The sequence below is a fragment of the Vibrio sp. 10N.286.55.E10 genome (assembly GCF_002872555.1).
Taxonomy (GTDB): Bacteria; Pseudomonadota; Gammaproteobacteria; order Enterobacterales; family Vibrionaceae; genus Vibrio; species Vibrio crassostreae.
In genome coordinates, this window is sequence record NZ_MCSD01000060.1 from 115343 (window position 1) to 173013 (window position 57671).

Here is a 57671-nt window from a genome sequence, read left to right on the forward strand (position 1 = left end):
GAGCCATCAATGGTGAGAAAATCACACACATGCTGATTAAGCTATTTGCACGATGCAGTTCTGCGCCTTCAAAACAGTCACGAGTCAATGTTCGAGACATCGCACCGCCACAACCAATGCCTAAGCCTTGGATAAAGCTACCCGCTAGGAACCATTGATACTCATGAGCGAATAAGGCTACCAAAGTACCTATGATGTAGATGATCAAACCTACTACGATGATAGGTTTACGACCTAGGCGATCAGAAAGCGGGCCGTAGACAAATTGCGACAGACCATAAGGGATCAAGTAGCACGCCATCACAGCTTGAAGTGAAGACGCAGAAACCAAGAACTCACCCGCCATATGACCGATAGAAGGCACGTACATCGTTTGAGTCATTTGACCTACGGCTGTCAGAATAGCGATTAAAAAGGTAAGTTTCGCTAATGGAAACGAGGCAGACATTTGCGTATCTCTCCAAAAATTAAAGACGTAAAAAGCCTTAGCACTCCATTAAGGAGAGCCAAAAGAATAAAGTGTTCAGGGAATCTAGGCGCGAGATATTAGAGCTTGATTGCCGACTTAGCAATCAAAAAATGTGAAGTTGATCAAGATAAAAATCTATAACTTGGATTAGAAAAAGTAATCCAAAATTACGGCGTTTTAAAGATGTAGGGAGAGTCAGCTTCCTTGAAATATCGATGCTAGGTTATACCCAAAATGTTAGAGCAATAGGCCTATTGGCAATGATTGTATGAGTAGATTATTTTGAAATCGCAGAAGCAATAGGTAAAAGGCATGGCTTGTTAACATTTATGTAAACTTTCGTTTTATATGTAAGCGATTTGTGCTGTAATTATTCGCTAAGCTATTCGTCTAACTCATTTACATTGTGTACAGCAATTTGTTGTCGGTGTGATAGTTATGGTTATGGAAGTCTTTTGGCTTAAATAAGGATATTAAATGCGCTCTCTATCGGTACAGTGGAAAATAACCCTCTTGGCAGGTTGTTGTTTAATCATTACGTCACTGTCTCTTATTGGTTTCTCGATCTACAACGCGACGAGTAATCAACAAGTCATCAAATCTCAAAGCTCAGAATCAGTTATCAATAAAACTCAGCAGTTGCTGGCGTCTGTTTCTCAGCTCAATGCTCAAGAAACTCAACGTTACGTCGACGAAGCTATTTATCGTGCTGAGATGCTAGCGGCGAATGCTCAGTTTCTAAAGAACAATGCCGATGAAAACTTTACCCCAAGTGAAGAACTTCGTACTGCGTTGGATGAAATGGTGCGTCGTTCAGTTTTAAACTTTGATTCGATCCAAGGGGCGTATTTAGTCTTTAAACCAGACTTGCTCGATAGTGAAGACGCGAACTATGTGGATGCCGATTATGTCGGTTCTAACGAAAAAGGCCGTTTTGCACCTTATTGGAAGGTGGCAGACAACGGTGAGAATGTTCTGCCGAACGTGCTTTCAGAATCGATTTTGAGTGATGATAGCAACAGTGAGCGTTTCTACTGTCCTTTGTCATCAGGGCAAACATGTATCAGTACGCCAAGAGTCGTAAATAGCGGGGGTAAAACCTTACTTACTTCTTCAATCTCAGTGCCAATCTTAGTCGATGATATGGCGATTGGTTTCTTAGGAATCGACCTAAGGTTAGATGGCTTAACCAATGTAGTGACTCAATCTGATCAAAGCTTGTTCGATGGCGCAGGTGCAGTTTACGTGGTGAGCCTAGACGGTTCTGTTATTGCTTCTGATGATTCAAGCATTGCAGTTGGTTCGAGCTTCCAAAGTAACAACACAAACAGCGACTTGATGACCGATTTTATCTTTGGTGGCGAAGTGACAACGCAATGGAGTGAGAACGGTGAGTGGTTACTCGCATTTGCTCCAGTTGTTGCGGCTAACCAAACTTGGGGCGTGTTGTTCGAGATCCCAAGAAAGAGTGTTGTCGCTGATGCAAATAAATTGGATTCCATCATTAGCACTAAGTTAAGTGAAGGCATTAAGACGGAAGTAATTGCCGGTACCGTGTTCACTTTCTTTGGTCTAGCCATTATCGCATTTGCTTCACTTTCAATTGTTAAGCCTATTCGACAAGTGGTCGAACGACTTAATGATATCGCTTCTGGTGAAGGTGATTTGACTCAGCGTTTGGAAGTGAAATCTCAAGACGAAATTGGTCAGTTATCTAAAGGGTTTAACTTATTCTTAGATACGCTACAACACACGATCAAAGAAGTTATCCATACCACTGAACAAGTGGCGAGTACGACCAGTCAGGCTAAAGCATCGGCATCAAGCACTCGAGAGAGTAGTGAATCTCAGTTTAAAGAAGTCGATCTGGTAGCAACAGCGGCAGAAGAGATGACTCAAACTGCGGGCTTAGTGGTACAAAATGCAGAAGTGGCGGTTGATGCAGCGTGCGAAGCGAATCGTTCAGCTCAACAAGGGCAACAAGTTATTGAGCTCTCAGCTGGTGAAATGAGAAAGCTGGTGGAGCGTATGTCGAGCGCTGTACCTATTGTTGAAGAATTGGCAAAAAATAACGGCAACATCACCGAGATATTAAGTGTTATTGAAGGGATCTCTGAGCAAACTAACTTACTGGCATTGAATGCGGCTATTGAAGCGGCGAGGGCGGGTGAACAAGGTCGAGGTTTTGCTGTTGTTGCGGATGAGGTAAGAAATCTCGCAAGTCGCACACAGTCATCTGTTGGTGAGATCAGAGCGGTGATCGATAAGGTTCATGCTGGAACTCAAGATGTCGTTGAAGCGATACAAGAAGGCAATATACTTGCAAACGACACAGCACTCCACGTTCAGAAAGCAGTTGAAGATCTGGGTTCGATCTTTACTTCTATTGAGGCGATCAGTGATATGAACAGTCAGATCGTTCGAGCATCCGAAGAGCAACAATCGGTTTCCGGTGAAGTAAATCAAAGCGTGGTTAATATTCGCGATTTGAGTGCGAAGATCTTGGAGCAAGCCGCAGCTTCTGAGCAAGTCGGTAATGAGATTGACGAACTGTCTCAACAACAACAGAAGTTGGTTAATCAGTTCAAGGTATAGTTTTTCAAGGTATAAGCATTAAGCCTTAACTAATTCTTGAATAGAAAAAGGGACAAATGAAGATTTCATTTGTCCCTTTTTTATTTGTTGCTTTAGAAGATGGTCAATAACCAGCGGTTGACGCTGCTTACTCTTCGATAAACCAGTAGCCTTTGTTCACCAGTTCAGTCACGACCGTTACGCCCGAAGGAGATAGAGCAGCAGCTGAAGTAATCAAGGTTTCATCGCAAAGTGTGTTGAGTAATGAAGAGTCCGCTTCATCAACCTTAACCACTTCGCCATTGATGTAAGCCGTGTTGTTTTCATTTTCGTGGTAGAGCGCCTTTAAGCCAGATACACGGTGGATTTCACCTTCAGACTCAAAATGTTGAGCAATCTCTTCTTGAGTCCATAATGGCTCAGGAGCGACGATATCAAGTTGGTGGCGTGATTGGCTTAGCAGACAACCCATGAATTCACTGATGGTTTCAGGTTGCTCTAGTGCAGATTTCAACATGTCAGTGAGATTGCTTAAATCCGATGAACGAATTTTTCCGTAGCCTTCTTGCGTTTTGAATTCTGGATCGTGCAGGTGTACGTCACCCATATCATGAGCAAGCACAAAATCGGCAAAGTTGCTGATTAGCTCTTGTTCTTTAGGGGAACGGTAGCCAATAGAGTAGCTCATCGACGGCTCTAATGTGTTCCCTTCATGTGGGAAACCTGGCGGGATATAAAGGATATCGCCCGGCTCTAAGGTTTCATCAATGATTGGCTCAAAGCCTTCTATTTGGCGTAGAGCAGACGCTTGAACGGTCTCTTTGTACTGACCAACATCTTTCGCGCCCACTTTCCATTGACGTTTACCTTGGCCTTGAATGATGAATACATCGTATTGATCAATATGAGGGCCAACACCGCCTTCAGGTGCTGAGTAGCAAATCATGAGATCGTCGAACAACCAGTTTGGTAATTGTTGGAACGCTTCAGTCAGCTGATTTGCACCTTGATGCCAATGGTTGGCTGCTTGAACGATCAATTGCCAATGTGTTTCAGTGAGTTCACCAAACTTCTCTTCAGTGAATGGACCGTGTTCGGCTGTCCATTTGTTGTCGAGGTTAGAAACAAAGCGAGAATCCACTTCTTCTTCCATCGATAAACCAGCAAGTTCTTCCGGCGAAATTGGGTCGACGAAGTTCTGGAAGCCACCTTTTAAGATGGTTGGTTTCTTATGCCAGTAATTTTCAAGAAACTCGGGCATAGAAAAGCTAAGTTGGTACATGTGAATCCTGTATATTTTTTGCTAGATGCTAGATGCTAGATGCTAGATGCTAGTTTGGCTTGTAAATCTTGCTGGACAATCTTAATTGCTTCTAACGCCACCTTTGGGTCGATCTCGTTGCTTTCGAGTAAGTAGATCAAGTCGACAGCTAACTTAACTTCTTCAGGTGCGTTATCCAGTGGTGATGATGTGTTATCAGTGCTCATTTCGCGTAGGGTTCTCTAAGTTAATCAATCTCTCAATGTTCTTCATTGAGTCCTCACAGCGTTCCAATCGTTCTTTTGCGAGTTGCCAAGCCTCTTCCGCTTTTTTCTTATGGTGGCGTGGCGCTGAATCAAACGCTAACTTTCGTGTTTGAACTAAATCGACGAGCCGCTTTTGCCAATCTTGGTGTTGTGCGAGTTCGTTGTATAAGTCGTTTAAGCTTTTTCCTGATTTACTTTTCCTGTCTAGGCGCAAATCGTGATTGGCTAACTCTCGTTGAATCGCTGCAATCTGGTTGGTCAGCCTTTCAGTCAGGTAATTCGCTCGTGATGAAGTGAGTTGATTGGTGCTCTGTTCACGAATAATGGTGTTATAAGTTGCCTGAGTTTCAAGGGCATAAGGAAGAAGAGTCGATGCTCCACACTTAAACAAGGCTCTATCAAACAGTGCTTGATGATAAGCGCCACGAGACTTATCGACCTGAGAGCAATGGCCAATCAAGGTATCAATAACGCTTTTTAGCTTTGAAAACTGATTCATTTTGCTTCTCGTTTGTTGGTGGCTATAAGTTTACAAACCACGCTTCGTAAGCCAGTTTAATTGCAAGTACGCTTACAACTGTAACAAAAACCGGTCGTATAAACGTCGCACCAAAACGAATTGCAGAGTGTGCCCCTACAAACGCTCCGGCCATTAAGCAAACACCCATGGTTAAACCAAGAACCCAATCAATATGACCAAGAATTGCAAAGGTCACTAAAGAAGTGAAGTTACTGGTAAAGTTCATTGCTTTGGATAGGCCTGAAGCAAGCAAGATATTTAGGCGGTAAAGAGCCATAGAACTTACTGTCCAAAACGCGCCAGTTCCCGGGCCTGCGACGCCATCGTAAAAGCCCAGAATGAATCCTTGGTACTTTTGCTTTTTCTTCAGCACAGGACAAGGTTTCGGTGACACGTTGTGATTGGCATTCGGCGTCTTGTGAAAAATGGTATAGACCGCTGCAGCAAGAATAACTAATGGTAGTACTTTCTCTAACCACTCAGTGCTGATTGCATCAACTGTTAAAGTACCAATTGTTGCACCTATCAAGGTGGCGATGAATGCATTGATCCAACATTCTGGCTTAAATAGCTTTTTGCGATAGTAAGTAAAAGCCGCTGTCGATGAGGCAAACGTTGCAGCGAGCTTGTTCGTCCCTAGCGCGATATGTGGCGGCAGGCCAAGCGACAGTAAAGCTGGAACGGTTAACATCCCACCACCACCGGCGACGGCATCAATAAAGCCCGCTGCAAATGCAACCAGAGCGAGGATAACCAACATGGTTGGCTCAATCATTTCCATAAATAGCTAGTGTTCTCGTTATCGGCTGTTAGGGCAGCCACACGAATAATCGATGGATTAATCATGTTGGGTTGTGAATGCAGGGCCTAGCGATAACTGGCCCATAACTACCTTTCGGGTAGGAAAATTAGTATTTTATTGTTCTTTTAAAAGGCGGTAGTGAGTCGAGTAGGGATTTCCCGTATCGCTTCGTGACTATGCGTCTATCAAGGATCGTGACTTTACCAGAATCTCGTTCCTTACGCAGTAGTCTACCGACAGATTGAATAAGCTTTTTACTCGCTTCTGGAACAGTAATCTGCATAAAAGGATTACCGCCACGTGATTCAATATATTCTGAATGTGCTTGTTCTACAGGTGACGTAGGAACGCCAAAAGGAATCTTAGTAATAACTAGGTTTTCAAGAAGCTCTCCAGGTAGATCAAGACCCTCTGAAAAGCTGCCAGTTCCAAAAAGAACGCTTGTTTTACCTTGGTCTATGAGTTTTTTATGTTTTTTTAGGATTTCGGTGCGTGAAGTATCACCTTGAACCTGTAAAGCCCATGACTTTTTAACGAAATCTGTTGCCAAAGCTTCTGCAACTTTATTCATTTGCCAGTAAGAAGAGAATAGAACGAGATTGGCTTTGTTGTCTTCTATTACCTTAGGCAAAATTTCAATAAGATATTCGGTAAACTGAGGCGCTTGCGGTTCGTATTTCATAGCTGGCACGATCAGCTCTGCTTGATTCTGATAATCAAACGGTGATGCCAAAGCCAGAAACTGCACGCCATCGTCTTCTTTTTGACTGATTCCTGCTTGGTGACAGAAAAAGCTGAAGGAGTTGAGTGCTCTCATGGTCGCGGAAACAAGCACCGCACCGACACAACGGCTCCAAATCTGTTGGTCAAGCTGCCAGCCAACTTCGAGTGGTGAAACATTGACAACAAAATCGCCTTCGCTCTCTTTATTGAGTTCAAGCCAGCGCGCCAAAGGGGCTCCTTTTTCTCGTTTAGGCTCGGCCATTAAGCGCCAAACCTGCGCAAGGTTTTCTGTTCTTTGTATATAGAAGCCGATTTCAGCAAGTGCGGGCTCGGCTAATTTTGCTGAAAGTTCTCCATCTTTAACACGTTCAGCAATAAGGTCTGCAATCTTCGCAACCGCTTGGCTCGCCTTTTGTGTGAGTTGCTTGAGATCTTTAGATTCATTCTCTAGCCACTCAGGTAAGTCACCATGTTCAAAACGGTACAATCCATCTTCAAAATGGGTGGCGTCAAACTGCTTGCTTAGCTGAGTCAGAGTAGGAATCAGCTGTTGTACAGAATCCTGCAATTCATTTCTAAATCGACCCACTCGCTTTTCGTCCGCTAAGCCTGAAAGTTTGGTTATCGATTGGTTTAAACGCTCTAACCATGAAGCGGCACCTTTTAGACTTGCCGCCGCAGAAGAGTGATCTCGGGCTACGTGTGGTAAGTGGTGTGCTTCATCGAAGATATAGATGCTATTTTCAGGTTCTGGCAGTATCACACCGCCACCTAGATCTGCATCAGCCATCACTAAACTGTGATTAGCGATGATAACGTCTGCTTTATCTAATTCTGAGCGTGCTTTTTGGAAAGGACAGTCTCTGTGAGTTGGCATGCTGTTGTTACAACTATGCTTATCACTGACAATCATTTGCCAAATCATGTTATCAATCGGCTTTGGCCATGAATCACGGTCACCATCCCATTTACCTTGGGTTAGGCTACGGTACATGGTTTGTAATTGTTCGATGTCCTTTTGCTTTGGCTTGGATTCGAACATAGCCATCTGACCACCATCAACCCCACAAGCAGCGGCTAGTTTCTCGGCACAGCAATAACGCTGTCTGCCTTTGGCGAGTATAAAAGAGAACTCTCTATCAGTCAGTCTTCTATATAGAGGGAGATCTTTATTTACGAGCTGTTCTTGAAGTGCAACCGTCGCCGTTGAAATGACGATTTTTCGATTGTTGAGTACTGCAACAGGAATCGTTGCCATTAAGTAAGCCAGTGATTTGCCGATCCCTGTCCCGGCTTCTGCAACGATCATGCGATTACTTTTGTGGTATTGACCACAAAGTGTCTTCGCTATTTCTGCAACAAGGTAATTTTGAGCACGTCTAGGTACAAAGTTGTCCAACTGATCTTGGAGGTTTTGATAACTGGTGCGAATAGAATTTTGAATTTTAGTAGTTAGCATACTGTGACCTACGTAGCGGAGCGAGGATAGTAGCACATATCACTAGTCGGTACATTTACGGCGAAATAGCTTGCTTTTGAATCAAAGGTAGATCTTGTTCACAAAAAAAAACTGAACCATCAGGAACTTAACTATTTTATTTATTTTGCGAAATATAAATATTAAAAAAGACTGGCTTGTAGGTGTTAAATTCTGAAATTTGGCTTCATTGTGAACTATTTGTGGTTTTAAGTTCTGTTTGTTACATTTTTTGGATTATTATATTTGCTGATAAAACTAAGGATAAGCTGCTCGTAAAATGATGAAAAAAAATGTAAGTGATTGATTTTAATTGTTTTGTGTTTTTTTTAGGTTTGTTTTTAGTTTATTTGACACGCAGGATAATCTTTTGCAATCTAGACCTCGGAATTTAGTGACGGTGATTAACCAACAAAGAGTGGTAATGACCAGTCGCAAAAAATAAAAAAAGGGAACCGGGCAAGGATCTCCCATTCTTAGAAAAGGCAGTGGATTTATTATGAAAAAGACTCTATTAGCGCTAACAATCGCAGCAGCTTCAACTTCAGCTTTCGCGAACGTAGGCCTAGGCAACGCAAAACCAACATTTGAATTTGACCCAATGCACAAAGAGCAGTTCTCTGTTTCTGGTTCAGTTGGTCTTGGTGGTTACTACGACACTAAAACTAAAGCTATGTATGATGACTGGGCAACAGCTCTTACTTTAGCAGTTAGCTACAAAAACAACCGAGTATTAGGTTACTTCGAAACTGATTTCGAACTTAACTGGTCAACGGATGAGAGAAAAACTTACGACAAAGTTAAGAAAAAAGGTATCAAAAACGATTTCGGTACTGACGTAGATAAAGCTTGGTTGGGTTTCGACACTGGTGTTGGTGTTCTTTCTTACGGTTGGGAAAATGACACAGCTCTTGATAAAGTAGACGGCGCTGGTGACTTTACTTACGAGTTCGGTTCTTCTGCTGGTGATGCATCTGACCAATACAACGTAGTTAAATTCCAAGGCGCGACTTCTGGCTTTGCTTACGGTGTGTCTTACTTTGAAACTGATGACGATCACGATGCTGCTGATAAAGGCGTGAACGGTTACGTTGGTTTTGAAAGCGAAGTTGTAAACGTATACGGTGGTTACGAAACTCGTGATGATGCTGATTACCAAGTTTACTCTTTATCTGGTAACTCTAAAATTGGTGAGCTAGACTTAGGTGTTAACTTCTGGATCAATGAAGGTGCAGATGACGTTGCTAAAAATACTTCTAACCTAGAAACGGTTGGTTACTACCTGTCTGCTGCTTACCCAGTAACTGAACAGCTGACTCTTGCTGGTGGTTACAACGCTAACTCTACTACAGCAGATGGCGTAGCTGACAAAGATAACTCTCGTCTAAATATCGCAGCAATGTATACGCTTAACGACCGCGTAGATATGGGTATCGATATCCTACAAGACGTCGACGCTGGTAAAGGCAACGACGAAGAAACTGCAGTATTTGCTGCAATGTTCTACAGCTTCTAATAGTTACTTAATCAGTAATTGTTAAATGTTGATAAAAGCCAGTCTTATGACTGGCTTTTTTGTGTCTGAAATTTATCAATGCATATAAAAAAGACCGCTACGTGAGCGACCAGTCATCTGATTCAAATGGTGTATTTTAAATCTCTTTCCACTCACCAGGCTGAAGTTGACCCACATTCATATTTCCCATGGAGTAACGAATAAGACGCAGGGTCGGGAAGCCGATATTTGCTGTCATTCGTCTTACCTGACGGTTACGCCCTTCAATGATAGTAATCGCTAACCATGTTGTCGGTATTGCCGCTCTGAAACGCACTGGCGGGGTTCTTTCCCACACAACAGGTTCAAACATCACCTCAACCTGAGCAGGCAGTGTCATACCGTCTTTTAGCTCGACACCTTTTCTCAATTTATCTAAATCTTCCTCAGAAGGTGCGCCTTCAACCTGTACCCAGTAAGTCTTTGGGGATTTTGAGTTGGGTTGAGTGAGCTTCGCTTGAAATATCCCATCATTGGTCAAGACCATTAACCCTTCGCTGTCGCGGTCAAGGCGACCTGCAGCATAAACGCCTTTCACTGGAATAAAGTCAGCTAGCGTTTTTCTCCCTTCACCATCTGTAAATTGGCTGAGAGTATCGAAAGGCTTGTTGAACAGAATTACTTTGCGATCTTCGAGTGCCACCTTAGGTTTCGCATTGGTAGGTTTACCTTTATATCGGTGCTTACTGGAGTGCGTTTTTTTGTACGAACTGCCAGTGTTATTTTTATCACTGCTTCGGTTCTGTCTATTACCGCTTTGTTTTAATTTGGCGTCAGAACGAGCCGGTTTGTCTGAATGAGATGCGCTGCGTGAGCGAGTAGACATGTTAACTACCTTGCAAAAATGTAAACGAAGTGTGCTGAAAAGTTTTCACTGAAACGGAATTGAGCTATCATTTGCGCGCCTAAAAGACACAAAATAGAACAAGTTTATGGACTCTTGAGCCTGATTTGTTTAATTATACCTACGTGTTTTATTATAACAACGCACTCACGGATTTGGTTCATGCGGTCATTAGATTGCATGAAAAATAAGATAGAGTACGACTATCGAGTAAGCAGTTTTCACTTTTAGAGTGGCTTACTGGTCAATTTATAACACTCTCACTATTCAAGTGAGCTTGTAAGAACTATAGGGAAATTTCATGCCTACTGAAAAACCAACGATCATCTATACCATTACAGACGAAGCTCCGGCGCTAGCAACTTACTCTCTGCTGCCAATCATTCAATCTTTTACGGCTTCTTCTGGTATTAACGTTGATACTCGCGACATTTCACTTGCAGGGCGCATTATTGCCAACTTCCCTGACTACTTGAACGAAGAGCAACGTATTGGTGATGCATTAGCAGAACTAGGTGAATTGGCTAAGACACCTGAAGCGAATATTATCAAGCTTCCAAACATCTCTGCATCTGTACCTCAGCTGCAAGCAACAATCAAAGAACTACAGTCAAAAGGCTACGCACTTCCAAACTACCCAGAAGAAGCAAACACTGACGAAGAGAAAGCAGTAAAAGCGACTTACGATAAGATCAAGGGTAGTGCGGTAAACCCAGTATTGCGCGAAGGTAACTCAGACCGTCGTGCACCACTTTCAGTTAAAAACTACGCGAAGAAGAACCCACACTCAATGGGTGCATGGTCTGCAGATTCTAAGTCGCACGTTTCAAGTATGGACGACAAAGACTTCTTCGGTAGTGAAAAGTCAGTAACCATTGAAGGTGCTACAGACGTTAGCATCGAATTCGTTGGCAAAGATGGCGCAAAGAAAACACTGAAGCCAGCTTTTGCACTGCAAGATAAAGAGATCATTGATGCGTCAGTGATGAACAAGGCTGCTTTAGTTGCATTCTTTGAAAAAGAAATCGCATCGGCTAAAGAGCAAGGCGTACTGCTTTCTCTTCACATGAAAGCAACCATGATGAAAGTATCTGACCCAGTGATCTTTGGTCACGCGGTTAAGGTTTACTACAAAGACGTATTCGCTAAGCACGGTCAGTTATTTGAAGAGTTAGGTGTTGATGTTAACAACGGCATCGGTGATGTCTACGCGAAGATTGCAGCGCTTCCTCAAGAACAAAAAGAAGCAATCGAAGCTGATCTACAAGCGGTATACGAGACGCAGCCACCATTAGCGATGGTTGATTCGGACCGTGGCATTACTAACCTACACGTACCAAGCGACATCATTGTTGACGCATCTATGCCTGCAATGTTGCGTTCTTCTGGCCAAATGTGGGATCCAGAAGGTAAGCAAAAAGATACCAAAGCAATGATCCCAGATCGTAGCTACGCGAGCATTTACCAAGCGGTTATTGATTTCTGTAAAGAGAACGGCGCGTTCGATCCAACAACGATGGGTAGCGTACCAAACGTTGGCTTGATGGCTCAAAAAGCCGAAGAGTACGGTTCTCACGATAAGACTTTCATCCTTGAAGCTGCTGGTCAGGTTCAAGTTGTTGACGCTGCAGGCGCTGTGCTTCTAGAGCAAGACGTAGAGGAAGGCGATATCTTCCGTATGTGTCAGGTTAAAGATGCACCAATCCAAGACTGGGTTAAGCTTGCGGTAACGCGTGCTCGTGCATCGGGTGTTCCAGCGGTATTTTGGTTAGATGCGTCTCGTGCACATGATGCTCAGCTTATTAAGAAAGTTGAAGCGTACCTTCCTGAATACGATACCGATGGTCTTGAAATTAAGATCCTTGCTCCACTTGAAGCGACTCAATACTCACTGGTTCGTATCAAAGAAGGCCTAGATACAATTTCGGTTACTGGTAACGTATTACGTGATTACCTAACAGACTTGTTCCCGATTCTAGAGCTTGGTACATCAGCTAAGATGCTATCGATTGTTCCACTAATGAACGGTGGTGGTCTGTTTGAAACAGGTGCTGGCGGCTCTGCTCCTAAGCACGTGCAACAAGTAGAGAAAGAAAACCACCTGCGTTGGGATTCCCTAGGTGAATTCTTGGCATTGGCTGCATCTCTAGAGCACCTGAGCGTAGTAACAGGTAACGCTAAAGCACAAGTTCTTGCTGATGCGCTTGATAAAGCAACGGGTGAGTTCCTTGATAACAACAAGTCTCCTTCACGCCGAGTAGGTGAGCTTGATAACCGTGGTAGCCATTACTACCTAGCAGCTTACTGGGCTAAGGCGCTTGCTGAGCAAACGGCTGATGCTGATCTTGCTGCTGAATTCGCAGGTGTGGCAAGTCAACTAGCTGAAAGTGAAGAAGCTATTGTTGCAGAGCTGAACAACGCTCAAGGTGTGGCTGGCGACTTAGGTGGTTACTACCTACTTGATGATGCACTGGTTTCAACACTAATGCGCCCAAGCTCAACGTTAAACGCGTTTATTGATGCATAGTGATTGGGCTCATCGTTAGTCAGTCATGAACGTGATTTGCTAACGAGTTGCTTAGTCTGACAGATAAGTCATAGATAAAGTCAAAACCAAAGACGCTTTAACGACAACGTTAAAGCGTCTTTTTTGTTCATCTATAATACTCCTAAGATCTAACTTAATAAGAGTACATCCTCAAACGAATTGTTTAGTGAGCAACTTTAGAGATCCCAAAACGAAAAAACCGCTCACGTAATCCTGTATTACAGGTATTAAATGAGCGGTTTCAATATTCTGTTTACCAGTCAGCCTTTAATGAAGATTGACGGAGGTTAACATGAGTTGGCATTCGCCTATTTTGCGGCGCTGCCTTCTACAGGAACAACGGAGCTAGCATGCGAGCCTTTAGGTCCACTTTCTACTTCATAGTCGACCTGCTGACCCGCCTTCAAGGTTCGATAACCTTCCATTTGTATTGTGGAGTAGTGCGCGAAAATATCGCCGTCTTCACCTTCTGGACAAATAAAGCCAAACCCTTTGGCATTGTTAAACCATTTTACTGTACCTGTAGCCATGCTATACATCCCTCATGCATTTTGTTACTAACGTTGTTATATCAATTGTTGTAAGTGCGATTGATATCATTCCTACCAGCTAAAGAATTTCAGCTAATAGCTTGAATCTCGTACATTGCTTACGGAAATTAACGCTACCCTGCGTAATTATTCCTTATTGTTAATTTTTGAAGCGTGTTACTGATCTTAAATCATGTTGCAAAAATGTATTAAAAAACCTTTTAGCTCCAATGTAGCTAATGATTGAGCACAGTCAATAGTAAATTGGTATAAAAGTGATCAATTTTAATAACAAATCACATTCGAGATTAACTGCAAACTATTAACTAAATAGTAACTTAGCAGTGATCTTATCGTTAGTATCAATAGTTATGGCGTCTTTTTAATCAATCACATATGTTAATCCTGTTAATCGAGATCTTTTATTTGCAGCGATGGAAATGGTGGATTAGGCTCAGTATAGAGGAATATTTTTTGGTACTGTTTCTCGGTGCAGTTTCTTAGTACACCGTAAAGCGTGAATGTGGTAAATTTGAGTTAGGTAAACACTCACGACTTCCGAAAAATAACCCTTAGCAAAGCGATATGAGCAGAAACTTTGAATGGGCATCTCCAGGCTCAGATTTACTGGAGAAAGAAGCAACAAAAGTAAAGCCACCGGCGATGTATAACGTTGTGTTAAATAACGATGATTACACGCCCATGGACTTTGTAATCGAGATCCTAGAGCGATTCTTCTCACTAGATATCGAAAAAGCAACGGAAATGATGCTCAAGGTTCATTATGAAGGTAAAGCTATATGCGGCACATACAGTGCTGAAATAGCGGAAACAAAGGTAGCGCAGGTCACGATGTACTCAAAGGAAAATGAGCATCCGCTACTATGTACAATGGAGCAAGTATAAATTGCTCGAACAACACTGTTGTTCCCTTAGGAGGTACTTATGCTAAATAAAGAATTAGAGACGAGTTTAAATGGCGCATTTGCTCGTGCGCGAGACAAGCGACATGAATTCATGACTGTCGAACACCTCCTACTAGCATTATTAGAAAATGATGCGGCCAAGGAAGCGCTCAAAGCTTGTCAGGCTGATCTCGATGCTCTTCGCAATGAGCTCGATATTTTTATCGATCAAACGACCCCACTTATCCCTGAAAGCGACGAAACTCGCGAAACTCAGCCTACGTTGAGCTTTCAACGAGTACTTCAACGCGCTGTTTTTCATGTTCAATCTTCAGGTCGCAGCGAAGTAACAGGTGCTAATGTACTTGTGGCTATTTTTAGTGAGCAAGAATCTCACGCGGCATATCTTCTTAAGAAAAACGACATTAGTCGCTTAGATATTGTTAACTTCATCTCACACGGTATTACCAAAGCGAGCAACGAAGGCGACAGCCCTTCATCATCTGATTCATTTGGTGGTGCAGAAAATGCTGAAGAAGCTAATTCTGAAGACCGTTTAGAAAATTTCGCGACCAACCTTAACGAAGTAGCGAAGCAAGGTAATATTGACCCATTAATCGGTCGTGACAAAGAGCTAGAGCGTACTATCCAAGTTCTGTGTCGTCGTCGTAAGAACAACCCTCTGTTAGTGGGTGAAGCGGGTGTAGGTAAAACTGCCATCGCGGAAGGCCTTGCATGGCGCATTGTTGAAGGACAAGTGCCTGAAATCATTCAGAGCAGCGTAATTTATTCTCTAGATATCGGTTCACTGTTAGCAGGGACGAAATATCGCGGTGACTTTGAGAAACGTTTTAAAGCGATTCTTAAGCAACTCGAGAAAGAAGAAGACGCGATTCTGTTCATCGATGAGATCCACACCATTATTGGTGCTGGCGCTGCCTCTGGTGGTCAGGTTGATGCGGCAAACTTAATTAAACCGCTACTAAGCAGCGGCAAATTGCGCTGTATCGGTTCAACAACGTACCAAGAGTACAGCAGTATTTTTGAGAAGGAGCGTGCTTTAGCTCGTCGCTTCCAGAAAATCGATATTATTGAACCATCGCTAGATGATACGACTAAGATTCTGATTGGCTTGAAGCCAAAATACGAAGCTCACCACGAAGTGCGCTACACCAACAAAGCGTTGCGTGCTGCTGTGGAACTGTCAGCTAAATACATCAATGAACGTCACCTTCCTGATAAGGCGATTGACGTAATCGATGAAGCGGGCGCTCGCAGTCGTTTGGCACCTGCAAGCCGTCGTAAGAAAACGGTAAGCGTGGCTGATATTGAGTCAATGGTTGCGAAAATGGCGCGAATTCCTGAAAAATCAGTATCATCTTCAGACAAAGATACGCTGCAGAAACTGGATGACCGCATGAAAATGTTGGTGTTCGGACAAGACCCAGCTATCGACGTATTGAGCGAAGCGATCAAGCTGACCCGTGCTGGATTGGGTGCTGACAATAAACCGGTTGGTTCATTCCTATTCGCAGGACCTACTGGTGTAGGTAAAACCGAGGTTACCGTTCAGCTGTCTAAACTGATGGGTATTGAGCTTCTGCGCTTTGATATGTCTGAGTACGGTGAGCGTCATTCTGTGAGCCGCTTGATTGGTGCTCCTCCTGGTTATGTCGGTTACGATCAAGGTGGTCTGCTAACTGACGCCGTAATCAAGAACCCACACTCTGTTGTGTTACTGGATGAAATTGAAAAAGCTCACCCAGATATCTTCAACCTGCTACTGCAGGTGATGGATAACGGCACACTAACAGATAACAACGGCCGTAAAGCGGATTTCCGTAACGTGATTCTAGTGATGACAACCAACGCGGGTGTGGCTGAAACTGAGAAGAAATCGATCGGCCTGATCCAACAAGATCATGCACCAGATGCGATGGGCGAAATCAAGAAGGTGTTTACTCCTGAATTCCGTAACCGTCTTGATAACGTCATCTGGTTCAACAGCTTGGATCCAAGCGTGATTAGCCAAGTAGTCGACAAGTTCATTGTTGAGCTTCAGGTTCAACTGGACGCACGTGGCGTATCTCTAGAGGTTTCTGAAGATGCTCGTCACTGGCTGGCAGACAAAGGCTACGACAAGACCATGGGCGCTCGTCCTATGGGACGTGTGATTCAAGAGAAGCTTAAGAAGCCCCTTGCGAATGAATTGCTGTTTGGTAGCTTGGTTGATGGCGGTACGGTGAAAGTATCTCTGAAGAAAGACGAGCTTGACTTCATCTATGTTGGTGCAAAAGAAGAGGTTATGCACTAACCGATTGTTAGAACGTTCAAGAGTTTAACTATAAAACGCATGACTTAGGTTGTGCGTTTTTTTTATGCTTGCGAGATGCGAGATGCGAGATGCGAGATGCGAGATGCGAGATGCGAGATGCGAGATGCGAGATGCGCGAGATAGGTTTTGCTAAAGGGCGATGTTCAGGCGATAAAAAACGGAGCATTAAGCTCCGCTTCTTATTGTATTCGCTAATTAATAATTAACGAGCACGGAAGACGATGCGGCCTTTAGAAAGGTCGTATGGAGTCATCTCAACAGTTACTTTATCACCAGTAAGAATACGGATGTAGTTCTTACGCATTTTACCAGAGATGTGTGCTGTCACTACGTGACCGTTTTCAAGCTCAACACGGAACATTGTGTTTGGTAGAGTATCAAGGACAGTGCCTTGCATCTCGATTACGTCTTCTTTAGCCATCTAATCCTCTTTCGAAATTTGGCGGTTTTCAACGGCTTGATTGTGCCGTTAAAATCAAAATATGTAAAGTTGTCGCGTATTCTACCCTTGCCACCGCTGATTTACTAGCCTTTGATGACGTTGAAATCGTACTTTATAGTTCATCGCAGGGCATTCATCGATTTGATAACCCAAATATAACCATTGTTTTTGTTCTTTCTGGGCATGTTGGATCTGAAATAGAACGCCAAGTGTTCCCATCGAAATGTCGATATCAGGATCGAAGAAAGTATAAAACGCGCTCGTACAGTGAGACATGATGTCGGTTACGGCGATACCGACCAACTTGTTCTCGTCGTAGATATGCATAAACTTTGTTGTAAGCCACTCATTTTGTGAGAATTGTAGAAATTCTTCTTTCTTAGGTGGGTACATGGTTCCCGAACGGTGACGAGCGGTGATATAGCGGCTGTATAAGTCAAACCAGTTGTCATCCATTTCATCTTTCAGCTCCCAACGCAGTGATTTTCCCTTGTTAAGGATTCGTCGCTGGCTTTTGGAAAGCTTGACCTCTGGGATTGAAAGCCGAATAGCTTGGCATGCTGAGCAATTATCGCAATGTGGCTTATAAATGGTTGCTCCACTGCGGCGAAATCCATTCGCAAGCAGAACTTCATAGTTATCTGAGGTGTGCATGTGTTCGTCAAGCGTAACCGCCACTCTTTCTTCTAGGTGAGGTAAGTAGCTGCAAGCGTGGTTGTCTGTTAATCCAATTCTGATTTGTTGTAAATCTGGATTCATTAAGGCATTTCCTTTAGCCATTGGGTTTGAAAGCATGCATCGTCAACGGAGAACTCTTTGAGCAATTGCAGAGAACCTAGGAATTCATCCCTATCAACCTCGATAGCGCCTAAGGATTCCAAGTGAGGGTTCATGACTTGACAATCAATCAGTTGTCCGCCGAATTGTGTAAAGTGTTCACAAAAATACCACAGCGCAATTTTAGAGGCATTGGTCTTCAGGCTAAACATCGATTCACCGCAAAAGACTTGGCCTCTTTGTAAGCCGTAAAGCCCGCCGATCAGTTTATCGTCTTGCCAAACCTCAACCGAGTGGCAGAAACCTAATGAAGCGAGCTTGCGATAGGCTAACTGCATGTCGCTGTTTAACCAAGTTTCTTCTTCGGGTCTTAGTGAAGAGCAATAACCAATTACTCTGTCCGTCGCTTGGTTGATGCTGACACGATAATTGTGTTTTCTTTGAAACTTTTTAAGACTTTTTGACGGTTCGAATGTCTTAGGATTAAATACCGCTCGCGGTGCAGGGCTCCACCAAAGTATAGGCTCACCTGGGCCATACCATGGAAATATCCCTTGGCTATAAGCGTTTAAAATTCGCATTGGTGATAAATCACCACCGAAGGCGAGCAGACCGTTGGGTTCATCAAGCGCGTCGAAGGGCGAAGGAAACTCTATACTAGTAGTATCAAGTTCGGTTAGGTATATAGTCATAAGTACCGCATTACAGATTAATCACTGACCAAGAGGTCTTTAGGAGTTTTACCATGAAGAAGTTGCTTTGGATTTTACTTGTTTTGCCTATGTTGGCAAATGCAGCTTACAACAGAAACGAAGCTCGACCAGTGAACGAAGTAGTTTATGGTGAGATCGATACGGTTAGATACATCACTCAACAAGAGATCGTTGAATCGAAAGCGAATGGTTGGGAAACCTTATTAGGTGCGGCGATTGGTGGCTTGATTGGTAATCAGTTTGGCGGCGGCACCGGTAAAGAAGTGGCGACAGCTGTCGGTGCAGTAGCAGGTGCGGGTATTGCTCGTAACCGAGGTAACACACAGTATAAAGTTGAGTACAAACTGGTCGAGTTACTGGTCAAAACCAAAGACGACAAGTTGGTCAACATCATCCAAGATGTCGATAACTCGATGTTGTTCAACCGAGGCGATGATGTACGAATTCTCTATTTTTCAGATGGTGTTCGAGTTGACATCGCGTACTAGTATGTAAATGCAATTGATTGGCTAATTAATCATCGGTTTGAGCGGGATTAGCTCTGGAGTTCGTTGGAAAAGTTCGTTAGTCTGCAAGTACGAAGAATTATTCATCACCCGAAAATAAATACGCGCCAGTGACTTCGGGTGGTACAAGGACTATAAGATTTAATGGAAAGCCTTACGTTACAACCAATTCAAAAAGTGAACGGGGAAGTTAACCTACCTGGTTCAAAAAGTGTTTCCAACCGTGCACTTCTTTTGGCTGCACTTTCTACGGGAACCACTCGCCTAACAAACTTACTAGACAGTGATGATATTCGTCATATGTTGAATGCATTGACGCAGCTAGGTGTTGATTACCAGTTGTCTGCAGACAAAACCGTTTGTGAAGTGACAGGTGTTGGTGGTGCATTCTCAAGTGATAAAGCTCTAGAGCTTTTCTTAGGTAACGCGGGTACGGCGATGCGTCCGCTGGCGGCTGCACTATGTTTAGGTCGCGGTGAATACGTTCTGACTGGTGAGCCGCGCATGAAAGAGCGCCCAATTGGCCACTTAGTAACGGCACTGAGAGAAGCCGGTGCCGACGTTGAATACTTAGAGAACGAAAACTATCCACCATTGAAGATCACAGGTACAGGCCTGAAGAGTGGTACGGTTTCAATCGACGGTTCTATCTCTAGCCAGTTTTTGACTGCATTTTTGATGGCTGCACCTCTGGCGGAAGGCGAAGTGACCATCAAAATTGACGGTGAATTAGTTTCTAAACCTTACATCGATATCACGCTACACATTATGAAACAATTTGGTGTGGACGTGATCAATAATGACTACCAAGAGTTCGTGATTCCGACAGGGCAATCTTACACAGCTCCGGGCGACTTCTTAGTAGAAGGTGATGCATCATCTGCGTCATATTTCCTTGCAGCTGCTGCTATCAAAGGTGGTGAGATTAAGGTCACTGGTATTGGTAAAAACAGTATCCAGGGTGATATCCAATTCGCTGATGCGCTTGAGAAAATGGGTGCGGAAATCGAATGGGGTGACGACTATGTTATTTCTCGTTGTGGCGAGCTGAAAGGCATTGATATGGACTATAACCATATTCCAGATGCTGCGATGACTATTGCGACAACAGCATTGTTTGCGAAAGGCACAACGGCAATCCGTAATGTCTACAACTGGCGTGTGAAAGAGACAGATCGCTTGGCGGCAATGGCAACAGAGCTACGTAAAGTCGGAGCCGAGGTTGAAGAGGGTGAAGATTACATCATTGTTAACCCTGTGGCTGAACTGACTCACGCGGCGATTGATACTTACGATGATCACCGTATGGCTATGTGTTTCTCGCTGGTTGCTTTGAGCGATACGCCTGTGACGATTAATGATCCAGGTTGTACGTCAAAGACATTCCCTGATTACTTCGATAAGTTGAAAATGCTGAGCCAGTAAAGGTTCAGGAACTAAAAAAGCTTGCCTAAATGGCAAGCTTTTTAATTATTGCTGAATTGTAAATTCTTTCGAAAGGTGGTGCGCTAAGTATTTAAACATGTTAAATACCGCGGTTGTATTCTCGGTCGGCATTCCATTGCTATCTAAGAAGTATTCACCTTTGAAGACGAGTACATCGTCTTTTTCTACTACGCTGTTTGCGCGCATGCCTTCAATGTAGTCATCATGTGATTGGATAATTTGGTTTGCGATAAGCAGTAAATCAAATTCTGCTATTACTTTCTTTGTCATGAGTTTATCTCTGATAACTGAATATAACGTTGAGTTTATGGTGTCGAACTAGAAATTCAATGATTTCACAACCGATTAAGAGAGTCTTTTCAAACATCCACAATTTATTTTGTGATTTACGGCAAAAATAATTGAATGGGGCTCGCGTTAGATTCGCGGACAAGCTTAGTATGAGCCCGTTTAGACGTAATGCCTGATGAATAGGCTCTTGCAAGTATTCTTAGTGAGTACTTTATAGCTTCTTTATATTGTGACCCTTTTATCTGTGAGTCGTCGAATTGTCGAGCGATCAGATCCAATTTTGAAAAAAGCGGTTGATCTTCTAGTAATCTCGCACAATAGTAAAAAAAGAAGCAATGAATTTAGAATATCATGCGTAAAAGCCCACAAGCTAAATTGTTGGTGCTGAAGCATCGTGATTAAGGACGTTAGAGTCAATATGGGTAAATCGCTCGTTATAGTGGAGTCGCCAGCCAAGGCTAAAACTATCAATAAATATCTTGGCAAAGACTTTGTCGTTAAGTCGAGTGTAGGTCACGTTCGTGATTTACCAACGGCGGGTCAAAGTACTGGTCAAAAGGCTGCTGCAGTTTCAACCAAGGGTATGAGCCCAGAAGATAAAGCTCGTATCAAAAAAGAAAAAGATCGCAAAGCTCTTATCAAAAAGATGGGTATTAACCCGTATAAAGAGTGGGAAGCGAACTACCAAATCCTACCTGGTAAAGAAAAAGTCGTTGCTGAATTGCAAAAACTTGCTGAGAACGCAGACCATGTTTATCTCGCAACCGATTTGGACCGCGAAGGAGAAGCTATCGCATGGCACCTTCGTGAGATCATCGGCGGCGATGAAACGCGATACAAGCGAGTGGTTTTTAACGAAATCACCAAGAATGCTATTCAACAAGCTTTCGAAACACCAGGCGAGCTAAACATCGATGGCGTAAACGCTCAACAAGCACGACGTTTTATGGACCGTGTTGTTGGCTTTATGGTGTCACCTCTGCTTTGGAAAAAAGTAGCACGAGGCCTATCCGCTGGCCGTGTTCAATCAGTAGCGGTAAAACTACTGGTAGAGCGTGAGCGCGAGATCAACGCCTTTATCCCTGAAGAGTTCTGGGATGTGCATGCTGATACTAAAACAGCAGAGAAAACCGATTTTAGACTGCAAGTAGCGCAGAAAGACGGTGTTGCGTTTAAACCTGAAAATGAAGCGCAAACACAAGCTGCTGTTAGCGTTTTAGAAAAAGCGCAATACGAAGTATGTAAACGTGAAGACCGCCCAACCAAGAGTAAGCCGTCTGCACCTTACATCACGTCGACGCTGCAACAAGCTGCGAGTACCCGTCTTGGTTATGGCGTAAAGAAAACCATGATGCTGGCTCAACGCTTGTATGAAGCGGGTTACATTACTTATATGCGTACTGACTCTACTAACTTGAGTTCAGAAGCTGTAGAAGCCGCTCGTGAATACATTGGTTCTGAGTACGGCGCGCAATATCTTCCACCTAAAGCACTTGTATACGGCAGCAAAGAGGGCGCTCAAGAGGCCCACGAAGCGATTCGTCCTTCAAGTGTAGATGTTAAGTCGGAAGACCTAAACGGCGTAGACGCAGACGCACACAAGCTTTACTCGCTAATTTGGAATCAATTCGTAGCGTGTCAAATGACGTCAGCTCAATACGATTCAACGACAGTAAGCGTTAAAGCAGATGAGTACACGTTAAAAGCGAAAGGTCGTATCCTTAAATTTGATGGTTGGACTCGTGTTCAGCGTCCAATGGGTAAGAACGAAGATACGATCCTTCCAGCAGTTCAGATCGGCGATAAGCTTGACCTGATCGCGCTAGACCCTAAACAGCACTTCACTAAGCCACCGGCTCGTTTCACTGAAGCGGCGCTAGTTAAAGAGCTTGAGAAGCGTGGTATTGGTCGTCCTTCAACATACGCATCAATCATCTCGACGATTCAAGACCGCGGTTATGTAAAAGTTGAACAGCGTCGTTTCTATGCTGAGAAGATGGGTGAAATTGTTACTGACCGTCTAGATGGTAGCTTTAACGACCTAATGAACTACGACTTCACTGCTCGTATGGAGCAGAAGTTGGACCAAATCGCAGAAGGCGAAGCAAGCTGGAAAGGCGTGCTAGATAACTTCTTCGAAGACTTTACTGGCGATTTGGAAAAAGCTGATTTAGACGAAGACGCTGGTGGCATGAAGCCAAATCATATCGTGGAAACTGATATTGAGTGTCCGACTTGTAGCCGTAAAATGGGTATTCGTACGGCTTCGACAGGCGTATTCCTTGGTTGTTCTGGCTATGCACTTCCACCAAAAGAGCGTTGTAAGACAACAATCAACCTTGGTGATGAAGAAGGCATTATCAACGTGCTTGAAGAAGACGTTGAAACAGCAGCACTTCGAGCTAAAAAGCGTTGTCCTATTTGTGAAACGGCAATGGATGCTTATCTAATCGATGATAAGCGTAAGATGCACGTATGTGGTAATAACCCGAACTGTGAAGGTTATGTGGTTGAGCACGGCGAATTTAAAGTGAAAGGCTACGATGGTCCACTTGTTGAGTGTGACAAGTGTGGTTCTGACATGGTTCTGAAGAACGGTCGTTTTGGTAAATACATGGACTGTACGAGTGAAGACTGTAAGAACACTCGTAAGATTCTGAAAAATGGTGAAGTTGCGCCACCGAAAGAAGACCCGGTACATTTCCCTGAACTTCCGTGTGAAAATTCAGACGCGTACTTTGTTCTTCGTGACGGTGCTTCTGGTCTATTTATGGCTGCGAGCAACTTCCCTAAATCACGTGAAACGCGTGCACCGTTAGTGGAAGAGCTGGTTCGCTTTAAAGACCGTATCTCACCTAAGTTTCAATACCTAGCATCAGCACCAGTTGCTGACCCTGATGGTAAGCCGACAGTGGTTCGTTTTAGTCGTAAGACCAAAGAAAACTACGTTCGTACTGAAGTAGATGGAAAACCGTCCGGTTGGACTGCGTTGTACATCGACGGTAAGTGGGAAGTTACGGATAAGCGTAAAAAACCTAAAGAGAAGTAACTGAACGTTATTGATGAAAAAGCAGCCTAATGGCTGCTTTTTTTGATCTCAATATGACTAAATATGCAACGTGTTGATTTGGTGTTTCGTCGACGAGAATTTATTAAATTCACACTATAAAATAAATAAAGGTAATTAATCACATCTTCTTATGTAACTTTAACGAGAATGTAACTTAATTAAAATATTGTAACTCACAGATCAGTGTTTAGTTGTATACCTGATGTGTGTCGGGTGTTAATGTAATGTTTCGCCCGCACGGTGTAATGTGAGCTGCTTTAAGTCTTAGGAAAGCAATCAGCTTACGTACCACAGAATGGCGTATTAAAAATTGAATTCGGCCGAAAAGTCGATAACGTATATAAAACCAAGTGCAAAGAATAGTGCACACATAACAACGTTTGGCTTAGGATATTGTCACTGTATGTGAATGGATATTCGCTAAATACCGAAATAAGTGTTGGTGCTCATCCCCCAGAGGAAGATACCTCTACGAGTACTAACATCGACAAGCTATAGATATATGGAGAATAAAATGGCTGGTGTATTGGGAATGATTCTTGCTGGTGGTGAAGGCTCACGCTTAAGACCTTTAACTGAATCTCGCAGCAAACCCTCGGTTCCTTTCGGTGGTAGTTACCGCTTAATTGATTTCGCTCTGAACAACTTCGTTAATGCTGATCTGATGAAGATCTACGTATTGACACAATTTAAGTCACAATCACTGTTCCACCATATGAAAAAAGGTTGGAATATCAGTGGTATAACAGACCGTTTTATCGACCCAATTCCTGCGCAAATGCGTAAAGGAAAGCGTTGGTATGAAGGCACAGCAGATGCTATCTACCAAAACATGGGCTTTATGGAGCTGGAAGAACCAGATCAAGTTTGTATTTTTGGTTCAGACCATATCTATAAAATGGACATCAAACAGATGCTTGATTTCCATAAAGAAAAGAAAGCAGCGCTAACAGTATCAGCTTTGCGCATGCCGCTTGCTGAAGCATCAGAATTCGGTGTTATCGAGGTTGATGCTGATGGCCGTATGATTGGCTTTGAAGAGAAACCTGCAAATCCGAAGTCGATTCCGGGCGATCCAGAATCAGCGCTCGTTTCAATGGGCAACTACGTGTTCGAAGCGAAAGAGCTTTTTGCTGAACTAACGGAAGATGCTGATAGAGAAGGTTCGACACACGATTTCGGTAAAGACATTATTCCAAACATGTTCCCACGTGGTGATGTGTTTGTTTATGACTTCAGCACCAACCGTATTACTGGTGAGAAAGAAGAAGTTTACTGGCGCGATGTAGGTACGATTGACGCGTACTGGCAAGCGCATATGGACCTTCTTAAGAAAGATGCGCCATTCTCGCTATACAACCGTAAATGGCCTCTACACACTTATTACCCGCCACTGCCACCAGCTACGTTTACTGATTCGGCAAATGGTCGAATTCAGATCATTGATAGCCTTGTGTGTAGCGGTAGTTATGTACGTGGTTCGCGTATTGAAAAGAGTGTATTGGGCTTCCGCAGCAATATCGCATCAGCGTGTGATATTAGCGAAAGTATCTTACTCGGTGATGTAAAAGTGGGTGAGGGTTGTATCCTGCGCCGCGTTATCATTGATAAAGATGCAGATATCGCACCGGGTACACAGATTGGTGTGAATCTGACAGAAGACAAAAAGCATTACCACGTATCTGACGATGGTGTTGTAGTGATTTCTAAAGGAGCACGAGTTGGTTACTAAGACTCTCTCGGTACTTTTTGTAGCGTCTGAAGTTGAAGGCTTGATTAAAAGTGGTGGCTTGGCTGATGTAGCCAAGGCACTACCGAAAGCGTTGCAAACACTCGAACAGGACGTTCGAGTGACTATCCCCGCATATAGAAATATTCCAAACATTGATTCAGCAGAAGTTATTTTATCGACTGAACTCGATCATTGGCCTCATACGGCTTACCAAGTTAAAAAACTGAGCGTAGAAGGCGTTCCAGTTTTTGGTATTGAATGTGCCAAATATTTCGACCGTCAAGAAATGTACGCAGAAAACAATCAAGCTTATGCTGATAACGGAGAGCGCTTCTCGTTCTTCAGTGCAGCCTGTCTTGATATGCTTCCTAAGCTTGGTTTTCAACCGGATATCATTCATGCAAACGACTGGCATACTGGTTTTGTACCTTTCTTGCTTAAATCGCGTTATCAACAACACGATTTCTTTGAAAATACGCGCAGTGTTATCTCGATTCACAATGCGGTTTTCAAAGGTGTGTTTGCATACGACGAACTGCAATTCCTACCTGAGATGCACAGCTACAATGTGCCGGAAGCTTCAGTAAGTGACACTCATGTCACTATGTTAAGAGCTGGCGTGATGTGCGCAGATAAGGTGAACGCAGTAAGTCCTACCTATGCAGAAGAGTTGAAAACGGAGTTAGGTAGCCATGGTATGGCAGCAGAATTCCAACACAGATCTGCGGATCTTTTCGGCATTTTGAATGGTTGTGATTACGGTGCTTGGAACCCGGAAACAGACGCTTTCCTTCCTCGTAAATACAAAGCGACCAAGCATAGTATGGCTCGCGGAAAATCAGCTTGTAAGCAAAAGCTGCAACAAGACGTGGGTTTACCCGTTGCCGATTGCGCGGTTTATGGCATGGTTTGTCGCCTTACGAATCAGAAAGGTGTTCATTACTTACTGCCTATCATCGAACAGTTTTTGAAAAATGACCTTCAGATCGTGATTGTCGGTACTGGCGATCCGGTTTTGGCGAGTCAATTGAAAGAGCTATCAGCACTTCACTCAGATAAGTTCTCGTTCGTAGAAGCGTACAATAATGAACTTGCGCATTTGGTTGAAGCGGGCTCTGATTTCTTCTTGATGCCTTCGGAATTTGAACCGTGTGGTTTAAACCAAATCTACAGCATGGCTTACGGTACTTTGCCGATTGTTCGTTCTGTGGGAGGTTTAAAAGACAGCGTGAATGATTACGATGAGGATCCTGAAGTCGCGACTGGGTTTGCTTTTGAAGAGCCAAAACCGCAAGCGCTATTAGCTGTGTTACATCGTTCATTATTGCTTTATGCACAAAACCCATCTGAAATTAAGCGTGTCCAGCTTTATGCGATGCAGCAAGATTTTAGTTGGGAAGATGCGGCTAAAGAATACCTCACTATGTACCATTCAGCACTTTAACTTGTTGACTTAGCATTAAAATTAGCTAGCGGACAACAACAGCTCGCAATAAATGAAGGCGCTCTAATCGTAGAGTGCCTTTTTTATTTCCTGGTCAGAGCACATCACGTTTACGAAGACAAAGCTTGCAAACTCATTTTAGTCAGGTAGAAAAGGTGGGGTAGGTATTCACATGACTAATGATAGGTTTGACACTATTATCACTTAAAGTTCTTAATAGCGTGATATCCTTAGTCATCGCCTCGTGATGAGGCACAGCTCCATTCCAATAATTAAAGCGATAGGTATGTCTGAGAGTTTACTATTTCATAAAACATTTACTCACCCTACGAGCGATGAGTGGGTTGTATTTGTGCATGGCGCAGGAGGTAGTTCCTCCATCTGGTTCAAGCAGATCAAAGCGTATAAACAGCACTTCAACTTACTTCTCATTGATCTGAGAGGGCATGGTAAATCAGACAATATACTTAAAGGGCTGATTTCGAATCGTTATACGTTTAAATCGGTGACGCTTGATATTCTTAAAGTGTTAGACCATCTTAAAATCCGTTCTGCACATTTCGTCGGCATGTCTTTGGGTACGATTATTGTGCGTAACGTTGCAGAATTAGCGGCTGGTCGTGTACGCTCAATGGTGCTGGGTGGTGCCGTGACTAAACTCAACACTCGTTCTCAAGTCTTAATCAAGCTGGGTAACCTCAGCAAGCACATCATTCCTTATATGTGGTTATACAGCCTTTTTGCTTACGTTGTTATGCCACAAAAAAGCCAGAAAGAGTCTCGTCACCTGTTTATCCGTGAAGCGAAAAAACTGTGTCAAAAAGAGTTTAAACGATGGTTTATATTAACGGCTGATGTAAACCCATTGATGAAATATTTCAAAGACAGAGAGTTGCCGATTCCGACTTTGTATTTGATGGGTGAGCGAGATTACATGTTCATCAAACCAGTTAAAGAAATGGTCGCAGCGCATGAGTCGAGCGAGCTAGTAGAGATTCCGAATTGTGGGCACGTATGTAACGTGGAAAACCCTGAAGAGTTTAATCAGCGTTCGATTGCGTTTATTCAAAAACAAATCCAGTGATTTTCTAGGCGCGAAATCAAAGATAATGATTGAATCGAATTGAAATAAAAACGGGAAGCTAATTTTAGCTTCCCGTTTTTATTTGGAGGAGGTATCGGCCTAATTGTCTTATAGGGTCATTGAAACTCTGCTATTCGGGTGAAGCAGCACCGCACTGCCAACAAGAGCCGAATTGCGCTTCGTTGACTTCATGACACTCACCACAACGCCACTCTTCATAGATGATAGAATCTTGCTGTTTTTGGTAGTCATTGACGATCGTGCGAGCTTTACTGGCCAATTCTGGCTCATATAACCACACGTAAGGGTCAGTTTCTTCCGTAAATGGGATTTCCCCTTTCAATCCGAATAACCCCTCACCACGGACTTCACAGGAAATATTCTCACTTTCTAACAATCCACAGATGATATGAGCTTCTGTCGGATTCGATGCACTGAAGATTTTCATTGAAATAGAACCTTATTCGGCTATCTGTGTTGTTTGGCTATTATAAATTATTCAGCTACGGGTGCTGAGCGAAACTTACCCATCAACCATTTAGCAACCATTGGGAATATCCCCAATAACGCAAATGACAATAGTACTGAAGGGGAGACGATGCCTGAAAGTGAATCAATTTCTGCGAGCTGAGTACCAGCATTCAAGAAAACCGCCGTCCCCGGTAACATCCCGATCTGACTTGTAATGTAATAACGACTCACTGACATCGGTGTTAGACCCATCAATAGGTTGATAAGGAAAAATGGGAATACAGGAATCAGACGCAGAGAAAATAAGTAAAATGCGCCGTCTTTTTCAACTCCCTTGTTAATTGTCGCCAATTTGTCACCAAACTTGGTTTGAATCCAGTCACGCAACAAGTAACGGCTACTTAAGAAGGCTAAGGTCGCACCGATCGCACTTGCGAAAGATACTAGCAGCAAGCTATTCCAGAAGCCAAATAGCGCAGCCCCTAATAGGGTCACAACAGCGGCTCCGGGAATGGAGAAAGCTGTAATCATTACATACGCGACAAAATAGATAGCGGCAGCAGCAATAAAGTTGCTGTCAATATAGTCATTTAACACAGCTTGTTGGGCCTTAGCATTTTCAAGCGTTAAGTACTGGCCGAAATTGATGCCTAACACCACGATGGTTACGACCAACACAATACCCAATATCATTTTCTTACTCATTGATACTTCCTCTAAATTTTCAATGCATACCGATAGTATAGATAGACAGGCAAAGCATAGATTAACTTTCATCAGATATAAAAAAAGCCGCAGTAAATGCGGCTTAGTTATGTATATAGATTGCACTGACAATGTTAATTGACCCGATTGATAAGCTCTTCGCGACGCTGCTGCGGTATAACAGACCAATGTGTACCATTGATCGCGCCTTCTAGCGCCCAAAGTAGTTCAATACTGACAGAAGACGCATGCGATTCTTTGATGGCGTTAAATGCGTTTACAGAGCCAGATTCATATAAACGTTCTACAGAATCGATCCCTGCCTTTTTCAACATACGCTCGGTAGCGAGTCGAAGATTAGGCAGATCTTTGAGTCGGGTCGGCTTAGCAGAAGACTGCTCAGCTTTTTCTTCTTTAGCAAAACCTAGAGACGTGGTTGCAAGTTGCAAGATTTTTTCTTGGTCTTGCCATAAGCTTTCAGGTAAAGCGAAATATTTAGTAACGACAGGGAAACCACGTTTTTTGTAGACGTATGGTTGAAACCCTTGTTGTTCGAATTGTTTCGTTGTGCCTCTGTCTGCGCGTATGTGCAACTGGTCATTTACAACCAGAGCAAACATAGTGTCATCAGCAAAAAGACCGAAGCCACCAAACATTGAGCGTGATTTTATTTTTCCTAGGGACTCAAATAACTTCATCGAGTCCTTTAGTATCGGTTTATCCATGTTATTTATCTCGGTGTATTTGAACTACGCCACCAAATAAGCAGGTCCGAGAGATTAGCAAAATGTTGCAATTACATTGTCAATAAGCCGTAAATTACTAAATTATTAGTAGTTACTGCATTTTGCCATCGGTAACCCCGCTACCATACCAACGAGTGGTTTAGGCCGGAAGCTTTGCGTCTCACTCTTTCGAGTGGTTTGCCCTGTGCGTGACTGATTGAATAGAATAAAGTTTTTGTTGAATGAAGCTCACAGTTGATATTTCAAAATGTGACATTGCTTCAATTAATGATCTTTCCATTGTGCATATAGGTTCATTATAGTTGCTGATAAAAAAAGCGCACCTAAAGGTGCGCTTGATGACATTAAACTTGAATTATCAATTAATTTAACGTTTTAACTGTACTTCGCTCAACAATTTCAGGGTGCATTTCGAAGACGCGTTTTTCGTGGTCTTTGTCTTTGATGCGCTCTAATAGAATTTCGAATGCATTCTTACCAACACGACGTTTTGGTTGGTGAACTGTCGTTAACGGCGGAGAGAAGTATTCAGCCAGTTCGATGTTGTCGTAACCGATCACTGAGATATCTTCAGGAATGCGAATGCCTTTTTCTTGCAGGCGGCTCATTAGGCCGAGTGCCATTGTATCGTTAAAGCAGAATACCGCCGTTGGGCGATCTTCCATCTCAACGATTTGTTCTGCAGCAAGTACTGCTGTATCACACTCGAAGTTGCCTTCGATGATCATATTTTCATCGGCAGAAATCTTAGCTTCGTTGAGTGCGCGCTTGTAACCGGCAATACGTTCAACACATGCTGCTTTGTCTAAGTGGCCACTTAAACATGCAATCTTAGAGTGACCGCGTTCAATAAGGTATTTGGTCGCTAGGTAGCCACCTTCTTCAGAGTTATCGATGATCTTATCAGCCTGAGAGCTCTCAGGGCCCCAGTCCATGATAACTTTAGGGATGTCAGCGTGACGGTCTAACATCTCTCTTAGTTCTTCAGTTAGGTCAGAACACATAACTAAGATGCCATCTACACGTTTCTCTGCAAGCATTCGAATGTAGTCACGTTGCTTCTCATAGATACCGCCCGTATTACACAGGATCAAAGTGTAACCTTGACGGTAGCAGTAGCTCTCAACACCATCGATAACTTCAGAGAAGAATAAGTTAGTTGATTGAGTCACAAGCATGCCGATAGTGCGTGTGGTATTACACTTCAAACTACGAGCAACAGCACTTGGTGCATAGTTTAGTTCATCTACGGCTTTGTTTACTTTTTCTTGAGTTGCTTCTGCAACAAAGCGAGTTTTATTGATTACGTGAGAAACGGTTGTTGTTGATACGCCGGCTAAGCGAGCGACATCTTTTATAGTGGCCATGGTTTTATCCTATTAGAAGCTACTTTCCCCAAGTACGGAATAAAGTAGCCGTTAAGCTACCTAACTAAGAGCTTAAATTTGTAGGGCTCTTTGGGTACTAAAGTGCTAAAAAACAAAAAACCGCTATTGAGCGGCTTGTCTTAACACCGAAATGCTCTGAACTTTAATAAGCATAGCATTTCGTGAATGTTTCATATTTTATCGTTTGCGGTCACAATTTTAGACTGACTAGAAATTACTCGCAATAAAATTCACCCAGAAATCCGGGTGAATTGTCACATTCTACTGAATTTATTTACCTAGTCATCCAATAAGCTATTCACCAGCTAAATATTGAGTGTCTAATTGACAGAATGCGAGTAGCAAAGATGAGACGGAGGCGTAGAAACCGAATTCATCAACGTCATGACATTTCACGTTGAACTTTGGTACCCAAGTCAGCAGTTGTTGTTCGATAAACTGCTGTTGAACGGCAAATGAATTCTCTAGCTCTTCTTCAATATCCGTTTCGTTTGAACTAATGATCAAGTTACCAAGGAAATCGAGTTCGATAGCAATGTGGTCTGCTGGCTCTTTTAGATCTTGGTTCACCACTAAATTGTGCTTAGCCATGATCTCTTCCATATCTTTTGCAGGCTTATCATTCAAAAGGCCAGTTTCACCGATATACATAGAAGCGTAAGGAAGAGCACCGTGTTTATCTGTTTTTAAGAAAAGATCGCAAAAGTCTGCAGACAATTCTAGTTGAGCATCTTCACGTGTTTGTAGGCGGTTAAGCGCATCCACTAGCTTATCAATCGCTGGCTTTAGTGTTTCATTTTCGCCTAAACCAGTCAGGAAAGAACGAATTTCAACAGAGTGGTAGTGATCGAGTTCTTCTTGAGTGAGCTCTTTGGCAAATAAGCTTGATAGCCACCAGTATATTTCTGCTCTTTGCTCGTTGAACGCTTTCGTATCTTTCATTTGTTAGATCCTGACTTAGTCTTGTGATGTTACTTATATGCATCTTGAAGTCACTTGGGCATAAGCACACCAAGGCTGAATAACAAGGTTATTTGCGAAACGCAAAGTTACTCGTTAGTAGTAATGCCTATATTGAATTGCGATGGACGATAAATAGCAAGGTTTAAGATTGTCTTGTATCAAAAAAAATCCATGTTTCTGGCTTTTATCTTCTGTACTACTAGAATTGTTACGAGTTATGAATAGAATAGTCACTGAAACTATTAAATAAGAAAAGTGGTGTAGATGAGCTATCACGTATTAGTCGTAGAAGATGATGTGGTAACCCGCAGTAAACTGGTTGGATACTTCCAGAACGAAGGTTACACAGTGAGCGAAGCGGAAAGCGGCGCTCAAATGAGAAGCGTGTTAGAAGAAAACAACGTTGACCTCATTATGCTGGACATCAACTTACCAGGCGAAGATGGATTGATGCTAACTCGCGAATTACGCAGTCAATCAGACATTGGAATTATTTTAGTTACTGGACGCACGGATAGCATCGACAAAATCGTTGGCCTTGAAATGGGCGCGGACGATTACGTTACTAAACCCTTCGAACTCCGCGAGTTATTGGTTCGAGTTAAAAACCTACTTTGGCGTATTTCTGCCGCTCGTAAAACGGCAGCTGGCGCAGTAGAAGAAACATCAGACGAGTCTGTGGTTCGTTTCGGTGAGTGGACATTTGATATTCCTCGTCGTGCGCTAAGCAAAAATGGCGAGCCAGTGAAGCTGACTAAAGCTGAATACGAACTGTTGGTGGCTTTGTCTTCTTACCCTAACCAAGTATTAAGTCGCGAACGTATTCTGAATATGATCAGCCACCGAGTGGATGCACCGAATGACCGTACGATCGACGTACTGATTCGTCGCATGCGTGCAAAAATGGAATTCGACCCTAAGAACCCACAAATCTTTGTGACGGTTCACGGTGAAGGTTACATGTTCGCTGGTGACTAATGTTCTTCGTGAACTTCTAGTCAGCAACGACATATGAACGAAAAAGCCGAGACATCATTGATGTCTCGGCTTTTTTTACTTAATTGTACCGTCCTAAATGTTTTATGCGGTTTGATTATTGAGGCTGCGCTGCAGAAACGTCACCGCCATCAACTAGGCTGGACGCCTCTGGAACAACAATAGGATCTTGAATAGGGTCATTACTTGTATCAAGCCAATCGCGTAGGCTTTGCCAAACCAATCCCATGGTTTCGTGCCAATAGCGCTCAGTCTGCTCAAGGTAAAGAGCTTTTGGCATGTACTTATTCCAAGGCTCAACAATCCCTTCTTGTGCAAGGTAGTTAGTTGGTGCTGGTAGAGGTTTCATGCCGGCAGCATTGAATTCGTTCAGTGCACGAGTCATATGGCTAGCTGAAGTCACTAGCACCATTCTTTTATTCTTAACAAACGCAGCAGCTTGGCGGGCTTCTTCCCAGGTGTCTTTTGCTGTTTCAAGTAGAATGATATCAGGCTTCGCAACACCAAGTGCTAGTGCAACTTTAGCCATCATTCTTGCGTTACTTACTTCAGTGCCTGCGCCATAGCCAGACAAAATGAGTTTTGCACCAGGGTAAAGACGTAGAATACGAATCCCTTCACTTAAGCGCATCAGGCCGGTGCGGCTCAGTTCTGATGTCGGTGGAATTTGGTCATCTACGACGTGACCACTTCCGAGAACCATTACGTAATCGACGGTTTCATCGACAGGTAAAAAAGCGGTGTGTTGCCTTTCCATTGGCATTAAAAGTTGACTAGAAACTGGTTGGAAAGCGATTAGGAAAATACCACATAGGGCTGAAAGGGTGATTAGGCAACCCGTCTTCCTTTTGGTAGTAAACATCACTAGGGCTAAACCCAGAAAAGCGAGAATTAACATTGCTGGTAGTGGCATCAATAGCGAAGACACTACTTTTTTCAGCTCAAACATATCCGAATAGTCCGAAAAAACATCACTTAGTAGTAAAAAGAGACATCGCCTCTTTATTCCTGAAATTCCTGTGACAGAATAGCAGGCACGATAGGACATAATAACTCAAGTAGCCGTGACTGAAGACCGTAATTTCGACGATATTGCCCACAAATTTGCAAAAAATATTTACGGCTCTGACAAAGGAGAGATCCGTCAGATCATCGTATGGGAAGATTTAGAACAAGCTTTGAGCAAATTTGAGCATTTAGCATCACCACTGCATGTGCTTGATGCTGGAGGTGGCCTTGCGCAGATGTCGCAAAAAATTGCGTCGCTTGGGCATAAGGTTTCTTTGTGTGATCTATCTTCTGAGATGCTGAAGCTAGCAGAAGAGAGTATTAGCGAAGCGGGTTTGTTAGAGCAGTATCGATTTATCCATTCTCCGGTACAAAAAGTTGCAGAACATCTCGATGAGAAAGTCGATTTTGTGATGTTTCATGCCGTAATGGAATGGTTAGCCGATCCTAAAGAAGCGCTTGATTTATTGCTTGAACAAGTCAAACCGGGTGGCGTTGCCTCGATAATGTTTTACAACCACCACGGATTAGTCCTGAAAAATGTGATTTGTGGCAACATTCCTCATGTATTGAATGGGATGCCACATCGAAAACGGTTTAAGCTGCAACCACAAAAAGGCTTAAAGCCAGAAGAGGTTTATCAATGGGTAGAAGACGCTGGTCTAGAAATCTGTGGTAAATCAGGCATTCGCTCTTTCAGTGACTACATAGGTAATATGGAGTACATGGGCGATTACCAATTTGAAGATGTATTGGAACTAGAAAAACAGCTATGTCGCCAAGAGCCATACCTGTCGCTAGGCCGTTATATTCACGTTTGGGCTCAAAAACCTGCGCAATAATAGCGGTGAATGTGGTAAAAGAAGCCACAGCATGCGCTATGCAATCGCAAGAAGCCCGCGTCATAAAGAAATAGGCGTCATATCTAACATGTTCGATATGACGAAGAACAGTAACAGGAACCACAATGAGTGAAATGACTCAAACTGCCGAAGAGCAGCCAATTGATGAGTTGGTGGGCTGGGTCAAGCAGCATGATTTTTCATTAAATTTGCCACCAGAGCGCTTAGCATTTTTGATTGCTATCGCAGTACTAAGCAATGAAAGGTTCGATGAAGAGTTGGGCGAGGGTGAACTGCACGATGCATTTACCATCGTCACTCGACTGTTTGAAGATACTGGTGAAGCGTCCGCGTTTCGTGCCAACAATGCCATCAACGAGTTAGTTAAACAGAAGTTGATTAGCCGCTTTACCAGCGAAATTACCGATGGTGCGAGCATTTACCGTTTGTCGCCATTAGCGATTGGTATCTCAGATTATTACTTACGTCACCGTCAGTTCTCTAAATTAAAATTGTCTATCCAGCTTTCTATGGTTGCAGACGAGATGGCTAAAGCCATTGAAGCTGCGCAGAAGGGCGGAACTCCAGGACATTGGAGAAAGAACGTTTACGGCGTGCTCAAGTATTCTGTTGGTGAGATTTTCGATCAGATAGATCTTAACCAACGTGTTATGGATGAGCAGCAGCAAACCGTTAAGCAGCAAATTGCCGACCTTCTTAACAAAGATTGGCGTGAGGCGATCAACAACTGCGAAACCTTGCTATCAGAAACCTCCTCCACGCTAAAAGAATTGCAAGACACCTTGCAAGCGGCGGGTGATGAACTGCAAACACAGATCCTCGATATTCAAGAAATTGTTTACGGTGACGATGAACTCGAGTTCGTTGGCGAAACCCTATTCGGCTTGCAGATGAAGCTCGACCGAATTACTAGTTGGGGTCAGCAAGCGATCGATTTGTGGATCGGCTACGACCGCCATGTTCACAAGTTTATCCGTACCGCGATTGATATGGATAAAAACCGTGCCTTTAGCCAACGCTTGCGTCAGTCGGTTACCGACTACTTTGATGCGCCTTGGTTATTGACCTACGCCGATGCTGAAAAGCTTACCGATTTGCGTGATGAAGCCTTAGTACTTCGTGATGACGAAGTAATGGGCCAAGCACCAATCGACGTAGAATACGAAGAGTTTGAGCAAGTGAATGATCTGCTTTCAGATCGAATTGCAGAGATGTTAAAAGCTCACAAACAGCAAGGCGCGCCAATTGATCTTGGCCTTGTGTTACGCGATTACCTCGCTGAACACCCTCGCACACACCATTTTGATTTAGCCAGAATTGTTGTCGACCAAGCCGTGCGCTTAGGTTACTCAGAATCTGACTATCAGGCTATTCAGCCAGATTGGCAGGCAATCAACGATTTCGGTGCAAAGGTACAAGCAAATGTCATTAACAAGTACTGATGATTACATGCCAGAGAAACTGGTAAAAGCGATAGCGAACCCATTGTTCCCTGCGCTAGACAGCATGCTGCGTTCAGGTAAGCATATTTCAACAGAAGACTTAGATAACCACGCGTTACTTTCTGATTTTGAAGTTGAGCTTCAGCATTTCTACCAACGCTACAACACCGAGCTTGTGAAAGCGCCAGAAGGCTTTTTTTACCTGCGTCCGCGTTCTACGTCGCTAATCGGTCGTAGTGTTTTGTCTGAGCTAGACATGCTTGTTGGTAAGGTACTGTGTTTCTTGTACCTAAGCCCGGAGCGTCTAGCACACGAAGGTATCTTTACTAACCAAGAGCTGTTTGATGAGTTGATGTCGTTAGCGGATGAGAAAAAACTCATGAAGCTCGCAACAAACCGTGCGTCGGGTTCTGATTTAGATAAAGAAAAGCTGTTTGAAAAAGTGCGTACTTCTCTACGTCGCTTACGCCGTATCGGCATGTTGATTGCGATTGGTGAGACGGGCAAATTCCGTATCAGCGAAGCAGTATTCCGCTTTGGCGCTGACGTACGTGTTGGCGACGACATGAAAGAAGCTCAACTACGTCTTATCCGTGATGGTGAAGCTGTGGTGCATACGCAAGAGCCTAACCAAGGCAGCTTGTTGAATGAAGAGCAAGCAGAAGCCGCATCAGAAGTTGATGCAGGCGTAGACGAAAACGGTCAACAAGACATTTTTAACGATCAAGCTGACTTTGACCTTGAGTCAAACGACGGCGAACAAACAAAAGTAGAAGGTGAAGCATGATTGAAAGAGGTAAGTATCAATCATTAACCATGGTCAACTGGAACGGCTTCTTCGCGCGTACTTTTGATATTGATGGATTGGTTACAACGCTTTCTGGCGGTAACGGTGCAGGTAAGTCGACCACAATGGCGGCATTCATCACAGCACTTATTCCTGACCAAAGCCTTCTGCATTTCCGTAACACAACGGAAGCGGGCAGCTCACAGTCATCACGTGATAAAGGCCTTTACGGTAAGCTTCAGCCAGGCGCATGTTATGCAGCGCTAGATGTGGTGAACTCTCGTAATCAACGCCTACTGTTTGCAGTAAAACTGCAGCAAGTTGCTGGTCGTGACAAGAAAGTAGACATCAAGCCGTTCGTTATCCAAGGCCTTCCAAGCCATGTGAAGCCAACGGATGTATTGATTCAGAACGTTTCAGACAGCCACGCTCGTGTATGTCAGCTAAATGATGTGAAAGCCGCAGTTGCACAATACGAAGGCGCACATTTCAAAGCCTTCTCTTCGATTGTTGATTACCACTCGCAGATGTTTGAATACGGTGTGGTACCGAAGAAACTGCGTAACAGCAGCGACCGTTCTAAATTCTACCGTCTGATCGAAGCATCGCTTTACGGTGGTATCTCTAGTGCGATTACGCGCTCTCTACGTGATTACCTTTTACCGCAAAATGGTGGTGTTAAGAAAGCATTCCAAGACATGGAATCAGCACTACGCGAAAACCGTATGACGCTAGAAGCGATCAAAACAACTCAGTCGGATCGTGACTTGTTCAAACACTTGATCACCGAGTCAACGAACTACGTGGCAGCAGATTACATGCGCCATGCCAACGATCGTCGCAACAAGCTTGATCAAACCATGAAGTTTCGTGGTGAACTGTTTGGTTCGCGTGAAACCTTGCATGATCAAAATAACTTGTTGAACCGTGTTCAAGAAGAATTAGAGCTGTTGGTCGATCAAGAGTCGGCACTAGAGCAAGATTATCAAGCGGCTTCGGATCATCTTCAATTGGTTCAAACTGCACTTCGCCAGCAAGAGAAAATTGCACGCTACAGTGAAGACCTAGAAGAGCTTAATGAGCGTCTAGAAGAGCAGATGATGGTGGTTGAAGAAGCTCAAGAGCGAGTACTTCTTGCTGAAGAGCAGGCAACCATTACCGAAGAAGAAGTGGATAGCCTGAAAACTCAGCTTGCTGATTACCAACAAGCGTTAGACGTTCAGCAAACTCGTGCGCTGCAATACCAGCAAGCCGTTCAAGCATTAGAGAAAACCAAACAGTTACTTGGTGATGAGTCTATTACGGCAGAAAGTGCATTAACTCTTGTTTCTGAGCTAAAAGCACAAGAAGAATCAAGCACTCAAACGCTACTGTCTACTAAGCACAAGCTAGACATGTCTTCTGCAGCTTCTGCACAGTTCGACAAAGCACTGTCTTTAGTTAAAAGCATCGTTGGTGACGTTGAGCGTAAAGAAGCGTCTAGCAGCGCTAAGCAAGCTCTAGAAAAAGGCCGTAACGCAAAACACGTTGTTGAGAACGAACAGCAATGGCGTGCTCAGCACCGCGACATGGCTCGTGATGTGGCTCAGCAGCGTCAAGCAAAAGAGCTTGCGACTGAATACCAAAAACAACACAACATCTCACTGACTGATGAAGCGGTTTTCGATGAAGAACGTGAACGTCACGCTATGCAGATCGAGTCCCTTGAGTTCGCTCAAGAAGAGCTGCGTGAAGCGAAGAGTGAGCAACGTCGTGTACAACAAAACCACGACCAAGAGATTCAAAAACTTGAGTCAATTGCTCCTGCGTGGATCACGGCAAACGATGCACTTGAAGCTTTAAGAGATCAAACAGACGCTGAGCTAGAAGATAGCCAAGCGGTAATGACTCAAATGCAGCAAGTACTTGAAGACGAGAAATCTCAAGCGGTAGCAAAAGATCAGTTGGCAACGCGCCGAGCTGAACTTGAGCAAGAGATTGAGCGTTTAGCTTCGCCAGGTGGTTCTAACGATCCTCGCCTGAAAGGCCTGGCGGATACGCTTGGTGGTGTACTGCTTTCTGAGATCTACGATGACATCACGATTGGTGATGCGCCGTACTTTAGTGCGATGTACGGCCCAGCTCGTCACGCGATTGTGGTTTCGGATCTTGATGGTATTAAAGAGAAGCTGGTGGATCTTGATGATTGTCCAGAAGACCTTTACATCCTAGAAGGCGATGTAGACGCGTTTGATGACAGCTCGTTTAATGCCGATGAGCTTGAAGGTGCGGTATGTGTTCAGCTGAACGATCGCCAAATGCGTTACTCTCGTTTTCCTGAGATCCCACTGTTTGGCCGTGCGGCTCGTGAACAGCGCCTAGAGAAATTGCGCGAAGAGCGTGATGTTGTCGTTGAGAACCACGCGAAAGCAGCGTTTGACTCTCAAAAACTGAATCGCTTATACCAAGCATTCAACAGCTTTGTTGCGAAGCACCTACACGTTGCGTTTAACGCAGACCCAGAACAAGCACTTACTGCGATTCGTGATAAGCGCAATCAAATTGTTCGTTCTCTGGCTGAGCTTAACTCTAAAGAGCAGCAACAACGTAGCCAGCTTCTACAAAGCAAGCAGGCACTTGGTGCATTAGATAAATTAGCGCCAATGGTTCGTATTTTAGAAGACGAAACATTGGCTGAGCGCTTAGCTGAATTAGAAGCGCAACTAGAGCGTTTAAGTGAAGCTAAGTTTTATTTGAATACTCACGGTAAAGCGCTTACTTCTCTAGAGCAAATCGTATCTGCACTAGACGCTGACCCAGAGCAGTTCGAAGCTTTGGAAGCCGAATATCGTCAAGCTGATAACGCGCTACAAACTCTAAAAGGTAAAGTGTTCGCGCTGTCTGATTTGATTGAGCGTCGTCACTACTTTGCTTACGCGGACTCTGTTGATTTGCTTAACAAGAGCAGCGAACTGAGCGAACAACTGAAAGCAAAACTGGTTCAAGCGGAACAAGCAAAAACCAAAGGTCGTGATGGCTTGAAGCAAGCTCGTGAACAGATGAACCAATACAACCAAGTATTGGCGGCATTGAAGAGCTCACATCAAGCGAAGCAAGAAACGGTTCAAGAGTTCAAGCAAGAGCTTCAAGAGTTCGGTGTAAACGCTGATGAAGGCGCAGAAGAGCGTGCTGTACGTCGCCGTGACGAGCTTCAAGAGCGTCTACACACATCTCGCAGCCGTAAGAGTGAATACGAGCGTACGATTACGTCAACGGAACTTGAGATGAAAGCACTGGCTAAGCGTCTTAAGAAAGTACAGAAAGAGTACACAGAACTTCGTACCTTCGTAGTTGCAGCAAAAGCAGGTTGGTGCTCAGTACTTCGTTTAGCTCGTGAAAATGATGTTGAACGTCGTCTGCACAAGCGTGAACTGGCTTACCTAACGGCGGGTGAACTTCGCTCAATGTCGGATAAATCATTGGGTGCGCTACGTCTGGCTGTAGCTGACAATGACGACTTACGTGATTCGCTGCGTCTATCGGAAGACAACGCACATCCAGAGCGTAAAGTTCTGTTCTATATTGCAGTTTATCAACATCTTCGCGAGCGTATTCGCCAAGACATCATTCATACGGATGATCCGGTTGAAGCAATCGAAGAGATGGAAGTTGAGCTCGCTCGATTAACAGAAGAACTGACGCAGCGTGAAAATCGCTTAGCGATCAGCTCTGAGTCGGTAGCAAGCATCATTAAGAAGACGATTCAGCGTGAGCAGAACCGTATTCGAATGCTAAACCAAGGTCTGTCTAACATCTACTTTGGTCAGGTTAAGGGCGTGCGTCTAAACGTTAAGATCCGTGAAAGCCACGAAATCTTGCTGTCAGGGCTAGCGACTCAGCAAGAGCAGCACAAAGACTTGTTTGAATCAACGCGCTTCACCTTCTCAGAAGCAATGGCGAAATTGTTCCAACGTGTGAACCCACATATCGATATGGGTCAACGTTCTCCGCAAGTTCTGGGTGAAGAGTTGCTGGATTACCGTAACTACTTAGAACTCAGTGTTGAAGTTAACCGTGGTTCAGATGGCTGGCTACAAGCGGAATCAGGAGCACTTTCTACGGGTGAGGCGATCGGTACCGGTCAATCTATCCTACTGATGGTGGTTCAGAGCTGGGAAGAAGAGTCACGTCGACTTCGTAGTAAAGACATCGTTCCATGTCGCTTGTTGTTCCTCGATGAAGCAGCACGTCTGGATGCGAAATCTATCTCTACGTTGTTTGAACTGTGTGACCGTCTAGGTATGCAGCTTCTGATTGCAGCCCCTGAGAACATCAGCCCAGAGAAAGGTACAACCTACAAACTGGTACGTAAGGTCTTCAAAGATCACGAACATGTACACGTTGTTGGTTTGCGAGGTTTTGCTCAAAACAAACCTGCATCTCCAGTGCAAGAGCTTATCGAAGAAACTGAGCAATAAGCTCGATAGCGATTCAACGATACTAATTCATAGCCCCTAATCATTAGGGGCTTTTTAGTACCTAAGTCTAGCGTTCTGCAATTGTTCTAACTCCCTTTGTGCAATCCACTTAATATACTTCGTGTCTAGCCCTCTTTGACTTACTGATAAGACCACTCATATATTAGGGTTAATCTCAATAGAACTTGTTTGAAGTCACACGCACAAAACCACAATTAATGTATGGTAATGATATGACAGTAGTGTCTGCACACTGCTGAACGACTTATTAGTATTTTTGAGCGTGACTATTACGCAAACTGGAAGGTAGGACTCAATATGATTCAAATCGTTATTGATGGGAAATTTCGAATCGTCGAACAAGGACAAACCGTACTTGAAGCGGCAAAAACATGTGGTTTAGAGATCCCATCTCTATGTGGTTTGAACAAAACAACTGATAAGATTCCATGCGATTTATGTGTCGTCGAGATTGATGGTGTGGGTATGAAGCGCTCGTGCGAGCTTGAAGTGTCCAATGGGTTGAATATTACGACTCAGTCAAAGCAGTTGACCAACCATCGACAAGAAGCGTTGAACCGCATCATGACAGACCACTATGCAGATTGTGAGGCACCATGCCAAACTGCGTGCCCTGCAGGAGTCGATATTCAATCTTACCTGTATCATATTGCTCAAAATGATCATACCAAAGCCATCGAAGTGATTAAGAAAACACTGCCGATGCCGCTATCGATTGGCCGTGTTTGTCCTGCCTTTTGTGAAACAGAGTGTCGAAGAAACTTAGTCGATGATTCGATTGCGATTCGCCAACTCAAGCGACACGCAGCCGATGCCGATTTGGCTGCTCAAGAGAGCTACATGCCAGCGAAGAAACCCAATAAAGGTAAAAGCATTGCGATTGTTGGCAGTGGCCCTGGTGGCTTAACAGCAGGCTATTACCTATCTAATGAAGGTTATGATGTCAGTGTTTATGAGTCGATGCCCCAAGCTGGTGGCTGGCTGCGTTACGGTATCCCAGAGTATCGCTTACCTAAGTCGATTCTAGATAAAGAAATCGAACTGATGTGTCGTAATGGGATGTCGGTAGAGTGCGAAAAGAAGCTCGGTGTTGATTTTACACTGTCTGATTTGAGCAACGATTTTGATGCGGTTTGTTTAGCCGTTGGTGCATCACAAGCTGTCGAGATGAATTATCCCGGTAGCGAGCTTGGCGGCTGTTATCTAGGCGTCGATTACCTTAAAGATTACGTGACCGATCAACAGTATGTCACCGGTAAAAAAGTTGCAGTGATCGGTGGCGGTAACACCGCGATTGATTGCGCTCGAACCGCAGTGCGTGATGGTGCGGATACCACGTTGATTTATCGTCGTACTCGAGAGGAGATGCCAGCAGAAGATTACGAAATTGAAGAAGCTGAGCATGAGGGTGTGAAGTTCCACTTCTTGACTAACCCGGCCGAAAATATAGCTGATGACAATGGTCATGTATCTAAGATTCGATTAGAACGTATGGTACTGGGTCCTGCTGACGCTTCTGGTCGTCGTAGCCCTAAACCAACGGGTGAGTTCTTTGTTGAAGCGTTTGATACGGTTATCGCTGCGGTGTCACAAAAGCCCGACCTAAGCTTCATGGATAACGAAGAGATTGATATCCCTCTAACACGTTGGAACACCGCAGATGCTGATCCGCAAACCATGCATACCGGAACCGGAAATATTTTCAGTATTGGTGATTTCCGACGCGGCCCCGCAACCGCAGTCGAAGCCGTTGGCGATGGACGCATTGCAGCGCAGGCTATCGATCGTTTCTTCCACGGCGACATGGATAACATTCCGGCTAAACCGTTTAACTCTAGAAAGCACAAGCAGCTCAAAGGGATCGATCCTGAGCAGTACAAATCTATTCAGCGCATAGCGCGTAAGATCATGCCAGAGCTAACTCCTGAGCAGCGCGAGCAAAGTTTTGAGGAAGTAGAAACAGGCTTTGATAATGCTGATGCAATCGCTGAAGCTGCAAGATGTCTAGAGTGTGGCTGCCAAGCCAATACCGATTGCGACCTGCGAGACTACTCGACTGAATACAAGGCAACGCAAACACACCCAGAATACAAAATCGATGTGACTTCGAATGAGAGTTGGCAGGCGATTCGTGCAGAAGAAGCGAAGATCGGTTTAACCAGACAAAAATTCGCGGTTGATGATAGCTCTGAATTCATTATCTTTGATGCTAACCGCTGTATCAGTTGTGGTCAGTGTATCCAAGCATGTCGCGAGCAGAATGTTCATGGCGTTCTTAGCTTCATGAATCAATCCGATGGAAAGCCAGCTTCAAGGCCTGAATGTCGTCCTAATTTTGGGGCAGACAAAACGTTAATGGGCGACTCTAACTGTGTTCAATGTGGCTCTTGCATTCAGGCGTGTCCAACCGGTGCAATGGTCGATGCGAGAGATAGAAAGCAAGGCGACACAGACGTACTTAAGAAAGTCGATACCATCTGCACCTACTGTGGTGTGGGCTGTAAACTGACCATGCATGTAGACGAAGCGAAGAACAAAATCCGTTATATCGAGGGCGGTGATTCTCCGGTCAACGAGGGCATGCTGTGTGTTAAGGGACGTTTCGGTTTCGACTTCGTCGGCAGTGATGCCCGCCTTACAACACCGTTAATTCGTAAAGATGGCTGGTTACAACCAGCGAGTTGGGAAGAAGCCATTACGCTGATTGCCGATAAGTTCACGGCTATTAAACAAGGTTTTGGTAGCAATGCTCTAGCGGGTTTCTCATCGGCTAAAACCACCAACGAAGATAACTATGCCTTCCAAAAATTCATACGTCGCGAACTAGGCACCAATAACGTCGACCATTGTGCTCGCCTTTGTCATGCCTCGACGGTGACTGGACTTGAAGCATCGTTAGGCAGTGGAGCGATGACCAATGATATTCCAAGTATCAAGCATTCTGATGTGATCTTTATTATTGGTTCGGATACCACGTCAGCGCACCCAATTATTGGTTCGCACATTAAGCAGGCGGTGAGACATGGTGGAGCGCGATTGATCGTTGCCGATCCAAAACGAATAGATATTGCTGACCATGCTGAGCTTTACTTAGCGCACCGACCGGGTACCGATGTAATGCTGATCAATGGTGTGATGCAGCAGATCATCAAACATGGTTGGTATGACCAAGAGTATATCGAAGATCGTGTGGACGGCTTTGATACCTTGCTTCAAGAGGTGATGTCACCAAGCTATTCGCTAGAAAAAGTGGAATTGGTGACTGGCGTTAAAGCGGAAGACATCTTCGCAATGGCACGATTGATTGGTACTGCAGAACGAACAGCGGTGTATTACTCGATGGGTATTACCCAGCACACTACTGGGCATGACAACGTACGTTCAATCGCCAACCTGCAACTCTTGTGTGGCAACATCGGTATTGAAGGTGGTGGTATCAACCCGCTGCGTGGCCAATCGAATGTGCAGGGTGCATGCGATATGGGCGCGTTGCCAAATAATCTTCCGGGTTATCAGAAAGTGTATAACCCAATGGTTCGTCAAAAGTTTGCGATGGAGTGGGGCGTTACTGATCTACCCGCTGAAACGGGGTTAACGCTGACCGAGATTATTGATGGCGCGTGTCATCGAGATGTTCGTGGTCTGTACGTAATGGGCGAGAATCCAGTGCTGAGTGACCCGAACCAAGCGCATGTGATTGAAGGTCTTGAAGCGTTAGATTTCTTAGTAGTTCAAGATATTTTCTTAACCGAAACTGCTCAATATGCCGATGTGGTTCTTCCGTCTTGCTCGTTTGCTGAAAAGTCTGGTCACTTTACCAATACCGAGCGTCGTGTTCAGCGTATTAACCCGGCGGTATTGCCTCCAGGTGAAGCGAAAGAAGATTGGGTGATTATCCAAATGCTAGCCAACGCAATGGGCGGTGGTTGGGACTATAACACCGTTGCCGATATCACCAATGAGATAGCACGTGTAACACCACAGTATGGTGGTTTACGTTGGGAGAACATTACGGTCAATGGCGTGCAATGGCCGAGTAATAAGAATAACCCTGATGGCACTCGTATCATGCACCAGACCCAATTTACCCGTGGGCGTGGTCAAATGGAGGCGATTCCGTTTAGATACGCTGCTGAGCTACCGGATGAAGAGTATCCGTTAGTTCTAACGACAGGGCGTATCTTAGAGCAATTCCATACAGGCACTATGACGCGTAAAACCAAAGGCCTGGATAACTTAGCGGGGCCACGTGCAATGGTCAGTGTTCACGATGCTGAAGCGTTAGGAATCTCGAATGGTCAGATGCTCAAGGTGTCGACACGTCGTGGTGAAATAGAAATCGCGGCGTTTGTGACTAAGCGAATGCAAAAGGGTGTGGTGTTCATTCCATTCCATTTTGTTGAATCGCCGGTTAACCGTTTGACGACCACAGCGACCGACCCACACGCTAAGATCCCTGAGTTTAAGGTGGCGGCGGTGCGGATTGATCCAATTCGAAAGCCTGTAATTGAATCTACAGAGACTTAACCTAATCCGCTAATTTAACCGCAGATACTAAAAAGCCGCGTAACTCTCAGAGTTATGCGGCCTTTTTTATAAGCTCTATTAGGTATCAAGTGACCTAGTCAGCAAATCGCTTAGTTTGGAACAATCTCGTTACCGTGAACACCGAATTGCTTGGCAGCGTATGCAACGCGCTCTGCTGGTTTCGGGTATTCAGCCGGTGTACCAAGGTTCTCAATATGGTGCAATCGAGGCAATAAACCTGCGCCGTTCGCGATTTGGATAGCCAAACCTGGACGTGCGTTAAGCTCAAGTACCATTGGGCCTTCTTCTTGGTCTAGAACCATGTCAGTACCCATGTAACCAAGACCTGTCATTTCCCAAGCGCTTGAAGCTAGTGTTAGCAGTTTTTCCCAGTGTGGTACCTGAAGTAGCGCCAACTCTTTACCCGTATCTGGGTGGTGAGTTACTGGGTGGTCAAATTGAACCGCACGAACGGCTTTACCCGTCGCAATACAAATACCTACACCTACAGCGCCTTGGTGTAAGTTAGCCTTACCGTCGGAAGCCGAAGTAGATAAACGCATCATCGCCATCACAGGGTAGCCCTTGAATACGATGATTCGTACATCTGGCACACCTTCGTAACTGAAGCCATCAAAACACTCATCAAACTTGATGAGGTTTTCAACTACCGCAACATCGTTCTTACCACCAAGTGAGAAAAGACCGGCAAGAGCGTTACTTATGTGACGCTCTACGTCTTCTTCATTGATAGTAGCACCCGATGGCTTAGTGTAAACGCCGTCCTTGTGAGAAGTCACAACAAGGATTCCTTTACCGCCGCTGCCTTGAGCTGGCTTGATTACGAAACCCGGCCACTCTTTTACCATCTTGTGGATTGTTTTTACTTCAGCTTGATGACCAATAACGCCAATCAGTTTTGGCACAGTAGCGCCAGCCTGTTCAGCAATGATTTTAGTCTTAAGCTTGTCATCAACGAGTGGATACTTGGAACGATCATTGTAGCGACCAATATAACTATGGTTACGCTTGTTCATTCCCATTATGCCTTTGTCTTTCAACCTAAACGGTGAAGTAAACTGATCAAACATAACTTAGTCCTCCGCTAGCGGTTTAAAGCGACGAAGCTCGGTTAGACGGTATCCTGTGTAGTTACCTAGTAGCAAGATGGTCGCTAGAATAACAAGTTGTAAACCAATAAAGTTAAACGTTAAGTGCTGAATGAACGGGTTAGTCATGCCTAAGTAAACAAGAACCGCAGTAAATAGAGAACCACCACCTTGCAGCATTACTTCTTTCGCGCCTTCTTCTTCCCATAGGATAGACATACGTTCGATAGTCCAAGATAGGATAATCATTGGGAAGAACGTAATGGATAGACCTTCAGTCAGACCCACTTTAAACGCGACCACAGTGAATACAGAAATAATCATGATTACCGTGATGATTACGGCGGATATCCTGGCGACCAGTAGCAAGTTGAGTTTGGACAAGTAACTTCGAATAATCAGACCCGTACCTACGATAAGTAGGAAGCCGACAATACCCGTTACCAATTGTGTTTGCACAAAGGCTACCGCAATCAGTACTGGCATGAAGGTACCAGATGTTTTCAGGCCGATGATGACACGGAGGAACACAACAATCAGAGCACCGATAGGAATCAGCATGATGGTTTTAAACATCGCTTGTTCTTCTAGCGGTAGGCTGTGAATCGATAGGTTCAATAGCTGGTCTGCAGATACCTTACTGTTGGTTGCTTCCGTTGGTGAAACCTCTTGAGCAATCATAGAGAAGTGAACTTTACTGTTCTGACCGCCAACAACATCCAGTAGAGAAACGTTTGATTCGTCCCAGATGAGTAGGTTTGGTTGAACTTGTTGTTCGCTTGATTCCGGAGAGAACAGAATCCACTGGTCGTTATCCCAGATCTGAATCATGTTTTGAATCGACTGACGACGACGGCCGTCTTCTAGCTCGATAACACCAACGACTTTGTTGTGTATTTTCGCTGCTGAAAGTAGCTTGTGTGTCGCTTCCACTTTAGTCATGTTATTCAGAATAAGCGCTGAGTTTTGGCTGTCTGGATCGTTAAGTGTTTTGATGAGCTCACGGGTAAAAGTGAGGTTGTCTGCAGAACGCTTTGTCGCTCTATCAATCAATGCAAAAGAAGCGGCTTCTTCAGGGCCGTCGAAGCTTGGCTGTGCGACTTCGCCTTCTGGCGGTATAGCATCAACTTTTGCTTGGTTGTCGACTAGGAATTGTGTTTTGTAGTAGATAGTTTGAGGGCCATCTGCGTATCGAATAGACCACTCTGCGCGGCGACCTGATTCGGTATTCAAGTAAGAGATACCATAACCTGGCGATGAAGCCGATTCGCCGATAAGTGTGTAGTTAGACTGAGTATGAGGAGCCGCTAAGGAAACTTTTGCTTCTTTGCCTACTGCGTTGAACTCGATGCGAGCTTCAACGTCCCAAACCTGTCTGGTTTCCCCTGGAGTCCAAGGTACACCGTAGGTCGTATGTCTGAACATACTCAGTGTTATACCTGCCACGATAAGCAGGAATATAGAGATATAAAATGGAATTCTTGACGTCATAGCTTACCCTACTATTGTTATTTAACTTCCGTTTGTACGTACTTTTTACTTACATCTACTAGCGCTATGTCTTTGATAAATTCGCGCCCTAATAGTACAGGGTGACTCATTTGAGAGCGATCCGCCAATGTAAATTGCGCTTTTTCATGGATTTTTCCAACTTTCACCCATAATTCGATCACAGCTCGACGTTCTGCCTGATCATTGGTTGATTGACGGATTTTTACATAACGTACAACAGGCGCTTCAATCCATTTCTGGTCTTCTTCCGCTTGGGCTTTATCGTCTAGGTGGAATTTAACCCAGTTCTTGCCGTTACGTTCGAATTCTTTGATATCGACAGCGTTTAAAGAAGAGGTGGTTGCGCCTGTATCCACTCGTGCATCAAAGCTTTGCTTAATAGAGTCGATAGACACTTTTTCAATGCCGCCAAGGATAGTCGGTTGTGATGTAGGAGCGATAGGGGCCGCTGCAACTGCTACGGGTTCTTCTTCCTCTAGCTGTTCAATAACCTTGTGTTCCATGCTCGTTAGATGGACATCTAATTGGCTAGAAAGGGTAGTAATTTCGTCTTCTAAGCTTTCAATATAATCACTTTGATTGCTTAGTTGCAGTTCAAGATTTTGAACCTTATTTGCGATGTTTGTCTCTGAGCGGGCAATAGCATCGAGAGTTTCTTGGTGGTAGGTGGCACCGTTAGTCAGGGTACAACCAGAGAGCAAACCAACCGCCACAATCGGCGATAATCGCTTAAACATAAAAAAACCTTTGAGAATTAGAGAATAGTTCAGACTATTTAGAAGTTTAGCCCACAAAAAAGGATGCGTGAAGCATCCTATTGTAAGAGTCTGGTCATATTGAATCGCAATGTGAGCGCTACGCCAATTATTGCTATTTGAAATAGCTCACTTATTAAACATAAGTCAATTTTTGTTCAATTTGTGAGCTCAGGAAGAAAAGTTCATCGCGAAATCAACGGTGACTTTTTGACCATGGCAAGCCATTGTTTTGCTGTCTTATATAGGCTTGTGTTTTATTTACTCAATATGCCACTGCTTTGTGGGCAGAGATTCTATGGCTTTGTTGCTACCAAAATCGCACGTCTTGGCGCTGGGTGGCCTTCAACCGTTTTACCTGGATCGTTCGGATCTAGATAATCTGGAAGAGAGTTGTGCGTCATCCATTCTGTGGTGCGTTGTTCACCAATTGTCGTGACATTTTCATCAACGATACGTACGTCTTCAAAGCCAACTTGTTCCAGCCAGCGTTTTAGTGCGCGAGCTGAAGGGAAGAAGTACACGTTTCTCATCTGTGCGTAACGGTCAACAGGGACCAGTACCGCATTTTCATCGCCTTCAATTACTAAGGTTTCAAGAACCAGTTCACCGCCAGACACCAATTGGTCTTTTAGCTGAATCAAGTGGTCAAGTGGCGAACGACGGTGGTAAAGCACACCCATGCTGAATACTGTGTCGTAGGCTTCTAGCTTTGGCAGCTGCTCGATACCTAGAGGTAATAGGTGAGCACGTTGGTCATCGCCCATTAACTTACGAATTGCTTCAAACTGAACCAAGAATAGATGAGAAGGGTCGATACCAACCGTTAAGCGAGCACCTTCACCGAGCATGCGCCACATGTGGTAACCATTACCACAACCTACATCGAGAACCGAACGGTTTTTCAATGGGGAGATATGTGGAAGCACACGATCCCATTTCCAGTCACTACGCCACTCAGTATCGATATGAATATCGTGAACCGTGTAAGGGCCTTTTCTCCATGGGTGGAACGTCTTTAATAGGCTTTCTAGCTTTTTAAGCTCACCTGTGTGAAATGGTGTTGAGCTGCCAATCGTCACTGAGTTCTTCAGGTCAACTTGGTCTGGTACACCTTGTGGAATCTTGTTTAGTGCACGTAACCAACGGTCGAAGTCACCGTGCTCTGCATTTTGCCAATCTGTCAGTTGCTGTGGCAGAACATTGAGCCACGGCTGAAGGCGAGTGTCTTGGGCAATAAGTTGATAAAAATTGGCAAAATTAAACATAGTTTTTCACTGAGTTAATAGGGGCAATAAACCCTAAAATAAAAATTAAATTTGTCATTTCCTACAGTGAGGATGACGTTCTAATACGAGCTGACCAGGTTTGTAGGCTACTTAATCGCGAACATTGAACCAAAGTTGAAACATTGGAACCAAACTTCGCTGCTTGAGAAGCCAATCTTATCAAATCGTTCTCTGTGAACAGGGATCGAGTCTGGGCGCATTACGTTTTCAATTGCGCTGCGTTTCTGGCTGACTTCCAGTTCGCTGTATCCGTTAGCACGCTTGAAATCGTGGTGCAGGTCGATAAGCAGTTCGTTTGAGCTTTCGTCTTCGAATACGTATTTTTCTGACAGGATTAAGATCCCGCCAGGGCGCAGGCCTGCATGAATTTTTTCAAGTAGAGCGTATCGATCGTCTGGCGACAGGAATTGCAGCGTGAAGTTAAGTACCACAACCGAAGCGTCTTTGATCTCCACTTCACGAATATCGGCTTCAATCACCTCTACTGGTGTGTCACTACGGTAAGCATTAACGTGCAATTTACAGCGCTCAACCATGGCTTCTGAGTTATCGATAGCGAAAATCGTGCAGCCTTCTTGCTGAATGTGACGACGCATAGAAAGTGTCGCCGCACCAAGCGAGCAGCCAAGGTCGTAAATATTTGAATGTGGCTTTACAAAGCGCTCAGCCAGCATGCCGATTGCAGAGATGATATTGCTATAGCCAGGCACCGAGCGTTGAATCATATCCGGAAATACTTCAGCAACCCTTGCATCAAAGGTGAAGTCTCCAATTTTATCAATAGGAGCGGAAAAGATATTGTCTGTGTTGCTCATGGCATTTTCTCTCGACAGTCAGCGTAATTGGCACAAAATTCATACCAAATAAAAGGGGACGTATTTTACGTAAAAAAAGCGCCACTGTCACGAAAACTGAGATTTAGCTCAAGGTTCGAAGTTGCTGATAGGTGATGGGTTAAAACATCGAGATTTGATTATTGCCTTTCTGAGCCGGAAACTGAGCCAGATCAGGTAATAATAATGATGTACTTTCAGACACTTGCTTTTGTAGTTGTTTATAAATTGCGATTGCAAGTTCGGGTGCGTGATTATTGTCTGGTGTGTGGATCATTAAATAGGGCTGCTTGCCTTCATTAAGCCAGTTTGGGATTTTGGCAAACCAAGGCTTAAAAAACTCAATATTAGGTTCTTGGTCTGGGTGACCAATAAATCGAATCATTGGGTTATTGGCGGTCGCAATGGCATGAACAGGAACTCGGGGTTTTTTCTGGTGTGCATCGATCACCGCTTCTGTGGTTGGTGGCGCAGAAAAAACGGGGCGGCTGTCCATAATGATGCGATTGATGCCTTCCTCTACCAGCCATTGATTGAAGCGCTTTTCCGCATCGCCTTTATCAAAGAACCCCAAGTGGCGAACTTCGACGCCAAGCTGCATATCTTTTGGGAACAAGGTACAAAACTTTTGTAGGGCAGGCAGCATGCTGGGTTCAAAACTGTGTGGTAGCTGAATCGTCCATTGACCAATGCGATCATGCAGTGGCGACATAGTCATTAAGAACTCTTTGAGTTCTGCTTGGCAGTGCCTGAGTTGTTGCTGGTGGGTGATGAATTTAGGTAGCTTGAAAGTGAACTTGAAATCATCATGACTGGCGGCTTTCCAGTTATGAACTGTCGACATACTTGGCGTCGCGTAAAAGGTCGTGTTGCCCTCAACGGTATGAAAAACTTGCGCGTACTTCTCTAAGCGTTCAGCAGGCTTTGTTCCTTTTCCGTAGAACTGACTTTGCCACTCAGAATGAGACCACATGGTTAATCCAAGTCTTAGAGGTAAAGTGTCCATCGTTTTTGCACCATTGGTCATCACATTACTGCTTTTAATCGAAATGAAAATCTACTGTACGAGAGTTTTGCTGATTAAGGTACTTTCGAGATATAATTATCGCAATTTTTTCGGTTTTGATGAATCTTTGCGCACTTGATGGGCTAAAAAGCAGCAAAGCCAGATAAAACACAATAAATTCGAATGCGGAAGGTCGATTTTAAGCGAGTTTCCGCGTATAAATGTTCCTTTGCTCTGTTGTGTGGAATGACCACTGACAGCCTGGAAATTAGTAAATTATTAAGAGATTGGGAAATTCATTATGCGTACCCATTACTGTGGTAACCTGAACAAGTCCCTGGCGGGACAAACTGTAGAATTGTGCGGCTGGGTAAACCGTCGCCGTGATTTAGGCGGTCTTATCTTTATTGATATGCGTGATCGTGAAGGCATCGTTCAGGTTGTTGTCGATCCAGATATGAAAGATATCTTCCCGATCGCTAACCAACTGCGTAATGAATTCTGTATCAAATTTACTGGTGAAGTACGTGTTCGTCCTGATAGCCAAGTAAATAAAGACATGGCTACTGGTGAAGTAGAGCTTTACGCGACTGGTCTAGAGATCATCAACCGTTCAGAAGCGCTTCCACTAGACTTCAACCAAACGAACTCTGAAGAACAGCGTCTTAAGTACCGTTACATCGATCTTCGTCGTCCAGAAATGAGCGACCGTATCAAGCTTCGTGCACGTGCTTCTAGCTTCGTTCGTCGTTTCCTTGATGAGAACCTATTCCTAGACATCGAAACGCCAGTACTAACGAAAGCGACACCAGAAGGTGCTCGTGACTACCTAGTACCAAGCCGTGTTCACAAAGGCAGCTTCTACGCACTTCCTCAATCTCCTCAGTTGTTCAAGCAACTGCTGATGATGTCTGGTTTTGACCGTTACTACCAAATCGTTAAATGTTTCCGTGATGAAGATTTACGTGCTGACCGTCAGCCTGAATTTACTCAGATCGATATCGAAACATCTTTCATGACTTCTCAAGAAGTACGTAACGTGACTGAGAAGCTTGTTCACGATATGTGGAAAGAACTTCTAGATGTTGAACTAGGCCAATTCCCAGTAATGCCTTTCTCTGAAGCGATTCGCCGTTTCGGTTCTGATAAGCCAGATCTACGTAACCCACTAGAGCTAGTTGACGTTGCTGATTTAGTTAAAGACGTTGAGTTCAAAGTATTCTCTGGCCCGGCTAACGACGAAAAAGGTCGTGTAGCGGTTATCCGTGTTCCAGGTGGTGCTAAGCTAACTCGTAAGCAAATCGACGGTTACGCTGAACACGTAAACATCTACGGCGCGAAAGGCCTAGCATGGATGAAGGTGAACGACCGTGCTGCAGGCATGGAAGGTATTCAATCTCCAGTTGCTAAATTCCTAAGCGAAGACGTAATCAACGGTATTCTAGATCGCACTCAAGCTGAATCTGGCGATATCATTCTGTTCGGCGCAGACAAAGCGGGCATCGTTGCTGAAGCAATGGGTGCACTTCGTCTTAAACTAGGTACTGATCTAGAGCTAACAGACACATCTGCTTGGGCTCCACTGTGGGTTGTTGACTTCCCAATGTTCGAAGAAGACGGCGAAGGTAACCTACACGCAATGCACCACCCATTCACATCGCCACTAGGTGTGAACGCGGAAGAGCTTAAAGCAAACCCAGCAGCAGCAAACTCTGATGCATACGACATGGTAATCAACGGCTACGAAGTAGGCGGCGGTTCTGTACGTATTCATAACGCAGAAATGCAAACAGCGGTATTCGGTATCCTAGGTATCGAAGAACAAGAGCAACAAGAGAAGTTCGGCTTCCTACTTGAAGCGCTTAAGTACGGCACGCCACCACACGCTGGTCTAGCATTCGGTCTTGACCGTCTAGCAATGCTACTTTGTGGTACTGAGAACATCCGTGACGTTATCGCATTCCCGAAAACGACAGCTGCAGCATGTCTACTAACAGACGCGCCAAGCCTAGCGAACCCAGCATCACTGGAAGAGCTAGCAATCGCAGTTAAATTGGCAGAGAAAAAAGAGCAAGCGTAAGCCTGTTATCTTTTCTTGTTGATGAAGAGATCCTAGTTGGTAGAGAGCTCTTAATTAATTAGCCAAGACTTGCCAGTAAATTAGAAAATGCCCGTTAATTTGACGGGCATTTTTTTTTGCGTTCGATATACTAAGCTCATAAAGCATGTATAAATAATCAGTATTTGAAGTTATGTCTATTATCTTAGGGATTGACCCTGGCTCACGCATTACCGGTTACGGTGTTATTCGTCAAAATGGCCGCCATCTATATTACTTAGGGAGTGGTTGTATTCGCACCTCAGAAATAGAGTTACCGGGTCGACTTAAGCAGATCTATGCAGGTGTGAGCGAAATCATCACTCAGTTTCAGCCGGATGTGTTTGCTATTGAGCAAGTCTTCATGGCGAAGAATGCGGATTCTGCACTTAAGCTTGGACAAGCTCGTGGCAGTGCGATCGTAGCGGCTGTAAATGCGGATTTGCCTGTTCACGAATACGCGGCTCGTTTAATTAAGCAAGCCGTGACAGGTAATGGTGGTGCAGATAAGTCTATGGTTCAGAACATGGTGATGAGTATGCTTAAGCTACCTGCTAAGCCACAGGCCGATGCAGCCGATGCTCTAGGCGTAGCGATCACTCACGCTAACACCAACAAAACATTGATAGCACTGGCTGGTAAGGCGACAGGCGCGAGAAAAGGGCGCTACCGTTAAACCTCGCTCTCTTGTTAGCTCCTAACATACAGCCTTTAGACCTATTCTATTGATGAGCCTTACACCCTGTTTGGCTCATATCAAAATACTACGCCGCTAAATTCTTGATGAAATGAGATCTTTCGAACAGAACCCAGATAATAACATTGCGTATCATTTAACATGTTATTAACATTGGTCGGAGGTCTAACAAGTTAATCAAGGATGATCACTGATGAACCCAATCAAGCTGTGGCGTGCGCTGTTTCTACCTAAAAGTAATGGGTGGAGTAACAACGAAGTCAGACAAGCCGATATCTTATTACTCTTCACTTTTATCGCCTTCTTTGTTGGTGTCTACAGCTTAATCAAATGGACCAAGCACGAAGAGCAACTTCTGATCGCTACATCTGTATTCCTTATCGCGTTTGAACTGATCTCCGCACTGCTGTTGCGTGTTACCAGTAAACCGAGCCTTGCACTCAATTTTGGCTTTGTTGGTATGGCAGTACATGCGCTGAATATCATCTACCAAAGCGGTGGTGTGGTGGCATCGACGCAGGCGTATTGGGTTCCTTTGTTAGTGGTCGCTTTTTTCTTGTCAGGAACACGTATTGTCGCCTTGGTATGGAGTGGGTTAGTGATTGGCGTTTCATTGATGATGACGTCAGCTCACCTTAATGGATTTGAATTTCCGCAGTTAGTACTTACTCCGGAAGCGGTGGTGGTTGAAACCTGGTCTGGTGTGATCATGCCGCTGGTGGTGATTTGTATTGCTCAAGCGTTTACTGCGAAGCAAAAAGAGGTTGCAATCGAAATGGCGGAAGAAGCGATTTCAGAAAGCCAACAGATTGCTAATCAAGCGACAAAGAGTGAAGGGCGACTCTCGGTGGTGCTTGACCAAGCTAATTCGAATTCGGAAAGCTTACAGGGCGTATCTGTGCATCTAGACCAACAGTCGCGAGATTTACATTCGCAAGTTGAGGTGCTGAATATCAATTGCGAATCTCAGGCCAGTGCGGCAGAACAGATGAGCCAACAATTGCACCAAATGACTCAAGGTATCGAAGAATCAAACTCATTTGTGGGTGAGTTGAAAGAGCGTAGTGAAGCGGTCGGAGAGAAAGCGCAAAAGAGCTCTGAGTCATTAGAAGCCTCAACCAGTGCTATCACTCAGATCATTCAAAGTAATCAAGAGATCATGAAAGTCGCTGACTTGATTACTTCAGTAGCGGAACAAACTAATTTGTTGGCATTAAACGCGGCAATAGAAGCGGCTCGCGCAGGTGAGCAGGGAAGAGGCTTTGCAGTAGTCGCCGACCAAGTAAGAGAGTTATCGGCGAAAAGCAGTCATTCCGCGATAGAAATTCGAACCTTGTTGGACCGTAGTAAAGACGAAGTGGAACATGGTCGAGCGATAATTGAAACCACGGCGAATGAGATGAACGGCATCATCTCAGAAGTTCAAACTATCTCGACTGACGTCAATCAGCTCACCAACATTATGGCGATGCAGATGAGTTCTTTGAAAGAGCTCGATCTCGCGAGTTCAGAAGTGGCACAGAGCGTTGCGGAAACCAAATCCGTGTCCGGCTTAGTCGCCAATTATGGTTCTGAACTCACAGGGCATGTTACCTCTGTCAAAGAGCTGGTCGAAAGCTTAAATAACGTGGTTTCACAAGCCAAACAAGCGTAAATAAATCACCCGAATAAACACAAAGAACTG

The 57671-nt window shown here is 44.2% G+C and carries 44 protein-coding genes and 1 riboswitch (1 of these 45 cut by a window edge); of the genes, 20 read left to right on the plus strand and 24 right to left on the minus strand.

The genetic code is table 11. From position 1 onward, the window contains the following. Positions 1 to 448 carry the 5' end (the start) of a multidrug efflux MFS transporter EmrD gene (gene emrD / locus BCV39_RS21670; RefSeq protein WP_102432537.1) on the minus strand. It extends 758 nt beyond the left edge of the window, so only the first 448 of its 1206 coding nucleotides appear in the window; its start codon is at positions 446 to 448; its stop codon lies off the left edge, out of view. 498 nt (positions 449 to 946) lie between these two features. On the opposite strand from emrD, the gene BCV39_RS21675 reads away from it, so the two are divergent. Continuing rightward, positions 947 to 3064, plus strand: a complete 2118-nt coding sequence (locus tag BCV39_RS21675) for a methyl-accepting chemotaxis protein (protein ID WP_102432536.1) — start codon at positions 947 to 949, stop codon at positions 3062 to 3064. A 127-nt stretch (positions 3065 to 3191) separates the two neighbouring features. Here BCV39_RS21675 and BCV39_RS21680 read toward each other — a convergent pair whose 3' ends face one another. The 5 genes from BCV39_RS21680 to dinG all read right to left on the minus strand — a co-directional run bounded on the left by BCV39_RS21680 (position 3192) and on the right by dinG (position 8074). After that, positions 3192 to 4325 carry a cupin domain-containing protein gene (locus BCV39_RS21680; RefSeq protein ID WP_102432535.1) on the minus strand — a complete coding sequence of 378 codons (1134 nt, stop codon included), beginning with the start codon at positions 4323 to 4325 and terminating at the stop codon, positions 3192 to 3194. Between the two features lie 35 nt (positions 4326 to 4360). Continuing rightward, positions 4361 to 4531, minus strand: a complete 171-nt coding sequence (gene rsmS / locus BCV39_RS21685) for a pleiotropic regulatory protein RsmS (protein ID WP_017111064.1) — start codon at positions 4529 to 4531, stop codon at positions 4361 to 4363. Further along, on the minus strand, positions 4521 to 5069 hold the full coding sequence (locus tag BCV39_RS21690; protein WP_102432534.1) for a primosomal replication protein: 549 nt from the start codon (positions 5067 to 5069) through the stop codon (positions 4521 to 4523). The genes rsmS and BCV39_RS21690 overlap by 11 nt, the downstream gene beginning before the upstream one ends. 22 nt (positions 5070 to 5091) lie before the next feature. Continuing rightward, the gene (locus BCV39_RS21695; RefSeq protein WP_048659683.1) at positions 5092 to 5871 is read right to left on the minus strand and encodes a TSUP family transporter; all 780 of its coding nucleotides are present in this window, start codon (positions 5869 to 5871) and stop codon (positions 5092 to 5094) included. 127 nt (positions 5872 to 5998) lie between these two features. Further along, complete coding sequence (gene dinG / locus BCV39_RS21700) at positions 5999 to 8074, minus strand: ATP-dependent DNA helicase DinG (RefSeq protein WP_055319748.1); 2076 nt, start codon at positions 8072 to 8074, stop codon at positions 5999 to 6001. Between the two features lie 517 nt (positions 8075 to 8591). Between dinG and BCV39_RS21705 the strand changes: the two genes are divergently transcribed. Continuing rightward, entirely contained in the window at positions 8592 to 9608 is a 1017-nt protein-coding gene (locus BCV39_RS21705; RefSeq protein ID WP_102460945.1) for a porin, read from the plus strand. Positions 9609 to 9744: 136 nt separating this feature from the next. On the opposite strand, the gene BCV39_RS21710 is transcribed toward BCV39_RS21705, so the two are convergent. Then, positions 9745 to 10473, minus strand: a complete 729-nt coding sequence (locus BCV39_RS21710; protein WP_102432690.1) for a pseudouridine synthase — start codon at positions 10471 to 10473, stop codon at positions 9745 to 9747. Positions 10474 to 10792: 319 nt separating this feature from the next. On the opposite strand from BCV39_RS21710, the gene BCV39_RS21715 reads away from it, so the two are divergent. Then, positions 10793 to 13018, plus strand: coding sequence for an NADP-dependent isocitrate dehydrogenase (locus BCV39_RS21715; protein ID WP_048659679.1), 2226 nt, complete (start codon positions 10793 to 10795; stop codon positions 13016 to 13018). A gap of 329 nt (positions 13019 to 13347) precedes the next feature. Here the strand turns inward: BCV39_RS21715 and cspD are convergent, their stop codons facing one another. Next, positions 13348 to 13569: a cold shock domain-containing protein CspD gene (gene cspD, locus BCV39_RS21720; protein ID WP_004736548.1), complete on the minus strand. Its 222-nt coding sequence runs from the start codon at positions 13567 to 13569 to the stop codon at positions 13348 to 13350. Between the two features lie 585 nt (positions 13570 to 14154). Here cspD and clpS point away from each other — a divergent pair. Together clpS and clpA are read left to right on the plus strand one after the other, a co-directional pair. Then, complete coding sequence (clpS, locus tag BCV39_RS21725; RefSeq protein ID WP_102432691.1) at positions 14155 to 14475, plus strand: ATP-dependent Clp protease adapter ClpS; 321 nt, start codon at positions 14155 to 14157, stop codon at positions 14473 to 14475. Between the two features lie 39 nt (positions 14476 to 14514). Beyond that, positions 14515 to 16788 (plus strand): ATP-dependent Clp protease ATP-binding subunit ClpA, encoded by a 2274-nt coding sequence (gene clpA, locus BCV39_RS21730; RefSeq protein WP_102432692.1) that lies wholly within the window; start codon positions 14515 to 14517, stop codon positions 16786 to 16788. A 223-nt stretch (positions 16789 to 17011) separates the two neighbouring features. On the opposite strand, the gene infA is transcribed toward clpA, so the two are convergent. The 3 genes from infA to aat form a co-directional block, all read right to left on the minus strand. Continuing rightward, a complete protein-coding gene (gene infA, locus BCV39_RS21735; RefSeq protein WP_001040192.1) occupies positions 17012 to 17230 on the minus strand; it encodes a translation initiation factor IF-1 in 219 nt (72 codons plus the stop codon). 81 nt (positions 17231 to 17311) lie between these two features. Further along, positions 17312 to 18010: an arginyltransferase gene (locus BCV39_RS21740; RefSeq protein ID WP_102432693.1), complete on the minus strand. Its 699-nt coding sequence runs from the start codon at positions 18008 to 18010 to the stop codon at positions 17312 to 17314. Beyond that, a complete protein-coding gene (aat, locus tag BCV39_RS21745) occupies positions 18010 to 18720 on the minus strand; it encodes a leucyl/phenylalanyl-tRNA--protein transferase (RefSeq protein WP_048659672.1) in 711 nt (236 codons plus the stop codon). The genes BCV39_RS21740 and aat overlap by 1 nt, the downstream gene beginning before the upstream one ends. Positions 18721 to 18773: 53 nt before the next feature. Between aat and BCV39_RS21750 the strand changes: the two genes are divergently transcribed. Beyond that, positions 18774 to 19229 (plus strand): glycine zipper 2TM domain-containing protein, encoded by a 456-nt coding sequence (locus BCV39_RS21750; protein ID WP_102432694.1) that lies wholly within the window; start codon positions 18774 to 18776, stop codon positions 19227 to 19229. 162 nt (positions 19230 to 19391) lie between these two features. After that, positions 19392 to 20672 carry a 3-phosphoshikimate 1-carboxyvinyltransferase gene (aroA, locus tag BCV39_RS21755; RefSeq protein ID WP_048659670.1) on the plus strand — a complete coding sequence of 427 codons (1281 nt, stop codon included), beginning with the start codon at positions 19392 to 19394 and terminating at the stop codon, positions 20670 to 20672. A 45-nt stretch (positions 20673 to 20717) separates the two neighbouring features. Here the strand turns inward: aroA and BCV39_RS21760 are convergent, their stop codons facing one another. After that, positions 20718 to 20963 carry a YciN family protein gene (locus BCV39_RS21760; protein WP_017062104.1) on the minus strand — a complete coding sequence of 82 codons (246 nt, stop codon included), beginning with the start codon at positions 20961 to 20963 and terminating at the stop codon, positions 20718 to 20720. Positions 20964 to 21402: 439 nt separating this feature from the next. Between BCV39_RS21760 and topA the strand changes: the two genes are divergently transcribed. The 4 genes from topA (at position 21403) to BCV39_RS21780 (ending at position 28314) form a co-directional block, all read left to right on the plus strand. Beyond that, complete coding sequence (gene topA / locus BCV39_RS21765; RefSeq protein WP_102460946.1) at positions 21403 to 24033, plus strand: type I DNA topoisomerase; 2631 nt, start codon at positions 21403 to 21405, stop codon at positions 24031 to 24033. A gap of 523 nt (positions 24034 to 24556) precedes the next feature. Next, complete coding sequence (glgC, locus tag BCV39_RS21770; protein WP_080582251.1) at positions 24557 to 25786, plus strand: glucose-1-phosphate adenylyltransferase; 1230 nt, start codon at positions 24557 to 24559, stop codon at positions 25784 to 25786. Then, a complete protein-coding gene (gene glgA / locus BCV39_RS21775; protein WP_019820990.1) occupies positions 25776 to 27230 on the plus strand; it encodes a glycogen synthase GlgA in 1455 nt (484 codons plus the stop codon). The genes glgC and glgA overlap by 11 nt, the downstream gene beginning before the upstream one ends. Before the next feature lie 286 nt (positions 27231 to 27516). Beyond that, positions 27517 to 28314 (plus strand): alpha/beta hydrolase, encoded by a 798-nt coding sequence (locus BCV39_RS21780; RefSeq protein ID WP_017062100.1) that lies wholly within the window; start codon positions 27517 to 27519, stop codon positions 28312 to 28314. Positions 28315 to 28444: 130 nt separating this feature from the next. Here the strand turns inward: BCV39_RS21780 and BCV39_RS21785 are convergent, their stop codons facing one another. From BCV39_RS21785 to torD, 5 genes are all read right to left on the minus strand, one after another. After that, the gene (locus BCV39_RS21785; RefSeq protein WP_102432938.1) at positions 28445 to 28762 is read right to left on the minus strand and encodes a DUF2007 domain-containing protein; all 318 of its coding nucleotides are present in this window, start codon (positions 28760 to 28762) and stop codon (positions 28445 to 28447) included. Between the two features lie 47 nt (positions 28763 to 28809). Beyond that, positions 28810 to 29490: a TVP38/TMEM64 family protein gene (locus BCV39_RS21790; RefSeq protein ID WP_102432937.1), complete on the minus strand. Its 681-nt coding sequence runs from the start codon at positions 29488 to 29490 to the stop codon at positions 28810 to 28812. Positions 29491 to 29624: 134 nt separating this feature from the next. Further along, positions 29625 to 30215 carry a TfoX/Sxy family DNA transformation protein gene (locus tag BCV39_RS21795; RefSeq protein ID WP_102432936.1) on the minus strand — a complete coding sequence of 197 codons (591 nt, stop codon included), beginning with the start codon at positions 30213 to 30215 and terminating at the stop codon, positions 29625 to 29627. 127 nt (positions 30216 to 30342) lie between these two features. After that, positions 30343 to 30428: riboswitch (cyclic di-GMP riboswitch) on the minus strand. Between the two features lie 170 nt (positions 30429 to 30598). Then, positions 30599 to 31603 (minus strand): HTH-type transcriptional repressor PurR, encoded by a 1005-nt coding sequence (gene purR / locus BCV39_RS21800; protein ID WP_017062096.1) that lies wholly within the window; start codon positions 31601 to 31603, stop codon positions 30599 to 30601. Positions 31604 to 31918: 315 nt separating this feature from the next. Next, entirely contained in the window at positions 31919 to 32566 is a 648-nt protein-coding gene (gene torD, locus BCV39_RS21805; RefSeq protein WP_102432935.1) for a molecular chaperone TorD, read from the minus strand. A 285-nt stretch (positions 32567 to 32851) separates the two neighbouring features. Here torD and torR point away from each other — a divergent pair, with 285 nt between their 5' ends. Further along, a complete protein-coding gene (gene torR, locus BCV39_RS21810) occupies positions 32852 to 33565 on the plus strand; it encodes a two-component system response regulator TorR (protein ID WP_048659668.1) in 714 nt (237 codons plus the stop codon). Positions 33566 to 33680: 115 nt separating this feature from the next. Here torR and elyC read toward each other — a convergent pair whose 3' ends face one another. Then, on the minus strand, positions 33681 to 34532 hold the full coding sequence (gene elyC, locus BCV39_RS21815) for an envelope biogenesis factor ElyC (protein WP_048659667.1): 852 nt from the start codon (positions 34530 to 34532) through the stop codon (positions 33681 to 33683). A 115-nt stretch (positions 34533 to 34647) separates the two neighbouring features. Between elyC and cmoM the strand changes: the two genes are divergently transcribed. From cmoM to fdhF, 5 genes are all read left to right on the plus strand, one after another. Beyond that, entirely contained in the window at positions 34648 to 35433 is a 786-nt protein-coding gene (gene cmoM / locus BCV39_RS21820; RefSeq protein WP_102432934.1) for a tRNA uridine 5-oxyacetic acid(34) methyltransferase CmoM, read from the plus strand. Between the two features lie 125 nt (positions 35434 to 35558). Beyond that, entirely contained in the window at positions 35559 to 36896 is a 1338-nt protein-coding gene (gene mukF / locus BCV39_RS21825; RefSeq protein ID WP_102432933.1) for a chromosome partition protein MukF, read from the plus strand. Next, the gene (gene mukE / locus BCV39_RS21830) at positions 36877 to 37683 is read left to right on the plus strand and encodes a chromosome partition protein MukE (RefSeq protein WP_017631172.1); all 807 of its coding nucleotides are present in this window, start codon (positions 36877 to 36879) and stop codon (positions 37681 to 37683) included. The genes mukF and mukE overlap by 20 nt, the downstream gene beginning before the upstream one ends. Continuing rightward, on the plus strand, positions 37680 to 42140 hold the full coding sequence (mukB, locus tag BCV39_RS21835) for a chromosome partition protein MukB (RefSeq protein WP_102432932.1): 4461 nt from the start codon (positions 37680 to 37682) through the stop codon (positions 42138 to 42140). The genes mukE and mukB overlap by 4 nt, the downstream gene beginning before the upstream one ends. A 318-nt stretch (positions 42141 to 42458) precedes the next feature. Next, the gene (gene fdhF, locus BCV39_RS21840) at positions 42459 to 46688 is read left to right on the plus strand and encodes a formate dehydrogenase subunit alpha (RefSeq protein ID WP_102432931.1); all 4230 of its coding nucleotides are present in this window, start codon (positions 42459 to 42461) and stop codon (positions 46686 to 46688) included. Between the two features lie 110 nt (positions 46689 to 46798). Here fdhF and BCV39_RS21845 read toward each other — a convergent pair whose 3' ends face one another. The 6 genes from BCV39_RS21845 to BCV39_RS21870 form a co-directional block, all read right to left on the minus strand. Further along, positions 46799 to 47779, minus strand: coding sequence for an alpha-L-glutamate ligase-like protein (locus BCV39_RS21845; protein WP_102432930.1), 981 nt, complete (start codon positions 47777 to 47779; stop codon positions 46799 to 46801). A gap of 3 nt (positions 47780 to 47782) precedes the next feature. Next, positions 47783 to 49288, minus strand: coding sequence for an inactive transglutaminase family protein (locus tag BCV39_RS21850; protein WP_048659662.1), 1506 nt, complete (start codon positions 49286 to 49288; stop codon positions 47783 to 47785). Between the two features lie 17 nt (positions 49289 to 49305). Beyond that, entirely contained in the window at positions 49306 to 50046 is a 741-nt protein-coding gene (locus BCV39_RS21855; protein WP_102432929.1) for an ATP-dependent zinc protease, read from the minus strand. A 314-nt stretch (positions 50047 to 50360) separates the two neighbouring features. Continuing rightward, positions 50361 to 51332, minus strand: coding sequence for a tRNA 5-methoxyuridine(34)/uridine 5-oxyacetic acid(34) synthase CmoB (cmoB, locus tag BCV39_RS21860; protein WP_102432928.1), 972 nt, complete (start codon positions 51330 to 51332; stop codon positions 50361 to 50363). A gap of 107 nt (positions 51333 to 51439) precedes the next feature. Further along, positions 51440 to 52168: a carboxy-S-adenosyl-L-methionine synthase CmoA gene (gene cmoA, locus BCV39_RS21865; protein WP_017062083.1), complete on the minus strand. Its 729-nt coding sequence runs from the start codon at positions 52166 to 52168 to the stop codon at positions 51440 to 51442. A 139-nt stretch (positions 52169 to 52307) separates the two neighbouring features. Then, positions 52308 to 53192: a DUF72 domain-containing protein gene (locus BCV39_RS21870; protein WP_102432940.1), complete on the minus strand. Its 885-nt coding sequence runs from the start codon at positions 53190 to 53192 to the stop codon at positions 52308 to 52310. A 301-nt stretch (positions 53193 to 53493) separates the two neighbouring features. Between BCV39_RS21870 and aspS the strand changes: the two genes are divergently transcribed. From aspS to BCV39_RS21885, 3 genes are all read left to right on the plus strand, one after another. Then, positions 53494 to 55272, plus strand: a complete 1779-nt coding sequence (gene aspS / locus BCV39_RS21875) for an aspartate--tRNA ligase (protein ID WP_019821025.1) — start codon at positions 53494 to 53496, stop codon at positions 55270 to 55272. A 172-nt stretch (positions 55273 to 55444) separates the two neighbouring features. Further along, positions 55445 to 55966: a crossover junction endodeoxyribonuclease RuvC gene (gene ruvC, locus BCV39_RS21880; protein WP_102432927.1), complete on the plus strand. Its 522-nt coding sequence runs from the start codon at positions 55445 to 55447 to the stop codon at positions 55964 to 55966. Positions 55967 to 56180: 214 nt separating this feature from the next. After that, on the plus strand, positions 56181 to 57641 hold the full coding sequence (locus BCV39_RS21885; protein WP_102432926.1) for a methyl-accepting chemotaxis protein: 1461 nt from the start codon (positions 56181 to 56183) through the stop codon (positions 57639 to 57641). The last annotated feature ends 30 nt before the right edge of the window (positions 57642 to 57671 follow it).

Excerpts from the sequence above, each read along its gene's own strand:
- mukE (WP_017631172.1), top strand. The coding sequence starts at position 36,877 with ATGTCATTAACAAGTACTGATGATTACATGCCAGAGAAACTGGTAAAA.
- BCV39_RS21750 (WP_102432694.1), top strand. The coding sequence starts at position 18,774 with ATGAAGAAGTTGCTTTGGATTTTACTTGTTTTGCCTATGTTGGCAAAT.
- BCV39_RS21705 (WP_102460945.1), top strand. The coding sequence starts at position 8,592 with ATGAAAAAGACTCTATTAGCGCTAACAATCGCAGCAGCTTCAACTTCA.
- cmoB (WP_102432928.1), bottom strand. The coding sequence starts at position 51,332 with ATGTTTAATTTTGCCAATTTTTATCAACTTATTGCCCAAGACACTCGC.
- clpA (WP_102432692.1), top strand. The coding sequence starts at position 14,515 with ATGCTAAATAAAGAATTAGAGACGAGTTTAAATGGCGCATTTGCTCGT.
- BCV39_RS21715 (WP_048659679.1), top strand. The coding sequence starts at position 10,793 with ATGCCTACTGAAAAACCAACGATCATCTATACCATTACAGACGAAGCT.
- rsmS (WP_017111064.1), bottom strand. The coding sequence starts at position 4,531 with ATGAGCACTGATAACACATCATCACCACTGGATAACGCACCTGAAGAA.
- BCV39_RS21790 (WP_102432937.1), bottom strand. The coding sequence starts at position 29,490 with ATGAGTAAGAAAATGATATTGGGTATTGTGTTGGTCGTAACCATCGTG.
- BCV39_RS21695 (WP_048659683.1), bottom strand. The coding sequence starts at position 5,871 with ATGGAAATGATTGAGCCAACCATGTTGGTTATCCTCGCTCTGGTTGCA.
- BCV39_RS21785 (WP_102432938.1), bottom strand. The coding sequence starts at position 28,762 with ATGAAAATCTTCAGTGCATCGAATCCGACAGAAGCTCATATCATCTGT.
- BCV39_RS21870 (WP_102432940.1), bottom strand. The coding sequence starts at position 53,192 with ATGGACACTTTACCTCTAAGACTTGGATTAACCATGTGGTCTCATTCT.
- clpS (WP_102432691.1), top strand. The coding sequence starts at position 14,155 with ATGAGCAGAAACTTTGAATGGGCATCTCCAGGCTCAGATTTACTGGAG.
- elyC (WP_048659667.1), bottom strand. The coding sequence starts at position 34,532 with ATGTTTGAGCTGAAAAAAGTAGTGTCTTCGCTATTGATGCCACTACCA.
- dinG (WP_055319748.1), bottom strand. The coding sequence starts at position 8,074 with ATGCTAACTACTAAAATTCAAAATTCTATTCGCACCAGTTATCAAAAC.
- BCV39_RS21760 (WP_017062104.1), bottom strand. The coding sequence starts at position 20,963 with ATGACAAAGAAAGTAATAGCAGAATTTGATTTACTGCTTATCGCAAAC.
- mukB (WP_102432932.1), top strand. The coding sequence starts at position 37,680 with ATGATTGAAAGAGGTAAGTATCAATCATTAACCATGGTCAACTGGAAC.
- fdhF (WP_102432931.1), top strand. The coding sequence starts at position 42,459 with ATGATTCAAATCGTTATTGATGGGAAATTTCGAATCGTCGAACAAGGA.
- BCV39_RS21740 (WP_102432693.1), bottom strand. The coding sequence starts at position 18,010 with ATGAATCCAGATTTACAACAAATCAGAATTGGATTAACAGACAACCAC.
- torD (WP_102432935.1), bottom strand. The coding sequence starts at position 32,566 with ATGAAAGATACGAAAGCGTTCAACGAGCAAAGAGCAGAAATATACTGG.
- torR (WP_048659668.1), top strand. The coding sequence starts at position 32,852 with ATGAGCTATCACGTATTAGTCGTAGAAGATGATGTGGTAACCCGCAGT.
- BCV39_RS21850 (WP_048659662.1), bottom strand. The coding sequence starts at position 49,288 with ATGACGTCAAGAATTCCATTTTATATCTCTATATTCCTGCTTATCGTG.
- glgC (WP_080582251.1), top strand. The coding sequence starts at position 24,557 with ATGGAGAATAAAATGGCTGGTGTATTGGGAATGATTCTTGCTGGTGGT.
- BCV39_RS21690 (WP_102432534.1), bottom strand. The coding sequence starts at position 5,069 with ATGAATCAGTTTTCAAAGCTAAAAAGCGTTATTGATACCTTGATTGGC.
- BCV39_RS21710 (WP_102432690.1), bottom strand. The coding sequence starts at position 10,473 with ATGTCTACTCGCTCACGCAGCGCATCTCATTCAGACAAACCGGCTCGT.
- ruvC (WP_102432927.1), top strand. The coding sequence starts at position 55,445 with ATGTCTATTATCTTAGGGATTGACCCTGGCTCACGCATTACCGGTTAC.
- aat (WP_048659672.1), bottom strand. The coding sequence starts at position 18,720 with ATGACTATATACCTAACCGAACTTGATACTACTAGTATAGAGTTTCCT.
- aspS (WP_019821025.1), top strand. The coding sequence starts at position 53,494 with ATGCGTACCCATTACTGTGGTAACCTGAACAAGTCCCTGGCGGGACAA.
- aroA (WP_048659670.1), top strand. The coding sequence starts at position 19,392 with ATGGAAAGCCTTACGTTACAACCAATTCAAAAAGTGAACGGGGAAGTT.
- BCV39_RS21795 (WP_102432936.1), bottom strand. The coding sequence starts at position 30,215 with ATGGATAAACCGATACTAAAGGACTCGATGAAGTTATTTGAGTCCCTA.
- BCV39_RS21845 (WP_102432930.1), bottom strand. The coding sequence starts at position 47,779 with ATGTTTGATCAGTTTACTTCACCGTTTAGGTTGAAAGACAAAGGCATA.
- purR (WP_017062096.1), bottom strand. The coding sequence starts at position 31,603 with ATGGCCACTATAAAAGATGTCGCTCGCTTAGCCGGCGTATCAACAACA.
- BCV39_RS21885 (WP_102432926.1), top strand. The coding sequence starts at position 56,181 with ATGAACCCAATCAAGCTGTGGCGTGCGCTGTTTCTACCTAAAAGTAAT.
- mukF (WP_102432933.1), top strand. The coding sequence starts at position 35,559 with ATGAGTGAAATGACTCAAACTGCCGAAGAGCAGCCAATTGATGAGTTG.
- BCV39_RS21680 (WP_102432535.1), bottom strand. The coding sequence starts at position 4,325 with ATGTACCAACTTAGCTTTTCTATGCCCGAGTTTCTTGAAAATTACTGG.
- BCV39_RS21780 (WP_017062100.1), top strand. The coding sequence starts at position 27,517 with ATGTCTGAGAGTTTACTATTTCATAAAACATTTACTCACCCTACGAGC.
- BCV39_RS21675 (WP_102432536.1), top strand. The coding sequence starts at position 947 with ATGCGCTCTCTATCGGTACAGTGGAAAATAACCCTCTTGGCAGGTTGT.
- topA (WP_102460946.1), top strand. The coding sequence starts at position 21,403 with ATGGGTAAATCGCTCGTTATAGTGGAGTCGCCAGCCAAGGCTAAAACT.
- cspD (WP_004736548.1), bottom strand. The coding sequence starts at position 13,569 with ATGGCTACAGGTACAGTAAAATGGTTTAACAATGCCAAAGGGTTTGGC.
- BCV39_RS21855 (WP_102432929.1), bottom strand. The coding sequence starts at position 50,046 with ATGTTTAAGCGATTATCGCCGATTGTGGCGGTTGGTTTGCTCTCTGGT.
- cmoA (WP_017062083.1), bottom strand. The coding sequence starts at position 52,168 with ATGAGCAACACAGACAATATCTTTTCCGCTCCTATTGATAAAATTGGA.
- infA (WP_001040192.1), bottom strand. The coding sequence starts at position 17,230 with ATGGCTAAAGAAGACGTAATCGAGATGCAAGGCACTGTCCTTGATACT.